The 56132-nt window shown below is 65.8% G+C and carries 52 protein-coding genes and 1 pseudogene (1 of these 53 only partly in view); 28 read left to right on the forward strand and 25 right to left on the reverse strand.

Going from position 1 to position 56132, the window contains the following annotated elements:
- From CS062_RS03830 to CS062_RS03850, 5 genes are all read left to right on the forward strand, one after another.
- Nucleotides 1-1302 carry the 3' portion of an MFS transporter gene (locus CS062_RS03830; RefSeq protein WP_099860135.1) on the forward strand. The gene continues 159 nt to the left of window position 1, outside the view, so 1302 of the gene's 1461 nt are visible here — the last part of the coding sequence; the start codon falls outside the window, past its left edge; it ends in the stop codon at nt 1300-1302.
- A 123-nt stretch (nt 1303-1425) separates the two neighbouring features.
- Nucleotides 1426-2805 (forward strand): glycoside hydrolase family 5 protein, encoded by a 1380-nt coding sequence (locus tag CS062_RS03835; RefSeq protein ID WP_099860136.1) that lies wholly within the window; start codon nt 1426-1428, stop codon nt 2803-2805.
- 100 nt (nt 2806-2905) lie between these two features.
- A complete protein-coding gene (locus tag CS062_RS03840) occupies nt 2906-3214 on the forward strand; it encodes a hypothetical protein (protein ID WP_099860138.1) in 309 nt (102 codons plus the stop codon).
- A 40-nt stretch (nt 3215-3254) separates the two neighbouring features.
- Entirely contained in the window at nt 3255-3773 is a 519-nt protein-coding gene (locus CS062_RS03845; protein ID WP_099860139.1) for a hypothetical protein, read from the forward strand.
- Nucleotides 3770-4030, forward strand: a complete 261-nt coding sequence (locus CS062_RS03850; RefSeq protein ID WP_099860140.1) for a hypothetical protein — start codon at nt 3770-3772, stop codon at nt 4028-4030. The genes CS062_RS03845 and CS062_RS03850 overlap by 4 nt, the downstream gene beginning before the upstream one ends.
- A gap of 39 nt (nt 4031-4069) precedes the next feature.
- On the opposite strand, the gene CS062_RS03855 is transcribed toward CS062_RS03850, so the two are convergent.
- Both CS062_RS03855 and CS062_RS03860 read right to left on the reverse strand, forming a co-directional pair.
- Nucleotides 4070-4531 carry a hypothetical protein gene (locus tag CS062_RS03855; protein WP_143742244.1) on the reverse strand — a complete coding sequence of 154 codons (462 nt, stop codon included), beginning with the start codon at nt 4529-4531 and terminating at the stop codon, nt 4070-4072.
- A 213-nt stretch (nt 4532-4744) separates the two neighbouring features.
- The gene (locus CS062_RS03860) at nt 4745-5452 is read right to left on the reverse strand and encodes a class I SAM-dependent methyltransferase (protein ID WP_099860144.1); all 708 of its coding nucleotides are present in this window, start codon (nt 5450-5452) and stop codon (nt 4745-4747) included.
- A 74-nt stretch (nt 5453-5526) separates the two neighbouring features.
- On the opposite strand from CS062_RS03860, the gene CS062_RS03865 reads away from it, so the two are divergent.
- Complete coding sequence (locus tag CS062_RS03865) at nt 5527-6426, forward strand: alpha/beta fold hydrolase (protein WP_099860238.1); 900 nt, start codon at nt 5527-5529, stop codon at nt 6424-6426.
- 920 nt (nt 6427-7346) lie between these two features.
- Here CS062_RS03865 and CS062_RS03875 read toward each other — a convergent pair.
- The 7 genes from CS062_RS03875 to CS062_RS03905 all read right to left on the reverse strand — a co-directional run bounded on the left by CS062_RS03875 (nt 7347) and on the right by CS062_RS03905 (nt 13989).
- Complete coding sequence (locus CS062_RS03875) at nt 7347-8273, reverse strand: SMP-30/gluconolactonase/LRE family protein (protein WP_099860147.1); 927 nt, start codon at nt 8271-8273, stop codon at nt 7347-7349.
- Nucleotides 8274-8281: 8 nt separating this feature from the next.
- Nucleotides 8282-9244, reverse strand: coding sequence for a Bug family tripartite tricarboxylate transporter substrate binding protein (locus CS062_RS03880; RefSeq protein ID WP_233217899.1), 963 nt, complete (start codon nt 9242-9244; stop codon nt 8282-8284).
- Nucleotides 9245-9257: 13 nt separating this feature from the next.
- Nucleotides 9258-10223 carry a Bug family tripartite tricarboxylate transporter substrate binding protein gene (locus CS062_RS03885; protein ID WP_099860148.1) on the reverse strand — a complete coding sequence of 322 codons (966 nt, stop codon included), beginning with the start codon at nt 10221-10223 and terminating at the stop codon, nt 9258-9260.
- Between the two features lie 44 nt (nt 10224-10267).
- The gene (locus CS062_RS03890) at nt 10268-11332 is read right to left on the reverse strand and encodes a cyclase family protein (RefSeq protein WP_099860150.1); all 1065 of its coding nucleotides are present in this window, start codon (nt 11330-11332) and stop codon (nt 10268-10270) included.
- 9 nt (nt 11333-11341) lie between these two features.
- Nucleotides 11342-12262 carry a hydroxyacid dehydrogenase gene (locus CS062_RS03895; protein WP_099860151.1) on the reverse strand — a complete coding sequence of 307 codons (921 nt, stop codon included), beginning with the start codon at nt 12260-12262 and terminating at the stop codon, nt 11342-11344.
- Nucleotides 12259-12957 (reverse strand): RraA family protein, encoded by a 699-nt coding sequence (locus CS062_RS03900; protein WP_099860153.1) that lies wholly within the window; start codon nt 12955-12957, stop codon nt 12259-12261. Before CS062_RS03900 ends, CS062_RS03895 begins: the two co-directional genes overlap by 4 nt.
- A gap of 69 nt (nt 12958-13026) precedes the next feature.
- Nucleotides 13027-13989 carry a Bug family tripartite tricarboxylate transporter substrate binding protein gene (locus tag CS062_RS03905; RefSeq protein ID WP_099860154.1) on the reverse strand — a complete coding sequence of 321 codons (963 nt, stop codon included), beginning with the start codon at nt 13987-13989 and terminating at the stop codon, nt 13027-13029.
- 130 nt (nt 13990-14119) lie between these two features.
- Here CS062_RS03905 and CS062_RS03910 point away from each other — a divergent pair, with 130 nt between their 5' ends.
- Both CS062_RS03910 and CS062_RS03915 read left to right on the forward strand, forming a co-directional pair.
- The gene (locus tag CS062_RS03910; RefSeq protein WP_099860156.1) at nt 14120-14998 is read left to right on the forward strand and encodes a LysR family transcriptional regulator; all 879 of its coding nucleotides are present in this window, start codon (nt 14120-14122) and stop codon (nt 14996-14998) included.
- A 697-nt stretch (nt 14999-15695) separates the two neighbouring features.
- The gene (locus CS062_RS03915; protein WP_158238656.1) at nt 15696-16784 is read left to right on the forward strand and encodes a porin; all 1089 of its coding nucleotides are present in this window, start codon (nt 15696-15698) and stop codon (nt 16782-16784) included.
- A 166-nt stretch (nt 16785-16950) separates the two neighbouring features.
- Here the strand turns inward: CS062_RS03915 and CS062_RS03920 are convergent, their stop codons facing one another.
- On the reverse strand, nt 16951-17706 hold the full coding sequence (locus CS062_RS03920; protein ID WP_099860159.1) for an SDR family oxidoreductase: 756 nt from the start codon (nt 17704-17706) through the stop codon (nt 16951-16953).
- Between the two features lie 102 nt (nt 17707-17808).
- Between CS062_RS03920 and CS062_RS03925 the strand changes: the two genes are divergently transcribed.
- Nucleotides 17809-18720 (forward strand): AraC family transcriptional regulator, encoded by a 912-nt coding sequence (locus CS062_RS03925; RefSeq protein ID WP_099860161.1) that lies wholly within the window; start codon nt 17809-17811, stop codon nt 18718-18720.
- Nucleotides 18721-19076: 356 nt separating this feature from the next.
- A pseudogene (locus CS062_RS26745) lies at nt 19077-19260 on the forward strand (hypothetical protein); the annotation flags it as partial.
- A gap of 230 nt (nt 19261-19490) precedes the next feature.
- Here the strand turns inward: CS062_RS26745 and CS062_RS03935 are convergent.
- The 3 genes from CS062_RS03935 to CS062_RS03940 form a co-directional block, all read right to left on the reverse strand.
- On the reverse strand, nt 19491-19952 hold the full coding sequence (locus CS062_RS03935) for a RidA family protein (protein WP_099860162.1): 462 nt from the start codon (nt 19950-19952) through the stop codon (nt 19491-19493).
- 117 nt (nt 19953-20069) lie between these two features.
- Entirely contained in the window at nt 20070-20396 is a 327-nt protein-coding gene (locus tag CS062_RS26095; RefSeq protein WP_158238657.1) for a hypothetical protein, read from the reverse strand.
- A 338-nt stretch (nt 20397-20734) separates the two neighbouring features.
- Complete coding sequence (locus tag CS062_RS03940; protein ID WP_099860164.1) at nt 20735-21340, reverse strand: PEP-CTERM sorting domain-containing protein; 606 nt, start codon at nt 21338-21340, stop codon at nt 20735-20737.
- 662 nt (nt 21341-22002) lie between these two features.
- Between CS062_RS03940 and CS062_RS25725 the strand changes: the two genes are divergently transcribed.
- Together CS062_RS25725 and CS062_RS03955 are read left to right on the forward strand one after the other, a co-directional pair.
- Nucleotides 22003-22515, forward strand: coding sequence for a cupin domain-containing protein (locus CS062_RS25725; RefSeq protein WP_143742246.1), 513 nt, complete (start codon nt 22003-22005; stop codon nt 22513-22515).
- A 118-nt stretch (nt 22516-22633) separates the two neighbouring features.
- Entirely contained in the window at nt 22634-22828 is a 195-nt protein-coding gene (locus CS062_RS03955) for a putative quinol monooxygenase (protein ID WP_099860168.1), read from the forward strand.
- 41 nt (nt 22829-22869) lie between these two features.
- On the opposite strand, the gene CS062_RS03960 is transcribed toward CS062_RS03955, so the two are convergent.
- On the reverse strand, nt 22870-23796 hold the full coding sequence (locus CS062_RS03960) for a LysR family transcriptional regulator (protein ID WP_233217900.1): 927 nt from the start codon (nt 23794-23796) through the stop codon (nt 22870-22872).
- Between the two features lie 172 nt (nt 23797-23968).
- On the opposite strand from CS062_RS03960, the gene CS062_RS03965 reads away from it, so the two are divergent.
- Together CS062_RS03965 and CS062_RS03970 are read left to right on the forward strand one after the other, a co-directional pair.
- A complete protein-coding gene (locus CS062_RS03965; protein ID WP_099860170.1) occupies nt 23969-24763 on the forward strand; it encodes an SDR family NAD(P)-dependent oxidoreductase in 795 nt (264 codons plus the stop codon).
- 155 nt (nt 24764-24918) lie between these two features.
- Nucleotides 24919-26103, forward strand: a complete 1185-nt coding sequence (locus tag CS062_RS03970; protein ID WP_099860172.1) for an L-dopachrome tautomerase-related protein — start codon at nt 24919-24921, stop codon at nt 26101-26103.
- Between the two features lie 81 nt (nt 26104-26184).
- Here the strand turns inward: CS062_RS03970 and CS062_RS03975 are convergent, their stop codons facing one another.
- Nucleotides 26185-27096 (reverse strand): LysR family transcriptional regulator, encoded by a 912-nt coding sequence (locus tag CS062_RS03975; protein WP_099860173.1) that lies wholly within the window; start codon nt 27094-27096, stop codon nt 26185-26187.
- Between the two features lie 98 nt (nt 27097-27194).
- On the opposite strand from CS062_RS03975, the gene CS062_RS03980 reads away from it, so the two are divergent.
- The 4 genes from CS062_RS03980 to CS062_RS03995 all read left to right on the forward strand — a co-directional run bounded on the left by CS062_RS03980 (nt 27195) and on the right by CS062_RS03995 (nt 30453).
- Nucleotides 27195-27524, forward strand: a complete 330-nt coding sequence (locus tag CS062_RS03980; protein ID WP_099860174.1) for a nuclear transport factor 2 family protein — start codon at nt 27195-27197, stop codon at nt 27522-27524.
- Nucleotides 27521-28303: an SDR family oxidoreductase gene (locus tag CS062_RS03985; protein WP_099860176.1), complete on the forward strand. Its 783-nt coding sequence runs from the start codon at nt 27521-27523 to the stop codon at nt 28301-28303. The genes CS062_RS03980 and CS062_RS03985 overlap by 4 nt, the downstream gene beginning before the upstream one ends.
- Before the next feature lie 434 nt (nt 28304-28737).
- Complete coding sequence (locus CS062_RS03990; RefSeq protein WP_099860177.1) at nt 28738-29901, forward strand: GGDEF domain-containing protein; 1164 nt, start codon at nt 28738-28740, stop codon at nt 29899-29901.
- A gap of 69 nt (nt 29902-29970) precedes the next feature.
- Nucleotides 29971-30453, forward strand: coding sequence for a GreA/GreB family elongation factor (locus CS062_RS03995; protein WP_099860179.1), 483 nt, complete (start codon nt 29971-29973; stop codon nt 30451-30453).
- A 92-nt stretch (nt 30454-30545) separates the two neighbouring features.
- Here the strand turns inward: CS062_RS03995 and CS062_RS04000 are convergent, their stop codons facing one another.
- A complete protein-coding gene (locus CS062_RS04000; RefSeq protein WP_099860180.1) occupies nt 30546-31460 on the reverse strand; it encodes a LysR family transcriptional regulator in 915 nt (304 codons plus the stop codon).
- A gap of 127 nt (nt 31461-31587) precedes the next feature.
- On the opposite strand from CS062_RS04000, the gene CS062_RS04005 reads away from it, so the two are divergent.
- The 3 genes from CS062_RS04005 to CS062_RS04015 all read left to right on the forward strand — a co-directional run bounded on the left by CS062_RS04005 (nt 31588) and on the right by CS062_RS04015 (nt 34997).
- Nucleotides 31588-32913 carry an amidohydrolase family protein gene (locus tag CS062_RS04005; protein WP_099860182.1) on the forward strand — a complete coding sequence of 442 codons (1326 nt, stop codon included), beginning with the start codon at nt 31588-31590 and terminating at the stop codon, nt 32911-32913.
- A gap of 32 nt (nt 32914-32945) precedes the next feature.
- Complete coding sequence (locus CS062_RS04010; RefSeq protein ID WP_099860183.1) at nt 32946-34145, forward strand: arabinose transporter; 1200 nt, start codon at nt 32946-32948, stop codon at nt 34143-34145.
- 78 nt (nt 34146-34223) lie between these two features.
- On the forward strand, nt 34224-34997 hold the full coding sequence (locus tag CS062_RS04015) for an SDR family NAD(P)-dependent oxidoreductase (RefSeq protein ID WP_099860185.1): 774 nt from the start codon (nt 34224-34226) through the stop codon (nt 34995-34997).
- A gap of 1016 nt (nt 34998-36013) precedes the next feature.
- Here the strand turns inward: CS062_RS04015 and CS062_RS04020 are convergent.
- Entirely contained in the window at nt 36014-37246 is a 1233-nt protein-coding gene (locus tag CS062_RS04020) for a hypothetical protein (RefSeq protein WP_099860186.1), read from the reverse strand.
- Nucleotides 37247-37324: 78 nt separating this feature from the next.
- Between CS062_RS04020 and CS062_RS04025 the strand changes: the two genes are divergently transcribed.
- Together CS062_RS04025 and CS062_RS04030 are read left to right on the forward strand one after the other, a co-directional pair.
- Nucleotides 37325-40600, forward strand: a complete 3276-nt coding sequence (locus tag CS062_RS04025) for a DEAD/DEAH box helicase (protein ID WP_099860188.1) — start codon at nt 37325-37327, stop codon at nt 40598-40600.
- A gap of 254 nt (nt 40601-40854) precedes the next feature.
- Nucleotides 40855-41136 (forward strand): DUF5131 family protein, encoded by a 282-nt coding sequence (locus tag CS062_RS04030; RefSeq protein ID WP_143742247.1) that lies wholly within the window; start codon nt 40855-40857, stop codon nt 41134-41136.
- Nucleotides 41137-41228: 92 nt separating this feature from the next.
- Here the strand turns inward: CS062_RS04030 and glmS are convergent, their stop codons facing one another.
- Nucleotides 41229-43103: a glutamine--fructose-6-phosphate transaminase (isomerizing) gene (gene glmS, locus CS062_RS04035; protein WP_099860189.1), complete on the reverse strand. Its 1875-nt coding sequence runs from the start codon at nt 43101-43103 to the stop codon at nt 41229-41231.
- Nucleotides 43104-43253: 150 nt separating this feature from the next.
- On the opposite strand from glmS, the gene CS062_RS04040 reads away from it, so the two are divergent.
- Nucleotides 43254-43739 (forward strand): Lrp/AsnC family transcriptional regulator, encoded by a 486-nt coding sequence (locus CS062_RS04040; RefSeq protein ID WP_099860191.1) that lies wholly within the window; start codon nt 43254-43256, stop codon nt 43737-43739.
- A gap of 89 nt (nt 43740-43828) precedes the next feature.
- Here CS062_RS04040 and CS062_RS04045 read toward each other — a convergent pair whose 3' ends face one another.
- Genes CS062_RS04045 through CS062_RS04070 form a run of 6 tightly spaced genes read right to left on the reverse strand, consistent with a single transcriptional unit; the run spans nt 43829 to nt 50129 of the window.
- On the reverse strand, nt 43829-45010 hold the full coding sequence (locus CS062_RS04045) for a class I SAM-dependent rRNA methyltransferase (protein ID WP_099860192.1): 1182 nt from the start codon (nt 45008-45010) through the stop codon (nt 43829-43831).
- 15 nt (nt 45011-45025) lie between these two features.
- On the reverse strand, nt 45026-46726 hold the full coding sequence (locus tag CS062_RS04050; RefSeq protein ID WP_143742248.1) for a hypothetical protein: 1701 nt from the start codon (nt 46724-46726) through the stop codon (nt 45026-45028).
- 13 nt (nt 46727-46739) lie between these two features.
- Nucleotides 46740-47669 carry a tyrosine recombinase XerC gene (locus CS062_RS04055; RefSeq protein ID WP_233217901.1) on the reverse strand — a complete coding sequence of 310 codons (930 nt, stop codon included), beginning with the start codon at nt 47667-47669 and terminating at the stop codon, nt 46740-46742.
- Nucleotides 47647-48357: a DUF484 family protein gene (locus CS062_RS04060; protein WP_099860197.1), complete on the reverse strand. Its 711-nt coding sequence runs from the start codon at nt 48355-48357 to the stop codon at nt 47647-47649. Before CS062_RS04060 ends, CS062_RS04055 begins: the two co-directional genes overlap by 23 nt.
- On the reverse strand, nt 48354-49229 hold the full coding sequence (gene dapF / locus CS062_RS04065; RefSeq protein ID WP_099860198.1) for a diaminopimelate epimerase: 876 nt from the start codon (nt 49227-49229) through the stop codon (nt 48354-48356). The genes CS062_RS04060 and dapF overlap by 4 nt, the downstream gene beginning before the upstream one ends.
- 9 nt (nt 49230-49238) lie before the next feature.
- The gene (locus CS062_RS04070) at nt 49239-50129 is read right to left on the reverse strand and encodes an LpxL/LpxP family acyltransferase (protein WP_099860200.1); all 891 of its coding nucleotides are present in this window, start codon (nt 50127-50129) and stop codon (nt 49239-49241) included.
- Nucleotides 50130-50290: 161 nt separating this feature from the next.
- Between CS062_RS04070 and metK the strand changes: the two genes are divergently transcribed.
- From metK to CS062_RS04090, 4 genes are all read left to right on the forward strand, one after another.
- Entirely contained in the window at nt 50291-51469 is a 1179-nt protein-coding gene (metK, locus tag CS062_RS04075) for a methionine adenosyltransferase (protein WP_099860201.1), read from the forward strand.
- Nucleotides 51470-51596: 127 nt separating this feature from the next.
- Nucleotides 51597-52643: a GGDEF domain-containing response regulator gene (locus tag CS062_RS04080; protein WP_099860203.1), complete on the forward strand. Its 1047-nt coding sequence runs from the start codon at nt 51597-51599 to the stop codon at nt 52641-52643.
- Nucleotides 52644-52729: 86 nt separating this feature from the next.
- Nucleotides 52730-53737, forward strand: a complete 1008-nt coding sequence (locus CS062_RS04085; protein WP_099860205.1) for a GGDEF domain-containing response regulator — start codon at nt 52730-52732, stop codon at nt 53735-53737.
- A gap of 130 nt (nt 53738-53867) precedes the next feature.
- Complete coding sequence (locus CS062_RS04090; protein ID WP_099860207.1) at nt 53868-54965, forward strand: DNA glycosylase AlkZ-like family protein; 1098 nt, start codon at nt 53868-53870, stop codon at nt 54963-54965.
- 28 nt (nt 54966-54993) lie between these two features.
- Here CS062_RS04090 and CS062_RS04095 read toward each other — a convergent pair whose 3' ends face one another.
- On the reverse strand, nt 54994-56022 hold the full coding sequence (locus CS062_RS04095; protein WP_233217902.1) for an aldo/keto reductase: 1029 nt from the start codon (nt 56020-56022) through the stop codon (nt 54994-54996).
- Between the last annotated feature and the right edge of the window lie 110 nt (nt 56023-56132).

Genomic DNA, 56132 nt, shown 5'->3' on the forward strand with positions numbered 1-56132 from the left:
CACGTCTTCAATGTGTTCCTGGGCGTCGCGCCGGGCCTGATCTCGACGGCCCAGATGATCAAGATCTTCATCGACGCCGCCTCGGACGCGGTCTTCGGCTGGATCTCCGACAACACCCGCACCCGCTACGGCCGGCGGCGGCCCTTCATCCTGGTCGGCGGCGTGCTGGCGGGCATCGGCCTGCCGCTGATGTTCGCCGTCGGCCGCGGATGGACGGACATGCAGTACTTCATGTTCATGGTGATCTCCACCGCCATCTACGTGCCGGTGATGAGCTGCTTCAACATGCCCTGGCTGAGCCTGGGCTCGGAGATGACGCCGGACTATCACGAGCGCACCAACGTGATGTCCATCAAGAACGCGATCCAGAAGGCCCCGGAGCTGGCGATGTTCTTCGCCGCGCAGTTCACGACGCTGGCCTGGTTCCATGACGCGGACGGCAAGCCCGACATCCTGCGCGGCGCGCAGACCTACTGCGCGCTGCTGGGCGCGGTGATGGTGGGTGTGTCCATCGTGATGTTCATGACGGTGCGGGAGCGCTACTACGAGAAGCTGGTGGCGCATTCGCAGACCCACATTCCCTTCGCCGACACGCTGTGGCGCACGCTGCGCTGCCGGCCGTTCCGGCACATCCTCGGGATGATGCTGGCCTACGGCATCGGCACGGCGATGGTGTCGGCGCTGGGCTACTACGCCACCGTCTACTACGTCTGCAAGGGCGACATCGCGCTGGCGACCAAGTGGAACACCGCGATGGGCGTGGCCGGCATGGTGTTCGGCTTCATCGGCATCCCGTTCTTCAACTTCATCGCGCGGCGCCACGGCAAGCGCGCGGCGCTGGCGCTGGTGCTGTCGCTGGCGATCTGCGCCTTCATCGGCGACTGGTGGCTCTACGACCCGGAGCGCCCCGCGCTGCAGCTGCTGGCCTGCGGCTTCGTCGCCTTCACCGGCGCGGGCTTCTGGACGCTCTACGGCTCGACGGTGGCCGACGTCATCGACTACGACGAGCTGCAGACCGGCCAGCGCCGGGAGGGCTCGTTCGCCGCCTGCCAGTCGTGGATCTCCAAGGTCGGCATCGCGCTGGGCGTGGGCGCCTCGGGCTGGATCCTGCAGTTCACCGGCTTCGATTCGAAGCTGCCGGTGCAGAGCGATCACGCGATCTTCATGATCCGCATCCTGCTGTCGGGCATCCCGGTGCTGGGCCTGCTGCTGGCGCTGATCTCGGTGTCGCGCTTCGAATTGACCGAGCACGGCATGGCGGAGATCCGCAGCCGCCTCGAAGCCCAGCGCGGCGCCGTCTGAGGCCGCGCCGGCCGCTGCGCCGGCGCCCGTCCCGCGGGTGGTTCATCGAGCTTTCCAGAGTCCTCACCGGACCGTGCGCGCGACCGCGCGCATGACTCAACCGCAACGTACGGAGACAAGACGATGAAGGCACGAACCCTGGCCGCGCTGCTGATGGCAGCGACCGGCCTGACGAGCGGACTGCAGGCCGGCGCGCAGAGCTGCTCGCCGACGACGATCACCCCCTACATCAAGGTGGGCAGCGGCGCCTGGACCAACACCTCGACGGTGACGGTGGCCGCCGGCGACACGCTGCGACTGGGTCCACAGCCCACCAGCGGCGGCTCCTGGGCCTGGTCCGGCTGCGCGTCGGGCAGCGCGCGCGAGATCGGCCTGACGGCCAAGGCCAGTTGCACCGCGGTGGCGACCTACACCAACAGCTGCGGCGCGAAGTCGACGCAGAACTTCGTCCTCACCGTGCCCGGCATGCGGGACCTGACCAGCCTGCAGCTGTCCAAGCTGATGGGCGCCGGCTGGAACATGGGCAACACGCTGGAGGCGATCGGCGGCGAGACGGCGTGGGGCAACCCGATGGCCACGCAGGCGCTGTTCAACGCGGTGAAGGCGGCGGGCTTCAAGACGGTGCGGATCCCGGTGTCCTGGAAGCAGTACGCCGATGCCAACGACAACATCAGCGCGAGCTGGATGGCGCGGGTGACGCAGGTCGTCAACTACGCGCGCAACGCCGGCCTGTACACGATGATCAACATCCACTGGGATGGGGGCTGGATGCAGCCGACCTATGCCCAGCAGTCGGCGGTCAATGCGCGCATCACGAAGTTCTGGACGCAGATCGCCAACAACTTCAAGGGCCACGACGACATGCTGCTGTTCGCCGGCACCAACGAGGTGATGGTGGACGGCGACTACGGCACGCCGACGGTCGAGTACTACACGGTGCAGAACAGCTTCAACCAGACCTTCGTGAACGCGGTGCGGGCGACGGGCGGGAGCAACCTGGCGCGCCATCTGGTCGTGCAGGGCTTCAACACCAACATCGATCACGCGGTGAATTTCGCGACGATGCCGAGCGACTCGGTGGGTCGCCGGCTGATGATGGAAGTGCACTTCTACGACCCCTACAACTTCACGCTGAACGACAAGAGCAGCATCTGGCAGTGGGGGGCGGGCGCGACGAGCGCGGCCAACACCGAGACGTGGGCGAACGAGGCCTACATCGACGGCCAGTTCCAGAAGATGAAGACCCGCTTCGTCGACCAGGGTATCCCGGTGATCCTGGGCGAGTTCGGCGCGATCCGCCGTACCGAGTACGCCGGCGCGGAGACCTACCGCACCGCCTGGGACCGGTATGTGGCACGGGCCGCATGGACGCGGGGCGCGGTGCCGGTCTACTGGGACGCGGGTTATCCGAACGACAACCACAGCATGGGGCTGTTCGACCGCAACACCGGTGCGGTGGTGCATCCGTCGATCGTGAGCGCCATCGTCGACTCGGCGAAGTGACGATCAGCGCGGCGGCGCTTCCACTTGCCTACGCATAGGAATCCCGCTTGCCGCAGGGCCATGTCGACCGCTTCGTCGGTCCCGCCTCCAGGAGGACGACATGGCCCATCCCGATCCCCATCGCGCTGGCGCGGAACGCGACCAGCGCCGCCACGCCGGCCAGACCGGCGAACTGAGCGACCTTGGCCAGCAGGACAAGTCGCAAGGCAGGCCCGGCACCCACGCGCCGCAACGGCGCGAGGAGGAATCGCGCGGCGCCGCGCCGGACGACGGCAGCAGCCGCGCTCGCAGCCCGGGCAGCGGCAGCGGCAATGACACCAGCAAGGACGACGCCCACTTCGCGCCGGAGAGCGGCGAGAAGCCCGAAGCCCTGGGCGGCGAGCGCCAACCGCCGGGTGGCGCGTCCTGAGCGACACGCCACTTCCCGCAACGACTTTCCCCTGCACGCCATGCCGCAAGCCGATCAATTGAAGAAGGAAGCCCAGCGTCTCGCCGGTGAAGCCAAGCACCCGAGCGAGAAGCTGCCGACTTACCAGGAGTTGCTGGACAACGCCATCGAGGACACCTTCCCGGCCAGCGATCCGATCGCCGTCGGCGGTGCGACGAAGATCGCCGAGCCGCACACGACTCTGCGCGACGCGAAGGACTGGACGCTCAAGCCGGGCAGCGAGTTGCCGCCCGGCAGCGAGGCGGCCCCGACCGCATCGGCCGGTGGGCCGGAGCTGTCCGAGCCGTGCGAAGGCTTCGTCGAGCGCCCGATGACCTTGCAAGCCACCGTCGAGGACGCGGTGCAGGTGCCGCGCGGCCCCTGCACGATCGAGCAGAGCGAACACCGCGCAGTGCTGCGCTGGACGGAGAACGGCGAGGAGCGTTGCGGCTCGATGGCGATCGAGGACTATCGCGACCGCCTCGCCGACGGCGCACTGCGTCGGGGCGAGCGCGGCGATTCCGAAGGAGCCACCCCATGACCGCCCCCGAATCCCGCCAGCGACAGACCGAGGCGACGCCGGTGTCGAGCCCGACGACGCCCTCGGACAAGCCCCGGTCCGACGAGGCCAAGCGCCTGATGGAGCAGGAGCGCGACGCGATCGAGAACGCCCGTGAGGGCTATGACGACAAGCCCGTCGATACGCCGCTCACCGGCAAGGAGACGTTCGACGAGACCGCCCGGCACGGCACCGAGCCCACGCACGTGCCGAGCACCGGCTCGGATCGCCGCGGCTGACACCGGCGACCCAAAGGCCGTCGTCTCACCGCGTTCGGCTCAGAGCTCGATCCGTTGGTCGGCCAGGCTCCAGTCCTGCGTTCCGGCGGTCCGGCTCTTGGACTGACGCCAGACGGCGCCGCACTGGCGGCATTGCCAGTGGAAATGCAGCACCCGCCGCGTGCGCCGGTCGGCGCCCAGGAAATCCAGCTCGGCCTCCCAGTCGTTCGCGGGTTCGTCGGCAATCCGCGCGCACGTCGGGCACTCCGCCACCGTGACGGTGGGCGGCGGCTGATCGACGGGAAGCAGCGGGGTCGGGCTCTCGCCTGACTGGGCCAGCACCTGCGTCAGATGCTCGCGGAACAGCGCGCAGGCGTTCGCGGAAGCCTCGGCCAGCTCCCGCAGCTCGGCCTCGGTCGGGGTGTGGCCCGCGCGCACCCTGCCGTAGAGATGACGCGCCAAGGCACGGCACCGCGTCTCGGCGGCTGTCCATCGAAGGTAGAGAGATTCCTCGTGCCGCATGCGACCTCCCGGTGGAACGGTGCACATGCGGGCTGCTGAAGCGAGGGCTTCGTCGCCCAGGGCACAAGGAGGGCGGCACAGAAGAATCCCGATGGTGAACTGTTTTCCCTGTTCGTTGGGCGCTTGACCACTTTGCGAACATTTCAAGGGAAATCGCGGATGGCGGTGCGGTGGACGGGGTGAACCGCGGGAGAGGTGGGCGGTAGCGAGCGGTCAGCGCCGAGGTTTCGCAGCAAACCACCGACGCGCGTCGTCGAGGGCCACCGGCTCGTCGAAGCCGTGATGGCGAAGCAGCGCCGCGATCGCCGACTCGTCGAGCGGCACCAATGCGAACGAATGCGTCCAGGCGTCATCACCCATGAGGTAGCGCAGGGTCATGCGGACCTGCTCGACGCCATCGACGGTGGCGCGATCCAAGGCGGCCACTTCGATGGCCAGTTCGCTTGATCGACTCAGCGGTCCGAGGACGGCAGTGCGTAGCCAGTGGGCGTTCTGGCATTGAAGGATCAATTGGCCATGCGGCGCGACATGCCGGCTGGCAGCGGCGATGAAGGCGTGACGGATTGACGCCTCCGCGTGATTGATGAGGCCACTGGGCAGGAGCACGACATCGAAACGCTCGGGGAGCTCGAGTCGCTCGATGTCTGCGTGGACGCGGCGGACGCGGTCGGAGACGTGGGCGAGCATCTCGGCGGAGTTGTCGACGCCCGTGACGGTGCAACCGAAGTCCAGCAGGCGATGGGCGAGAAGGCCCGTGCCGCAGCCGAGGTCGAGGACCGAGGTTCCAGGGAGGAAGTGCCCGCGCAGGTGCTCGATCTCGCCGGCGTACCGGGCACGGCGGTAGAGCTCGACGGAGCATCCGTCGTGGGTTTGGCTGCCGGGGCCGGTGCCGGCGAAGAGGGGTTGGGGGTCGGCTTTCATTCGTACTCCGCCAGTGGCCGCGAGCGTACTGGAAAGCGTGCAGCACGCAGGCCCCCGGGTTGCCCGTGAGCCGCATGTGCTTCGACCGCTTCACCCTTGCTCACGCCACCTTGTCGCAGGCGACTCTGCGCTATCGGCGGGGCGGGTCGGGGGATCTCGCCGTGCTGCTGCTTCACGGCCACCCCCGCACGCATGCCACCTGGCACCGGGTCGCGCCGATCCTTGCGGACCATCATTCGGTGGTGTGCCCGGACCTTCGGGGTTATGGGGAGTCGAGCAAGCCGACCAGCGATGCGCAGCATGCCCCTTACAGCAAGCGGTCGATGGCGTCGGACCTGGTCGAGCTGATGACCCAGCTGGGTCACCGTCGTTTCGTCGTCGTCGGCCACGACCGCGGCGCGTATGTGGCGCTGCGTCTGGCGCTGGACCATCCCGAGCTGGTCCGCGGGTTGGTCATTCTTGAAACGGTGCCGATCTCCGAGGCCCTGCGACGCTGCGGCGCCGAGTTCGCTCAAGCCTGGTGGCACTGGTTCTTCTTCGCCCAGCCGGACAAGCCCGAAGCCGCCATTAATAGCGACCCCAATCGCTGGTATGGCGATCCTGAGGAGAAGCGCCGGCAGATGGGCGACCGCGCCTTCGAGGACTACCAACGGGCGATCAACAACCCGTCCACGGTCTTTGCCATGTTGGAGGACTACCGCGCGGGGTTGGGCATTGACCGCGAGCACGAGGAGGCCGACCGGGCCGCCGGCCGAAAGGTGCGGTGCCCGCTCCTGTTCGGATGGGCGTCCGGTGACGATCTCGGCAGGCTGTACGGAAGTCCCGTCGAGATCTGGCGGGAATGGTGCGACGACGTGGTGGTCGAAAGGGTGTTCGACTGCGGGCACCACATCGCGGAGGAACGGCCGGAGCAACTCGCCGAGGCCATCCTGAGGTTTGCGGCTGGGCTGGCGGGCGCGGCGTCGGGGGACTGAGCGAACGGCCGGCAGCAAGAATGCGTCCGCAACAGATCGTTGTTGGGAGTTTCACCTCGACGGCGTCTGTTGACCAACTTCGTATCTTCGTTGTCGCAGCGGAGAGAGGCAGCTTTCCGGCCGCCAGCTCAGATGCGCTCAATCGGTGGTCAGCCAGACGCTAGCCAATCTGGAGAGGCAGCCTCGGGTGGCTCGGCTCAACTGCTCTACTCCCTGCCCAGCGCTCACCGAATCAGGCAAGGCATTGTTCATCGAGGCGTCCGCACTCGGGCTGGAACGGCAGCTACCCCAAAGCGGGGATGAACGTTAAGACAGCCAGCCAGCCACAATCATGAGACCCGGCTGGCATCCCCGTCGATTGCTTGTAAGCGCGTGCGCGTTCGGCCGGAAATGAAAACGCAGTCAAACAGGAAATTTCGATGACCTATCAAAAGCTTGCCGGTGGCCGATCGTGCCTGTCTACTGCGCAGTGTGCCTGCCTATGTGGCGCTGGCCGTCTCCCAGGAACGCGTTGGGCTTCGCTCGCATGACCACCTTTGTCCGCAGCCTTGCTCTCGGGCTTGCCGCGCTTAACGTTGTCTCCGGCATCTTCCTGGACTCGATGCTGGCCATGCTTGAAGTCCGTATATCGCCATCTACGGAATTGCGTTGGGTGCTCATTGTCGGAATGCCCGTTTTACTTTTGCTTTCCTACGTCAGGCAGGGACCCGCCAGGACTGCGCTTGACGCAGCCATTCAGTCAATTGGGCTTCTTGCGATCGCTTTCTCGCCAGCGTTATGGGCACTGCGGCACGCTCAGTAGGCGAGATTGTCCGCCTGCGGGCCATGGGCCCTCGCGACGCTGTTGAGAAAGCGTCATGCCAGGGGCCCTTGCGCGCCCAGCGCCGTCCAATCAAGTCGTTAGCAGCTGCTGGACCAGCTCAGGCCGCCGAGCCCCGACAGAGCGGTAGGCCCGGCACGTCCAGGGTGCAGCGAAGAATGGAGCCGCTCACGGATTCCGTGCAGTACACGGCGGATCTATCCGTTGAACCATAGGCGATGTTCGTGAGCGAAGCTCCGACGGGACTGCGGAAGACCACTTTTGGTTCAGCCCGATGGTTGAGGATCCATAGGAACCCGAGCCCCGGGTTGGCTACCGCCAATCGGCCTTGGGTGTCCACCGCCAAACCGTCCGGGCCGCTGGGGCCGTAGGACGTGAAGAACGCGCTGACCTTGGAGACGCTCCCATCCTCGAGCAAGGGCACTCTCCAGACCGCATTGCCCCGCGTGACCGCGAGGTAGAGGACGCGCTCGTCGGGAGACAGGGCCACCCCGTTGGGGCTCGGCACATTGCTCAACAGCAAGTCCAATTGCCCACTCGGGCGAAGGCGATACAGCCTGCCGCTCGGGTCATGGAGTCCGGACTGCCCCTGATCGGTGAAGTACAGATTCCCTTGCGAATCGAAGATGAGGTCGTTGACCCCCTTGAATCGCTCCGAGTTGCGCCGGGAGAGAAAAGGCCGAACCTCACCGCTGGTGATGTCGCAGACCATCAGGCCCTGCTTGTAGTCCGTGATCAGCAGCTCCCGCTCAGCGAGGAACTTCATGCCATTCGGTTCGCCGTCGTACTCCGCCACGAGTTCCCAATCACCGGCTGGGTCCACCTTGAAGAGGCGGCCATAGGGAATGTCGGTCACGAACAGGTTGCCCTGGTCATCGAAGACGGGTCCTTCCAGAAAGCTGTCCGTCTCTTGACCCGCGCGATTGGCCGCGGCCCATTCCGTCTTCACACCCTTTCGGCGGAATCGATCGGGCATGCTGCTGAAGACCTCGGCTTGTCGAACTTCAGGGGGTTGGAGAAAGAACATGGTGCTCCTTACTGCCGCTCGAAAGCGGTGTTCGCGGCCACCTTCCCCCAGAACGCATTGCGCTCGGTCAGGTTCTGCGCGAAGGTCGCGGCATCCCACGATGCTGCCTCTGCCCCGATGCTCTCGGCATACGCCTTGACGTCCGGACTGGCCATCGCCGTCGCCACTTCCTTTTGCAGCCGTGCCGCGACCTCGGCCGGGGTGCCGCGCTTGACCCACAGGCCAGTGAAGTTCACCACACCATAACCCTTGAGGCCGGCCTCCGCGAAGGTCGGCACATTCGGAAGCGCGGCGAGACGCTTGTCCCCGCTCACCGCAAGGAGTCGGGCCTTGCCGCCGTTGACCTGGCCGATGACGCCGGGCGTCGATGCGAGCTGGAAGTCGATCGTGCCACCCAGCATGGCCAAGGTCGCTTCGCCCGCGCCCTTGAAAGGGATGTGCATGAAGCGCACCCCGGTGGCGATGCCCAGCGCTTCTGTCGCGAAGTGCGGCATCGTGCCCGCGCCGCCGGTGCCGTAGGTGAGCTTGTTGGGCTCTGCCTTGCCATCCCGCAGCAGTTCCGCGAGCGTCTTGTACTTCGACTCCGACCGCACCGCCATGGCAACGGGCGCGAACATGAAGCCGGTGACGGGCACCAGGTCCGAGGCGTAGTTGAAAGGCAGCTTCTTGAAGATGTGCGGCAGCAGCGCGTAGGTCGTGTCGTTCGCGACCAGCGTGTATCCATCGGCCGGTGCCTGCAGCGCCTGGTTGATGCCGATCGTGCCCGTCGCACCGGATTTGTTCTCGATGTAGAACGTCTGGCCGGTCTGTTCCTGAAGCTTCGCGGCGACCCTGCGAGTGACGACGTCCACCGCTCCGCCCGGCGGATACGGCACGATGATGCGGACTGGCTTGGTCGGCCATGCCTGCGCATGGACGGAAAAGGCAGCAGCGAGGGCCAGCGAGAAGGCGATCAATTGCTTTGACATCATGTCGCCCCTCCCGTCAATCCAGCTTGATGTTGGCCGTCTTGATGACGCGCGCCCACTTCGCGGTCTCCGACTTCACGAACGCGTCCAGCTCCTTCGCACCGCCGGCCGCAGGAAGCGCACCCAGCGCGGTCATGCGCTCCCGCACCGCCGGCGCGGTGAGCACCTTCTTCATCAGGGTCTCGAGTTGAGCCGTGATTGCGTCCGGCACGCCCTTCGGCGCGAAGACCGCATTCCACTCATAAGCGTTGAAGCCGGGCAGTCCGGACTCCGCGATGGTCGGAACTTCCTGCATGCCTTCCAGGCGACGATCGAATGCCGTGGCGATCGCGCGCAGCCGCCCCGACTTGACCAGCGGACCACACGCGGTCAACGCGCTGAACATCATGTCGACCTGCCCGCCGGACAGGTCCGTCAAGGCGGGAGCGCCGCCCTTGTAGGGAATGTGCACGACCGACACATGAAAGCCCTGTTTGAAGAGCTCCGCGCTGAGGTGCGCCGCGCTGCCGTTGCCTGCCGACGCGTAGGACATCTTGTCCGGCGCAGCCTTGGCATGCGACACCAGGTCCGCCACCGACTTCACGGGCGAGCCGGCGGGCACCACCAGCAGCGTGGGGATTCGTGCCACCAGCGCAATCGGCTTGAAGTCCTTCGTGTAGTCGAAGCGCAGCTTCGGGAACAGGCTCGGGTTGACCGCGAAAGAGGTCGCGTCATAGAGCAGCGTGTAGCCATCGCCTGGGGCCTGCGCCACCGCTTGCGCGCCGATCGTGCCACCCGCGCCGCTTCTGTTCTCGACAAGCACCTGCTGCTTGAGTTTCGTCCCCAGCTCGGAGGCGACGACCCGCGCCAGCGCGTCGGCGGCGCCGCCCGAGGGGTACGGCACCACGAGAGTGATCGGCTTGTCCGGCCAGGCGGCGTGCGCACTGAACGCCAGCGAACAAGCCGCGGTCGCCACGAGCAGCTTGAAGGTCGTTTTCGTCATCGTTGTCTCCTATCGAATTCTTTTCCCGCCGACGGTATTCACCGCTAGACGGTCGCGATGGGGGTGGCGGGCGAGCCCACCGCACCCGGCAGGCGAAGTGGCGGCGCGGTCAACAGGAACCGCGAACGGCCGTTCGACCGCAGCCAGGTGGCGAGTTCGGTCAGGTACCAGAGCTCGCCCAGATGGATGCCGTTCTTGAACAGGCAGTGCTCATGGAGCGGCAGTCGGGGACGCCGCATGGGCGTCGGTGTCTGAAGCTTCGGGACGACGAGCTCCACCGCGGGGTTGTCCGCCAGCAAGCAGGCCAGGCGCGAGTCGACGATCCAGTTCAGCAGACGGCTATCCCAGCCGTCGAGTCCACTCCCGGTCTTGTGGAGAAGTTCGACGTCGGGCTGGCGGTTCATGGACAGCAAGGTGTCGCCGAAGCCGGTATGGATGCAGACCATGTCGCCCGGCTCGATCTCGATCGCGTCCGCCTCAAGAATGCGCATCAGTTGGTCGTACCCCACTGCGTGGCGCGTTCTGCCGACGTGGTGTTCGAGGTCGATCAGGACGCCGCGTCCTTGCACGCCGTGCTCGGCAAGACGCTCAATGCCGAGCGCGTCCGCCTGAGGCCCGGGGAAACGGGCGTACTCCTGCGTCGCCAGAGCGTCCTCGCTCCCGGCCCGGATGTGCTCGGCGCCGCGAAACCCGTTGTAGAAGACCTGTTCAGGGGTGCCGTCGCCGTCCGCGTCGAACAGGCTGCCGACGTGCGCCAGGCTGTCCCACTGCGTTGAATACTGGAGGCTCATCAAGACGACATCGTCGTTGACGACGTCCGTCAGCTCCGGGTCCTCTCCCGCGTAGGACCAGCAGAAGCCCTGCTGTCCCTGGCTCTTGCCGTCGCGCACGACGGAGAAGCGCTGGGGTGCCATCCGGCGTGGATTCATGACGCGCCCACCCGGCACATCGAGGGGAAGCGAGAGACAGAAGGTCCGTCCCTCTTTCACCTCCGCGATGCCTTGCAGCACTTTCTCGGGAGTGACCAGATTCATCCGACCGCGCTGGTCATCCGGACCGAACTCCCCCCAGTTGGAGCCGGGAGGCGCTTGCTTCCATCGCTGAGCCATGGCGCCGTCTCAGCGGTTGATGACCCGCAGCGCGTTGGTCGCCGCGGCGACGCCCATCTTCACGTAGGCGTCCGCCGTGACGCCGCCAACGTGGGGGCTGAGCGTGATCCGCTCCTGGCCTTGGAACGGATGCCCGGCAGTCATCGGCTCCACAGCAAACGAATCCAGGCCAGCGCTGCCCACTTGGCCGGATCGCACCGCCGCCAGGAGGGCGTTCTCGTCGATCAATCCACCACGCGCGGTGTTGACGATCAGCACGCCCTTCTTGCAGGCGGCCAGCGTCCGCTCGTTCAACAAGTTGGCGTTTTCCGGTGTGAGCGGGCAGTGCAACGAGATCGCATCGGCTTCCCGCCAGATCGTTTCCAGCTCGACACGCTCGACGTAGTCCGGCAGGTCCTTGGCATAGGGGTCATAGCCGACCACACGCATGCCCATCGCATGCGCGACTTTCGCAAAGCGTTGACCGATCGCGCCCAGTCCGATCACACCGACCGTCCGCCCATCGAGCTCGACGCTCTTGTGGGTCGCCTTGTCCCAGAACCCCTGGTGCATGCGCGCGTCGAGTTGAACGACGGACTTCGCGCAGGCCAGAAGCAGCGCGACGGCCTGCTCCGCCACTGCGGAGGCATTCGCGCCGACGGCCGCGACCACTTCAATGCCGCGCGCTTTGGCAGCGTCCTTGTCGATGGTGTCGGTGCCGCTTCCGTGCTTCGAGATCACGCGAAGGCTGGGCGCCGCGTCCATCGCAGCGGATCCCACCTTGCCGTAGCGAACGATGATGCCGACGGGATCGTGACGCTTGCAGAGGGCAACGATGTCCTCTTCGGTGGGCGTCTTGCCTGCGTAGATGATCTGGAAGTCCTTCAACAGGTCGAGCGCCTGGGGCGCCAGGTCGGCCGCGGTGACCAGAATGGCGGAACGTGCGCTCACAGCGTTTCCCCTTCCTGGATGACGCCTGCAGCGCGGAGTGCACCGTTCAGCCAGGCCGGTGCGAGCGCCTCGCGGCTCTTGATCTGGGCGATGCGCTTGGTCTCGGCCGCGACCTTCGCCTCCGCCAGCGGCAACATCGCCGCGGCCTTCTCGCGCTCGATGACGGTCACGCCATCGGCATCCGCCACCACCAAGTCGCCAGGGCTCACGCAGACGCCGCCGATGGAGATGGGGTGGTTCAAGCGGCCCGGAACGAACTTGGTCGGTCCGTTGGGGTTCAGGCCTGCAGCAAACATGGGGAAGCCAAGCTCCCGGATCGCCTCGCTATCCCGCACGGCGCCGTCGATCACCACGCCGACGATGCCCAGGGCGACGCATTGGTGGGACATGATCTCCCCCATCAGGGCGCTGGAGAGGTCGCCCTTTCCGTCGACGACGATCACGTCGCCAGGCTTGGCCACCGCCATCGCGGCATGGATCATGAGGTTGTCGCCAGGGCGGACCTCCACCGTGATCGCAGGTCCCGCAATGCGCATCGAGGGCGCCAGCGGTGCGATGCGGCCGCTCAGCGCGCCACGCCTTCCGGCCACGTCAGCCAGGATCGACGACGGGTATTTGGCAGCTTCCGCGACGACGTCAGGGGCGACGCGCTCGATCTTGCGAATGACGTCCGGCAATGCGGCGGCTTGACTCATGAACTTCTCCTGGGGGCGGCGCGATGGCGCCGATGAAATGAGGGGCGAGGTGGGGCGCCTTCGTGCCCGTCAGTCGATGCGAGCACCGGACTGCTTGACGATCTGGCCCCAGCGGACGATGTCTTCCTTGATGAGCTTGGCGAACTGGTCGACCGAGCCGCCCGTCGCATGGGCCCCTTGTTCTTCAAGCTTCTTTTGCAGATCCGCCTGCTTCAAGGCCTTGTTGAACTCGGTATTGAGCTTCGCGATCACTTCCTTCGGCGTGCCCGCTGGCGCCACGAATCCGAACCAGGTGACGGCCTCGAAGCCCTTGTAGCCGGATTCGGAAACGGTCGGCGTTTGGGGCAGTGACTCGATGCGCGATGTGGAAGTCACCGCGAGGGCGCGAAGCTTTCCCTGCTTGATCTGCCCCAGCAGTGTGGGCACCGAGGACAGGTACAGCTCCACGTTGCCGCTGACCACATCCGTCATGGCCTGCGCGGCGCCCTTGTACGGCACGTGCTGCGTCTTGAATCCCGCAGCGTTCTGCAGCAGCTCGGCGGCGAGATGCGCCACCGTGCCGTTGCCCGGCGAGGCGAAGTTGATCGCTCCCGGCTTCGCCTTGGCGGCTTTCACGGCGTCTCCGAGAGACTTGAAGGGAGAGGCGCCACTCGTCACGACCACCAGCGGCGCGTCGGCCACGAGCAGGATCGGCGACAAGTCCTTGGCCGGGTCGTACGGCATCTTGGCGTAGAGCGTCGGGTTGATGGCCAGGTTGCTGGTCTGCCCCAACCCGATCGTGTAGCCGTCGGCCGGCGCCTTCGCGACACCGTCGATGCCCAGGTTGCCGCCGGCGCCTGGCCGGTTCTCGATGACGAACGTCCAACCGTTCGCAGCGCCGACCTTCTGCGTGATCTCCCGCGCAATGATGTCCGTGCCCCCGCCGGGCGGGAACGGCACCAACACACGAATCGGCTTGCTGGGATAGGCCTGGGCGTAGACCGCGCTGCTGAGCACGGTGGCCGCAATGGCGACGAAAGATCGAAAGGTCATGGCAAGTTGTCTCCAGAACTCGGGTTCCTTGCTGCACTTCAAGCGTCCCGTTTGTGTCTTTACTATTCGCCTCCCCGTGCCTACAGTCCAATCAATAATTTTTTGGCAAAGTATCGATCGGACTTTTGGTATGGACCTTCGCGATCTGCGCTACTTCGAGACCATCGCCGAGCTTCAGCATCTGGGAAAGGCCACCGAGCGGCTCCACCGCACCCAGCCGGCGCTCACAAGTTGCATCCGTCGCCTGGAGAAGGAATGTGGCGCCCCGCTGTTCGAGCGTTCGGGACGCGGCATCCGCCTGACCTCTGCGGGGGTCGTCCTGCTCAACTGGGCGCGACGCATGCGATTCGATGTGGACGACGCCATCCGCGAAATCGGCGACCTGGGGAAGGGACTCATTGGTCACATTCGAGTCGGGATCGTCCCGACCGCGGCGCAGTTCCTTCTTCCGGTGGCCACGCGCCGGCTGCTGGAGCACGCGCCTGACGTGACCATGCGGACGGTGGTCGCGCTCGGAGACACCCTGCGCCCGCTCCTGCACTCGGGGGAGATTGACCTGATGGTGGGGACCGAAGGCATGCAGGAGCCGGGGCTGACCTCGGAGCTGCTGTCCGAGGACTTCATCGTCGTGGCGACGAGCGCCAAGCATCCCATCCTCAAGGCATCTCCGAGCCTGCGCGATCTGACTGAGCATCAGTGGGTGCTGCAGCCGCCTGGCGCTCCCACGCGCGATTGGTTGGACCACACCTTCGATCGCAAGCGTCTCCCGAGGCCACGGGTCCAGGTGGAGAGCACGATGCTGATCCTGCTGCCAGCGCTCATCGCTGAAACCGGGCTGCTGAGCTTCATCTCCAGGCACCATCTGGGGAAGGGCAGCGGACTGGCGGAGGTGCCGGTCAAGGACGCCGTGATGCGTCGACGCCTGGTGGTGACTTATCGAGCGAACTCCTACATGCCGCCGGTGGCTCGATTGCTCATCTCTCTCCTCGCCGACGCACGCAAGGGCTGACCCGCGTCTGGCTCCGGCGCAGCGCACCCTGCACTGATGGTGCGAGCACGTGCTGCAAAGCTGACGTAACGCGTCGCCGGGAGGCGATGGGCACCTCCCGGCGAGGCTGTCCATCCGTGCTCAGACGACGTGCGATCCACTCCAAAAGCGTTGTCGATGGGACGACAAACAATTATCAATTGGACGAACGTCCGAACGGCGCGAACACTCCAGAAAAACTACAGCATTCGCCCAGGATGCATGGAGACACGCATGAACAGCCCGTGCCAGATGAGTGGCGATCCAAGAGAGACAGCGGGACAACGCGCCTTACACGACACCCACCGCGGTGGTCGTCCTCGACTCACTCTCTTCCGATCCGCGAAACCGTAGGACGGGTCGGGGCGTCGCCCCCGACGACGAGGCGTGCAGCGAGCCGCTCGGCGATTCACCGAGCTTCCTCCATGGCTCAGTGCCAGCCTCACAGACCGCCTTGCGCTGATCGACTGATCAGCGGGCGCGGAACTCTTCCAACCGGAGAGCAGTCGGGCACGCGCTTCACCTTGATGTCGATCGCCTCTTCGGAGCCCGTTACCGGGCGCCGTGGAGACGCTCGCACTCAGCGGTTGGTCGCTCCGGTGGAAATCATCTTGACGACGACCAACACGAACTAGACATGGCCATCACTTGGGAATGGCCTGCAACCCTGGAGACAAACATGAAACCTTGCAACGTTCTTCGTCATGGCCTGGTCGTCAGCGCGGTCGCGCTCACCAGCGCAGCCAGCGCCCAATCCGCCGCTCCGCCGGCGGCACCGGCAACGGCCCCGGCGCAGGGCCCGTCGACCACCAATGTCACGATCTATGGGGTGGTCGACGTCTCGGTGCGTCATGCCACCCACTACGGACCGTCGGCGTCGACCTACAACTCGGTCGGCGATGCCATCTGGGCGCCGAGTCGGCTTGGATTCCGCGGCACGGAAGACCTGGGAGACGGATACAAGGGCATCTTCCTGATCGAGCAAGGCTTCGACCCATCCTCCGGCACTCTGACCATGGCGACCACCTCGCCGAACTACGGTGTTGGCGCGACTCAAGGTGGCCGGGCTTGGGGTCGTGAATCCTGGGTCGGTCTGGTCACGCCGATGGGCACCGTCACGATGGGTCGCCAGTACACGCTCGCGCATCAGCTCTCTGGCCGGTTCCAGCCGTCGCCGAATCCCAACCTTGACGCGATCAGCGGCTTCTCCGTCCACCATGTGGCGCGCCAGGACAACATGGTGAAGTACCAGTACACGGCTGGCCCCGCCGCATTTCTGGCGACCGTCACCGCATCCGAAGGAAACGGCAAAGCATGGGCCGTTGGCACGAGCTACACGGGTGGGCCATTCGATGTCGCCGCGTACTGGCAGCAAATGGATAGCTTCAATGGCGCGGAGACCCGAAAGATCCTGGGCCTGGGCGGAACGTACAAGTTCACCGAGTCGCTCAAGGGGATGGTGGGCTACATGAAGCGCACGCACCGCGTCTCTGCGCAGGAGAACGATGTCTATTCTGTGGGTGTGAACTATCGGGCAACGGATTCGCTCACGCTCCTGGCGAACTTCCTGCTCGACAGCCAGAGCAAGGTCGGCATCGGCAAGCGCCGCATGGCCTATGTCGCGGCCGACTACGCGCTGTCCAAGCGCACCGGCATCTATGCCGAAGTCGACCGAAACCAGCTGACGGACCGCTATCCAACAACCACCTTCATGGCGGTGCGTGGCACGCAGTATGGCGTCACGACGGGGATCCGCCACCGCTTCTGATCCGTGTGTTGGCAAGTGGGCAGTGCGGGTTGACGCACTGCCTTCATTCACCTTGGGCTGACGCAAGCTGCGAGAGACGCTGTGACGGCGTTTCGGCCTCCGGTCACGCTCGATGAAGCTCCCTGAGCGCTAGACCTATCCGACTGCCGCGGTGCCTCGGCCTGCGTCAGTTCTTATCGGCTTCCGCAGCCCACTGCACGGCGTCAGCGCCGGCGGGGATGCGGAACGGCGCATTGAGATCGGTCGCGGCAAGCCACACCGCCTCGGCAACGTCCTTCGCGCGCGTCCCAGGGCCGGTGGATGCCTGCATGCGTGCGATGGCGGTCTTCATGAACTCGCCATACGTTGCATCGTCAATGCCTCGCAGGTTGCCGCGCGCCGTTTCTCGGAAGCGCGTCTCGCCGGAGGATCCAGGCAGCACGAGACGCACTCGGACGCCAAACTGAGCGACCTCCTTCTCCAACGACTCAGACAACGCGTTCACGGCAGCCTTGGCTGCCCGATAGATGCCTACCAAGGGCAACGCCTTGAAGGTGACGCTCGAGGTCACGTTCACGATGACGCCGGAGCGGCGTTCACGCATCTGAGGCAGTACCGCCTGCGTGACGGCAATCGTGCCGAACGTGTTGGTCTCAAACAGCTCGCGAACCGTTTCCAGGCTCGTCAGCTCGACGGGGGCAGGTGCCCCAAAGCCAGCGTTGTTGACCAGGACGTCGATCGGGCCAGCGGCGCTGATGGCCGCTCGGATGCTTTGCGCGTCAGTGACATCAAGCTGCAGGAGGCGCAAGCGCTCGGACGGCGGCTGCACATCCTCTCGGGGGGTACGCATGGTGGCCACGACCTGCCAGCCACGCGCCAAGAATTCGCGGGCTGTTTCCAAGCCGAAGCCGGAGGAGCAGCCGGTGACGAGTACGGTTTTCATTGAGGCTGTTTCTTCGTGAAGGTTGCGACGCCTCCACGATAGGTCCGCGAGGCCGTACTCGCTACACTCCGAAGTCCGCTTTTCATTTGCAAGAGTACGGCCGTGGTCGATCCGCTTGCCGAGGTGGTGCTGCTGCTGCAGCCGACCGCTCGGTTCTCCAAGAACGTCATCGGCGCTGGCAAGTGGCGGGTTCACCGCTCGGATGCGGGTCAGCCGTTCTACTGCGCGGTGCTTGAGGGCAGGTGCCGCCTGATGCTCGATGGGCGGGAGCCGCTCGTGCTTGAAGCTGGCGACTTTGCTTTGGTGCCTGCGGCGTTTGGCGTCACCATGTCCAGCTTTGAGGCGCCCAGCGACACCGCCAACACCCTGCCTGTGGCGCTGGCCCCGGGAATCTTCAGGATCGGCGACGCGGACGAACCCATCGACCTGCGAATCGTGGCAGGCCATTGCAGCTTCGGCTCGCAGGACGCCGCGTTACTGGTCTCGTTGCTGCCGGAGCTCGTCCACGTGCGCGGCGAGCAGCGGCTCGCGACGCTCGTGCATCTCGTCGGCCAGGAATCACGAGACCAGCGCCCGGCGCGCGAGCTCATCCTCACTCGTCTTCTCGAAGTGCTGCTGATCGAGGCCTTGCGCTCAAACGCCAGCGCTGCGTCGCCGCCTGGACTGGTGCGCGCGCTCACCGATGTGCGTCTCGCCGCGGCCATACGGGCGATGCACGAGCAGCCCGCCAGGCCGTGGACGGTGATGGATCTCGCCAAGGAGGCGGCACTCTCTCGCACGACATTCTTCGAGCGCTTCAATCGCGCGGTGGGCATGGCGCCCATGGAGTACCTGCTGGCCTGGCGGATGGCACTCGCGAAGGACATGCTTCGTCGACGGGAAGTAGCCATTGCTGATGTCGCGGAGCGCGTTGGCTACGCGTCGGCAAGCACTTTCAGCGTCGCCTTCTCACGACATGTGGGCAAGCCTCCAACACAGTACGCGCGCGAGTCGGAAGGCGCCAATCAAAGCTAGTTCGGCCGCCTCTCGCTTATCTGTCTAATTCGAGGATCGATTTTGGATATCACGACGTCCGATTTCGCTACGGACCGGCCGGTCGCCTTGCTATGACAGTAACAGGCTGATGTGAGTCGTTCGCGGGTCCACGCGTCAACGACCGCTACTGTCGAAAGCGGTCATCTGAGCACAGACGATCTGGCCGGCCGCTTCGCCCTTGGTTCCGGCTATGAGGTCATATGGTCATGCAGCGGCGGCCCGACACCTGCCTGCCGCTCTTGGGACGCGCACGAGTGGGCCCTTGCGGCTCGGTCCTGGTCCTGGTCCCCTGGCGACAATAACGGCGCAGACAGGTAAACGCCCGGGTGAACGTGATTGCAAACGCTGCTCAGGAGCAGCGTTGCGGCATCGAGCAGATTAACCAGGCCATCGCCCAGATGGACCAGGTGACGCAGCAGAGCGCGGCACTGGTCGAGGAATGCGCTGCGGCTGCAGGTAGCGCTCCAAGCGCAGGCGCAGCGGTTGTCTGCTTCGGTGGCGACCTTCAAGGTGTCTTGAGCTGCGCGCACGACATGCTCAGGGGGTCTGAGAGAGGCAGGTGCGCGGCGTCCCTTGATAGGATCAACAAAGTCAGCCATGCCGCCACGGGCCGCAGGCCCCTAACTTTGGTACGCCATCCCCGAATTTCATCCTCACAGCGCGCCCGCTGGGCCCTGGCAGGAAATGCATTTACACGGGGAGTTGCGGCGCCGACGCACTAACGGTCCTGCCCCGGCGCCTCGGCCGAGTTAGGCCTTCGGCAGCGACAAGTCTACGCGGAAGGTGATCTCGATGAGTTGCTCCGGGAAGGCGAGGCTCGAAACGCCGATGAGGTTGCTCGCCACGCGCGGCGTCTTTCCGTAGACCGTCCGGCGCACATCGCCTGCCACCGCGAACGCTGCAGGCACATCAAGAACGAACAGCGTCTCCTCGACGACTTGATCGAAGCTCGCGCCGAAGTGCGACAGCAGCTTGCGGGCGTTCTCGTAGGTGGTTTGCATCTGCAGCCCCATGTTCGAGAACTCCGACGGGCGACCAGCGTCGTTCAATGGGGCTGCTGCGATCAGCTTGCCCTCGGCGTCGTGGCTCAGTTGGCCTGACACGTAGATCGTATTGCCCACCTTGACGGCCTGTGCGTAGCCATAGGCATCTTCCCAAGGGACGTTCAAGTTGGCGATTTCCTTGGACAGGGCATTTGCGTTCTGGGTCATGATTGCTCCTAGGTATGTTGAGGCGACTCTCAAAAGTCAGAGCAATGCTCCGGCAAGCGCGCTACTCCCAGCAGCCCTGAACGAGCGAAGTGCTCCTATTCCATAGGGCATAGCTGCCTACGGCCGGTCTGATGTCGCCTGTGCCGAGTTGGGCGAAGGCGGAACAATTGCCCCGCTCTGCAAGGCATGATCCCAGGCCTCTGATCGGAGCATCAGACGCTGTACCGCCTCGAGCGTCGGTTCGACGAGCGTTTCGAATTCCGGCGAGTAGAGCTTGCAACCCAACGCTCGAGCCAAACCGCATACCTGCCTGCAGAATCTCAGGTTTCCGTGCTCGGAAACTACCTGGACATGAAGTTGCCACTCGTCCAGCTCTTCGCAGATCAGTTCGATGCAATGCCCCTCGACGCTGGCGTAGACCTCCCACCCGTCATCTACAGCCATCGGTTGTCCGAAGTTCTCGCCAAGCCAGACCTTCGTAGATGCCAACCATCGGGGGTTAGGTAGAAGTTCTCGTCGACCTGGCAGAGCACAGATGAAATGGACCTGCACACATGCGCGTCGCTCCCAGCGCCCCACGGCGCAAGTCTCAGAGTTGCATCTCACGACGCACTTCTACGCTTCCCCTGTAGTGGGTGTCGTCCGAGAAATTGCCGACAGACCGGATCTTTCTATGAATCGCTTGAAGCTCGGAGCCCTGTGCGCCCTGCGGGTCTGCTGACCGCCTCGCCGATCGAGAGTTCCACCTAAAGTGAGGTGGAGTGACATCTGGGCCGACTGGGTCAGATGACTTCCGTGCGCGAGCATCCGGTTCTGTTCCAGACCGCGCCGCCCTTAGCCGCGCGCGCGGCGAGTGCGCCCACGCCGAGCAATAGGAAGAGCGCCGACGACGGCTCCGGTACGGGGATCGGGGGCAGCGGCGGTGTCCAGAAGAGATCGGGGCCGACCACATGACCGACGATGTTCGGATAGTTGTTCGGGACGAGACCGGTGTAGACGTAGAAGTTGGGCACCTGATCGGTGCCGGGGGCGCGCGGCGTGGTGAACGAGAAGGTAGTGGGTTCCGTCGGATGCCGCGGCGCCTGTAGGTCGTTCGGCATCCATTGCAGGCTCTGGCCGTGGAGATTCGCGGAAAACCACCCCCCGTAGCCCAGCGTCATGTTCCAGTCATCCGGCTCGGTGTGCGCCACCGGCGTCTGCTGCAGATAGCGGTGGTAGTACAAGCCGAAAATCAGCGTGCCGGTCTCCGGAAATCCGCGGAAGTCGACCTGGTAGGTGTATGTGTAGAGCTTGGTTGCTTGATCAAAGCTGACGTCGCCGGTGACGCGCTGCGCAAATGGCGTCTGTAGGAGGGCGGCCAGGAGCAGGCCGATCAGTGCTGACTTCATGGGGGTACCTCGTCGGTGGGAGTGACGCACCTTCGTAGCTGTTGGCGAAGGGCGCAATCCCTAGCTGTGCGTCCAGGATGACCGGCAAAGCCGCGAAGTATCTCGGGTCGCAGGCTTGCGCCGCCCCGGCCGTTGCCGGCCAATACGGCTGGCTCTACGCCCGTGGCTCGATCGCGTTGGACGGCCACGCCCACGCGGTCCACAAAGGCTCCCACTGGCCTGGTGTCCGAGTAGTCCTCCGGCCAGGTCGGTTCGTCGACCGCCGTCGCTCCGAGCTGCTCGACGACATCGTGAACGGCGTGCGCCCCAAGTCTTGCGCGCACCGCGTCCCGAAATTTCCACCGACCGGCACGAACGACCGCTGCACCTCGCGCAGCCGACCCCAGTGAGCACGGTTGCCGGCCAGACCGAACGACTGCTTGATGACGGTCAGCGTGCAGCCGATTCCCGGTGGTGAGCGGCAGCAACCGCTGCGAAGCCGACATCGGCGATCTCCCCTAAGAGCGTCGCAAAGTTTGCACCGCGCCGTTTCCTTGAGCGACCGTTCTGCACTCGCCGGACCTGTGAATCCAGTGCAGCAATGCTGTTCCACCAAGCATCTTTTTCCGTCGTCGTCGGCTGGGCACAGTTTGGGTACCGAAACAGCCCTTTGGGGAACTCAAATGAAAGCCGTCCTATCCACCTTCGCGGTTGCCGCCGTTGCAGCCGCCGCCCTCATGGTGAGCGTTCCAGCCTCCGCCGCGCCTGATGCCGCTTCGATCAGCGAAGCAGTGGAACTCATCAACCCGTCGCAGTTGAACTGGGTAAAGACCATTCCTTCCGCCGGAAAAGACTCGCCCGAGTACGCGATTCTGCGGTCGGACCCCAAGACCAATCTGACGATGCTCATGTTCCGCACGCCTGTGCCGGTTCACATCAAGAAGCACACGCACACCCTGGGTGAGACCCACGTCGTACTGGTGGGCGGTAGCCACATCTTCGAATCCGACGGCAAGCGCTATGTGATCGAGAACGGTGGCTTCATGCGGATGCCTGGTGGTGTCGTTCACGAGGCCTGGCTGCCCGCCGGCTCCCAGACGCTGAACATCCTCGAAAGCGGATGGGTGGTGAACTGGCTCAAGGGTGAGCCCGGCCCCGAAGACGTCAATGAATACCCGCCGGTTTCCAAGAAGTGAGCGGACGCGCGAATGTCTGACCACCTCATCGTGATCGCCCAGGCCAGGGCGAAGAGCAGCTCCATCGAAGCACTCGTCGCGGCACAGCGCAAGCTGGTAGCAGCGACGCGCCTGGCGCCTGGCGCCTGGCTGCATTCAGTACGACCTGCATGTGTCGACCAATGAGCCCGAGGTTGTGCTCTTCGTCGAGACCTGGGAGAGTGAAGACGCCTGGAACCGCCACATGCGAAGCCAAGCCATCGAGGAGTTCCGCCGCACCGGTGGCCACCTGATTGGTCAGTTCAGCTTGCAGACCTACCGCAAGATTGCCTGAGCTCTTCCAAGCACACCGCCTGGCCGAAGTCGTCGACTTGGTCAGGCGCTTCGTCGTTCTGCCTGCCGAGCCTCAAGCGGTTCGGCCGCGGTCAACAGATTCGGGCTGACACGCTCGGTGAGGAAGTCGATGAATGCGCGAACCCGTCTCGACATGTGCCGCTTGGCCGGGAAGACGGCGTGGAGCTCCTCGACATCACCCGGATTGAACTCGGCGAGCAGCTCAACGACCTGGCCGCTCTTCAAGAACCGGTCAACGTGAAAACGTCCGAGCCGCGCGATTCCCATTCCGTGCAGGACCAAATCAAGCATGGTTTCGCCATTGTTGGTGAACACGCTGGCCCTGACCGGCACTTCGTTGACTTGCCCGTCCGTCTGAAACGGCCACGGTGACACGGAGCGCTTGAAGTTGAACCCGACGCAGGCATGGCCCACGAGTTCGCTCGGATGGCGGGGCGTTCCATGGTCCTTCAGATAGTCAGGGCTCGCGACTACCGCATAACGACTGCTTCCAAGCATCCTCGCTTTGAAGTTCGCGTCGGCCAGTTTCCCCACTCGCACCGCCACGTCCACGCGCTCCCTGGTGAGGTCCACCACCTGGTCGGTCAGTGACAGATCGACCTGGACTCTCGGGTAGCGCTCGCGGAACTCCCGCAACAGCGGGACAAGTTGATGCGTGCCGAAGGGGATGGACGTGTTCACCCGCAGCAGGCCAGATGGTTCCACCGAGCCGGTGCCCACGGACTGCTCCGCTTCCTCGAGGTCCTCAAGTATCCGACGCGACGACTCGTAGAAGTCCTCGCCTTCCGTCGTCAGGGCGAGCTCGCGCGTCGACCTCAGAAACAGCACCACACCCAAGCGCTCTTCCAGGCGCGTCACCAGTTTGCTGACAGCCGACGGCGACATGTCCAGCGTCTTGGCTGCCGCCGAGAAGCTGCCGTCCTCGACGACCCGCACAAACACTGCCATCTCACCGCTTCGGTTATCCATTCCGCTATTCCATCGCGCCGACCTTTGAACGGCATTCCAAATTGATGTTCCCCGGCGCGCCTTTTTCGCGTTCGGTCGTCCTGACAAAGTTGGTCCAAGCGCCGCCACCGACCCAGGGCGGCATAGATGGACTCAGCAACCGAGCAATAGTATGGACCTCCAACTGACGAAGAAGACTGCCCTGGTGACCGGCGCGACTGCTGGCATCGGATTGGCCATCGCCAAGACCCTTGCCAAAGAAGGCGCGGAAGTGACCATCACAGGCCGCAGCCCGGGGAAGCTGGCTGACGCCGCTTCCGCCATCAAGGACGCGGCTGCGTCGGCCGTCGTGCACACCGTCGTGACCGACCTCGCGACGCCGCACGGCGTGAAGGCTCTGATCGAGTCGACGCCTGCCGTGGACATCCTCGTGAACAACCTTGGCTTTTACGAAGCCAAGCCCTTTGCCGAAATCACGGACGAAGACTGGACGCGGATGCTGGAACTGAACGTCATGTCCGGGGTCCGCCTCTCCCGTCACTACTTCCCAAAGATGCTCAAGCAGAACTGGGGCCGGGTCCTCTTCATCTCCAGCGAGGTGGGGGCCTTCACGCCGCCGGACATGGTCCATTACGGCGTCAGCAAGTCTGCGCAACTGGCGGTCGCGCGCGGGATGGCAGAACTGACCAAGGGCACGCAAGTCACGGTCAACAGCGTGCTGCCGGCAGCCACTCGCTCCGAGGGCATCGTTGACTACCTGCGCGCGACCGCCCCTCGGCCGGGCATGTCCGATGCAGAGATCGAAGCGCACTTCTTCAAGACGTACCGCTCCAGCTCGCTCATCGCGCGAATGATCGAAGCCGACGAGATCGCCGCCATGGTTGCGCTGCTGGCCAGCCCGCTGGGCGCGGCATCGAATGGTGCCGCCGTTCGGGTCGAAGGTGGCAGCTACCGCTCCATCCTGTAACCGCCGGCACGGCGCGGCTTCGGCCTCGCCAGTGATCCGCTTCGCCCGTCGGGTCGCCCCGTACGCGCCACGCCTCTCTGCCATCGATGGGCAAGAGCCAACGCTCCTGGACGCTGCCCCGGCAGAGTGAGGCGAACTATCAGAAGGAAGACTAAATGCATATCGCAGCAGTGAAAGGCATTCGGCGGCTGGTTGCCGCAGCTCTGGTTGGCGCCGCCGCTCAGGCACAAGCGGCTGGACCGCAGCTTGAGATGTGGCGCAGCTACTCCGGCGTGACTTGGGCGTCTACGCAGGCCGGCAACCAAGCCGATGCCGAGTCGTCGAACGCCCCGATTGCTGGCGTTCACATGGACAGCCAGTCGCGCGTGTTTGTCAGCACGCCGCGCCTGTTGTCGCCCAAGGCGCCGTCCACGCTGAGCGTTCTCGACACGAGCTATTCGGATGGCCCAGCGCGGCTCCGGGCGTTCCCGTCCGTGGAAGGCAACTCTGTCACCAAGGCGCCCACTGCACACCTGCGGAACGTCCTGGGCTTTCATGTAGACAACCGCAACGGCTGGCTATGGGCGCTGGACATGGGCTTCGTGGCTGGGGAGAAGGAGGCGCCGGTCGGCGGCCAGAAGCTGGTCGTCTACGAGCTCAAGAGCGGGAGCGTGATGAAGATCATCCCGCTTGACGCGGTGGCCGACCGGAGCGGCAGCTTCTTGAACGATGTGGCGGTGGACGAAGTCCGGAAGCTTGCCTACATCTCGGATAGCGGCTTGCGCAGCGCGCCGAGGAACCAGGCAGGCCTCATCGTGGCGGACTTCGCGTCTGGTCGCGCTACCCGCGTGTTGCATCAGCACCGGTCGGTGATGCCCGTCGCCGGCGTGAGCGTGACGTCACATGGCGAGGCCGTCTGGCCAGGCAATCCGCTGGTGCTGGGCATCAACGGCATCGCGCTGTCGCCGGACCGTCGGACGCTGTACTGGGCCGTCACTACGGGGACCACAGTCTTCCGCATCCCGGTAGAGGCGCTCTTGTCTCCAACGCTCAGCGAGGACGCGCGCGGCGCCGCGGTGGAGACCGTCGGCGATGTCGGCGGCAACTCCGACGGCATCGTGTTCGGGCGCGATGGGCACCTCTACATCACCGACGTGACGCACAACGGCCTGGTTCGAATGAACATTCAGACCGGAGACGCCAAAGTCGTGGCAAGCAACGACGACGTGTTCTGGCCCGACACCGCCACGCTGGCGCCGAACGGCGACATCGTGTTCACCGCGAGCAGGCTCAATGCGCACTTCGCTGGCGCGGTGAAGCCCGGGACGGAGCGCTACCAGCTGTGGCGACTGAAGCCCTGAAGGACAGCCCCTCCGAATGCGCGGAGCGACCGCGACCCACCGGCCGTCCAGCTAGGTCCGTGAACATCTCGGGATGTCGGGTCAAGCCGCGCCGAACGGCCCCCGGTCCAACATGCAGTCGATGAATGCCCCCAGCATCGCAGGGCGATGCTGCCGGTTGGAGTAATACAGGAACAAGCCGGGACGAGAGATGGTCCAGTCGGACAGGATCTGTACAAGGCGCCCTTGCCTGAGCAGCTCGTCGACCTGATCCACCTCGAAGTGGTAGGCAATGCCCAGACCGCTGACCGCCGCCGCCAGGCCGATGTCGGGATGGTTGGTGACGATCGGGCCGTTGACGGCGATCTCGTGCCGCTTGCCGCGCTTCGCGAACTCCCACCGGTAGAACCTCCCGTCGGACTGGAGTCGCCAGTTGATGCACGAGTGGTCGTGTAGATCGGCAGGCATCTTGGGCGTGCCGTGGCGGGCCAGATAGTCCGGAGAGGCAACGGCCATCATCTTCATGTCGGTAGACAGACGGATGGCAATCATGTCCTTCTTGAGCTGGCCGCCGACCCGTATGCCCGCGTCGAAGCGGCTCGCCACGATGTCCGCCAATCCGTCGTCCACCACGATATCCAGCACCACGTCGGGGTAGACCTGATGGAAGCGCTGCAGCCTTGGTGCAATGAGCGTTCTTGCGGCGATGCCGAGGGTGTTGATCCGCAAGGTCCCACTCATCTGCCCGGTCGCATCGCTTGCCTCGGCAACGGCGTCGGCCATTTCACGGAACAGCGGCGCCACGCGTGCATAGAGCTGCTCGCCGCTCGCGGACGGGGCGACGCTCCTTGTCGTGCGATTCAACAGGCGCGCACCGATGCGACTTTCCAGCTGGCGGATGGTCTGGCTCAACGCCGACGGTGACAAGCCGAGATGCTCGGCAGCGCGGGCAAAGCTCTGCCTTTCAACGACCGCAATGAATGCCTTGAGCTCGGCGAAGTCGGATCCTCGCATTGTGTATTCGTATCTACATAGTCCATGCCGATTCTAGGAGATTCTCTAAATTAAGGCGCGGCCGCATTCTTCGATCCATCGGAACTTGAAAGCGCACCATGTCCTCTTTGTCTCTCCCCGCCCCGATCGCCGCTTACTTCGTGGCGGACAAGCAAGGTCCTGACCGCGTCGCCCAATGCTTCACCCCGGAAGCGGAGGTCAGGGACAACGACGAGGTCTACACCGGTCGCGATGCGATCCGGGCGTGGAAAAAGGCGGCCGATGCGAAGTACACATGCACCACCGAGCCCTTCTCTGTCGAGCTGATCGAAGGCGTTCACGCGGTGAAGGCGCACGTGACCGGCAACTTCGCGGGCAGCCCGCTCGACATGAAATTCTTCTTCCGCCTCGAACGCGGTCTGATCGGGCACATGGAGGTGTCGGTATGAGCTTCGACCTTCAATTGAACGGCCTGCGGGCCGTCGTCACTGGCGGAACCAAGGGACTCGGCGCCGCGGTCGTGCGTGCACTGGTGGAGGGAGGCGCCCGCGTGGCGACGTCCGCTCGCAAAGCACCGGAAGCGCCGGTCGAAGGCGTGTCGTACATCCTTGCCGACTTGTCGACGGCAGAGGGCGTCAAAGCCCTCTCCTCTTCCGTTCTCAAGGCATGGGGCGGCGTTGACCTGCTGATCAACGTGCTTGGCGGCTCGAATGCCCCCTCGGGCGGCTTTGCTGCGCTCACCGACGAGCACTGGCTTTCCGAGTTGGGTCTGAACCTGCTACCCGCCGTGCGCCTGGACCGGGAACTCGTACCGTCGATGCTCGCGCAAGGCTCCGGTGTGGTCATTCATGTGAGCTCGATTCAGCGGGTTCTGCCGCTCCCCGATGCAACCACTGCCTATGCCGCTTCCAAGGGGGCACTGACGACCTACAGCAAGGCCCTCTCACGCGAAGTCACCCCCAAGGGTGTCCGTGTGCTGAGCGTTGCGCCGGGCTGGATCATGACCGAGGCGTCCGAGGTATTCGCGAAGCGTATCGGCGCCGATGCCGGCACCGACTACGAGGGTGGCAAGAAGATCATCATGGATGCCCTTGGCGGCATTCCTATCGGCAGGGCAGCCACGCCGCAGGAGGTTGCCGATTTGATCGTGTTCCTGGCGTCGCCGCGCTCGGCATCCTCCGCTGGATTCGAGTACCGCATTGATGGCGGCACGGTCTCAACACTCTAGGCGCTTCGTCCAGGCGGTAGCGCAGGCACTGAGCTTCGGAACCAGATGAAGAACGGAGCCTTCAGCCGCCACACGCTGGTTTGGCGGCGATAGAGCTGGAGAAGGCTCCGGTGCGATGCAGCAGATTGAACTCCGCGCCGGAGCCTATTCCTTCCGAGCCTCGTGCTTCTTCAGCACCTCCTGCTCCGCGGTTGGGGGCATACCGATCAACGAATTGCTTCGATCCGCATCCGCCCGTCCACTTCATACGCGCAGTCGGCATTAAAAAGGGCGCCTCTGAAGGCTGTCAGGAACTCTTCGCCGCGGCGCGTTGCGCCGCTCTGACCGACACCTTCTTCGCGCAGAGCTCGTGCCAGAGCCGGGCATTCAGCACGCTGCGGGATCTTCCTATGGCCAACAATGGGCGCCTGCACGCACCCACTCATCCGTTGGCCATGGTTCTCGATCCCTTCACCCTGCTCGTCCTCACCGCAGCCATGGCCGCTGCCTCGGCGCTGTACCTGGCTGCGGAGTGGGACAGCGTGCGCGAACCTTCGCTGCTGCTCTGGAGCGCCGGCTTTGCCATCATCGCCGTGGGCAGCGTGCTAGCTTTGCTGCGCTCCAGCGGCCATGTGCTGTTCGGCATCTGGTTCCCCAATGGCTTGCTGATCGGCGCCCACTGGATGTTCCTGGCCGGTGTCGCGCGATTCACGCGCACCCGTCTGCCACGCGCCTGGTGGTTGCTGGCCGTCGTCTGGCTCGCGATGCTGCTGCTGCCCGACGGGCCCTGGTGGTCCAAGGCGATGCTGGGGATCCAGTCATTGCTGATCGCCGTCATCACCCTGCGCGCCGGTCTGCTGCTCCGTCCCCACGGCGGCGTGCTGAGCCCCGGCGCGGCGCAGCTGCGCTTCGTCCTGCTGGCCCACGGCCTGTTCTACCTCGCCAAGGCCAGTTCGGCCGTGGCCCCGGACGCCGTCGTCAACTTGGCCGGTTTCCGCGGCACGGTGATTCTGGTATCGCTGGTGGAAGGCGTGATGGCGATCATGCTGCTGGCGATGTCAATGACGGGCACCGAGCGACATCGCCGCGAGGAGCGCATCGCGGAGATCGCCGCACGCGACCCGCTGACCGATCTGGACAACCGACGCGCGCTCTACCTGCGCGCACCCGCGCTGCTGGAGCAAGCCTCCCCGGCCAGCCCTTGCGCCCTGCTGCTGATCGACATCGACCACTTCAAGCAGGTCAACGACCTGCACGGTCACGCCGCCGGCGACCGCCTGCTGCTGACCCTGAGTGAGCTCATCCGCGGCGCGCTTCCCTTGGGTTCGCTCGCCGCGCGGCTGGGCGGGGACGAATTCGTGATCCTGCTGCGAGGCGTCTCCAGCGCCACCGCGCTGACATGGGGCCAGGATTTGCGCGAGGCATTCTCGCTGCAGGCGCGCGAGATGTTCGTGACGCCGGAGCCGGTGTCCCTCAGCATCGGCGCGACCTTGTCGAGCCAGCCCGACGCGGAACTGTCGCACTGGCTGAAGCAGGCCGACGAGGCGCTCTACGCGTCCAAGCGCAAGGGTCGCGACCGCATGGAGCTGGTCCCGCTCGTGCCCGGACCGCCGCGCTGACAATCCGACGGCACGACAGACGGCTTCACAATCACGGCGCTCGCGCCCGTTCGATTCCCACCTTTCATCATGGATAAATCCTTGCTGCAGCAGCAGGTCCTGGAACGGCTTGCCGCAGACCTGCTGCACGCCGAGCAGTCCGCACGCACGGCGCATGAGACGGCGACTCACGAAGAGAACATCGCCGAGAACAAGTACGACACCCTGGGTCTCGAGGCCGCCTACCTGGCCACCGGTCAAGCGCGTCGCGCCGAGGCCATCCGCGAGGCGATGGCCAGCTGGCGCCAGTTCCGGCCGGGCGCGTACGACGCCGCGAGAGGGATCCAGCTCGGCGCGTTGGTCTGCCTGGCAGATGCCGACGACAAGCAGCAGCACCTGTTCCTCGGCCCGGACGGGGGCAGCATGCAGCTGGTGAACGACGCTCAGCGGGTTCAGGTCATCAGCATCAAGGCGCCACTGGGCAATGCGCTACTGGGCAAGTGCGAAGGCGATGAGGTATCGATTCAGATCGGATCTGCCCGACAACAGTTCGAGGTGATATGGGTTGAATGAGCGTCGAGCCTCGAAGGTGAGGCGTTGCACTGCCTTCGCCAGCGACTGGCATCTGCGGCGTTTCGAACCTCCATCGACTTCTTCAAGATGCGTCAGTCGCTCGCCGAGCTTTCACAGAGTTCCGTACAGAACCTCAAAAACGCCTCGACGGCAGCGGGAGCAAGGCGCCGGGTGGGTCGGATCGCGTAGAGCGGGAACGTTTCACCCGGCCAGTCCGGGAACAACTCGATGAGATGCCCGCCTTCAATCAGGTGCTCAACACCCAGCGCCAATACTTGGGCAATCCCTGCGCCGGCCAAGCACGCATGCACCAGGGTGTCGGCATCGGACACCGTCAAATGGCCAGACGTCTGAACAGGCTGCACCTCACGGCCGCGGTGAAACTCCCAAGCAAAGGGCCGGCCCCGTTGCGGATCGATGTACTGGATGCAGTTGTGGCCTTCCAGCTTGGCCGGAGTCCGTGGTCGCCCGTGCCGGGCCAGGTATGCAGGGGCGGCCACCGTGAGCACCCGGGTTTCCAGGAGGAGCCTCGAAGTCATGGTGGACGGCGGTTGCGGTCCGAAACGAACCGCCACATCGATGCCATCTGCGACCAGGTCGCCCGCATCCGGGTGCTGAACCACCTGGAGTTCAAGCTCTGGGTGAAGCGCCTGCAATCGCGGCAGCGCCGGCGCGAGCACATGACGCGCAAACAGCGGGTTCAGGCTCACGCGCAATAGCCCTCGCACGCTTGAAGCTGCGCCTGAAGCGAAATTCGCGGCCTCTTCAATTCCTTCCAGATGAGGGACAGCGCGTTCATACAACCGCGCGCCCTCGCCGGTGAGACGCACCGATCGCGTCGTGCGGTCAAGCAAGCGCACACCCAGGCGCTTCTCCAGCCGCGCAACAGACCGGCTGATCCCGGAGGCAGACATCCCCAACACCTCTCCAGCCCTGCTGAAGCTTCCGCTCTCCACCACCGCCGCCAGGACGCTCATTCCGGCCAGCAACCTTCCGTCAAAGCTCATCTCAGCTCCGATGCCGTGCTCAACGATCTGTGACTTTAAGCAAAGATGAATTGAACAGCACCACCTTTATCAAAAACGCCCCGGTTCGCATCATCCGCTCCGTCCCCTTCATTCTTCGGAGCTTTCCATGTCGAACCGCAACATCCTCTTCAAAGGCGGCACCGTCATCACGATGGATCCCGTCGTCCCCAATCTCGCCCTCGGCGACGTCCTGGTACATGGCGACAAGATCGCCGCGGTAGGGGCGAATCTGCAGGCTGGCGACGCGGAGATCATCGATGCCAAGGGCACCATCGTCATGCCCGGGTTCATCGACGCCCACCACCATGCGTGGCTCGGGGTGATGCGTCGCCTGATGCCGGACGTGGACGACCTGTTCGCCTACATCGACGTCGTCGCCGAGAAGCTTGGCGCCCACTACCGGCCTCAGGACATGTTTGTCAGCAACAGGCTGACCGCGATCGCTTCCCTGGACGCGGGCATCACCACGATCGTCGATGCCTGCCACAGTTCGCGCAGCCCCGACCACACCGATGCCGCCATCGACGCGCTGAATCAGTCAGGCATCCGCGCTGTCCACATGGTTGGCGCTGCGATGGACAAGCAAGCCAGCGTGTCGCACCTGCCGCAGGATCTGAAGCGCCTGGCCGAGCGATGGAATACCCAGAACAGCCGCATTCAGGTGGGGTTGTTCGGTCAGCTGAAGCTGGACTGGTGGGAGGTCGCTCGTCAACTCGACATGCGCATCCTCACCGAGTTCATCGGAGATCTCGCCAAGCTCGGCCCCGAGTTCGCCAAGCCCGGCATCCTCGGCCCGGACAACATCTTCAACCACTGCACCCGCGTGCCGGCGGAGACCTGGAAGCTGCTTGCCGACGCCGGCGTGAACATCACGATCAATCCGCGATCGGACGCTCTCTTCGGGTTCGATGACGAATCGTTCGCCTATCAAGTCGCTGTCGATCACGGCCTCGCACCGGCCCTGGGCATCGACCTGGACACGGCGTTCGGGAGCGACATGTTTGGCGAGATGCACGCCCTGTTCAACCAGCAGCGAGCAGCCATGCGGTATCGCCGCTTCCGCGGCGAGGCGAACGTCGCTGCGCCCATCGGCGTCGAAGAAGTGCTCCGAGCCGCAACGGTGAATGGCGCGCGTGCGGCCGGCATCGCCGATGGCGTCGGGACGCTGACGCCCGGCAAGCAGGCCGACCTGATCATGGTCCGGACTGACGGCGCGGCGGTGTTCCCGGTCACGAACGCCATCGGCACGATCGTCCAGGCCGTGGAGCGCTCCGACGTCGACACGGTCATGGTGGATGGTGTGATCCGCAAGCGCGACGGCAAGCTCATCGGTGTGGACCTGGCGCAGCTGAGCTCGGACGCGAACGCCTCGCTGGACTACTTGATCGACGCCAGCGGTTATCGCACCGATCTATTCAAGACGGCAGCCTGAGCTGCACCCCTCCACCCAACAAGGATCCAGCCATGTCTGCCATCGCTTCGTCCCCTCGGGACGGAGCGGCGCGGCCCGAGGGCGCGCCGCTTCCCCTGTCCCGCCCATCTCCCGGCGTCATTGCGGCGCTGTTCTGCGGCTATCTCGCGGTGGGGCTGCCATTGCCGGTGCTGCCCCTCTTCATCCACGAGCGGCTTGGATTCAGCAACTTTGTGGTCGGGTTGGTCATTGGCATCCAGTTCCTCGCCACGGTGCTGACTCGCGGCTACGCGGGGCGAATTACCGATCAACAAGGCGGCCGCCGTTCCGCGCTGCAAGGTGCGATTGGCTGCGCGCTGGCCGGTGTGCTGTATCTCGTTGCCGCACTCCCAGGTTGGTCCGCAGGGGCGGCCTTGTCGATCGTCGTGATCGGACGGCTCATGGCCGGTTTCGGAGAAAGCCAGTTCGTGACCGGCTGTGTGTCTTGGTCGATCGCCTCGGTGGGACCCACGCGCGCAGGGCTGTCCATGTCCTGGACCGGCATCGCGATGTTCGCCGCGTTGTCCATCGGCGCTCCGGTCGGGATGACGCTGTACCGACAAATGGGGCTGCAAGCCGTCATGCTGGCTTGCATCGCTGCTCCTGCCGCGGCTTGGATGCTCGCCATCGGCACGGCCGGCTATCGATCGCCTGCCGGTGTGCGCATCCCTTTCCATCGGGTCGTTGGGCAGATCTGGCGCCAAGGTGCTGGACTGACGTTGCAAGGCGTGGGGTTGGCGGGCCTGACCGCATTTGCATCGCTGTTCTTTGCGTCCAGAGGCTGGACGCACGCGGGTGTGGTGATGACCTGTTTCGGCGCTGGATTCATCGCTGTGCGTCTGATGTTCGGGCATCTGCCGGACAAGATCGGAGGGAATACCGTGGCGCTGTGGTCCTTGATGGTTGAGGCCATCGGCCAAGCGTTGGTCTGGGGGGCCACGCATGAAGGCATTGCATTGGCCGGTGCGTTCGTCACCGGTCTCGGCTGTGCGCTCGTCTATCCCGCACTCGGCGTGGAAGCGCTCAAGCGCGTCCCACCGGCCAACCGAGGTAGCGCGATCGGAGCCTTCGCCGCGTTCCTTGACATCGCCTATGGCATCGCCGGTCCAACGGCCGGCTTGGTGGCTGGTCACTTCGGATACGCCGCCGTCTACGTGTTGGGTGCAGCGAGTGCATTGCTCGGCGCGGCACTGATCTTGGTCGGCGATCGTTAGCAACCCGACGGAGACGCCCCCTATCGAAGCGGACACCAGTTCCGCCAGTTTCTTCAACAATGTCCAAGGAGTCTTTTCATGTCTCGCATTCTGATCACTGGATCGTCTGAAGGCCTCGGCCTGATGGCCGGTCAGCTTCTCGTCAGTCAAGGGCATCAGGTCGTGCTGCATGCGCGCAGCCAAAGCCGCGCGGCTGACGCCAAACGAGGGCTTCCTGAAGCTGAAGCCATCGTTGTCGGTGACGTCAGCAGCATTGCGGGGACTCGGCAGGTCGCCGAGCAAGCCAATGAGCTTGGCACCTTTGACGCCGTCATCCACAACGTGGCCGTTGGTTACCGCGAACCGCGGCGCGTCACGACCGCCGACGGCCTTCCTCATGTGTTCGCGATCAACACCCTGACGCCCTACTTGTTGACGGCGCTGATGCACCGTCCCAAGCGCTTGGTCTACCTGAGCTCGGGCATGCACCACCACGTCGATGCCAACCTGGATGATTTGCTTTGGACGGAACGCCACTGGAATGGGGCCGACGCGTATGCCGAGAGCAAACTGCATGACGCCATGTTGGCATTCGCAATGGCGCGGCGCTGGACCGACGTGATCAGCACTGCGCTCGAACCGGGATGGGTCAAGACCCGCATGGGCGGAAGCAGCGCCAATGACGATCTTTCGCAGGCGCACCTCACGCAGGCTTGGCTCGCCGTGAGCGAGGACAAGGGCGCCAAGGTGTCGGGCGACTACTTCTATCACCTCAAGCGCATGGCCCCCAACCCGCAGGCGCTCAATGCCGCTTTGCAGGATCGCTTGCTGGAGAGGTGCGCGCAGATCTCGGGCGTGAGGATGCCGGAGTGAGGCTGCACGGGCGAGATCCGAGTAGCGGGCCTCCGAGACCGGCCATGAACCAGAAAGAACTGCCGAAACTTTCCGAGTTAATTGCCGGCTCGCGAGAACAAGCGTTCCTGGCCATCGAGGTCCGAGGCGGCCGGCCCCGTGGCGCAGAGGGTCGATCTTTCGCTGCGAAAGTCTGAGACAGATGCCACCTGGGGAGTCACCCGCAACCAGTCGCGGCGTCGATGTCTGAGACAGTGAAAAGGTCCGCTTCTGGCCGAGGCTGTGCGAAAACACGCCCTCATTGCTCGCACGCGGAGAAGCGGCCTCTCAGATCGGCCCAGGATCGACGGCCGAAGGCTCGTTGATGGTGTCGAGCTCCCGGAAACCGACGGCCGGAGAAGTTCTCACACAGCCTCGGCTGATAGCGGCCATGGCGGAATGACTCTCGAGTAAGCTGTTGTGAATGCCGCTGCTTGCCAAACTACGTCTACTCGTCACAGGTCGGTTTCGATCGCAGAACGGCGATTCGACGCTGTCCCACCGCCCCACTTGGGACCTTGTCATCGGCCGGAGCCATTTGGGCAGGCTGGATCTCGTTGGCTATGAGACACCGTGGATCACGGCGGCGTTCTCTCCGAGCCCCGAATTCGCCAGGTGGGTTCCATTGATCTTATGGTGGCAGAGAGCGGAACAGGAAGCAGACGATGGGCTTGAGCAGCCGATGCCTCCGGAGGTCGAAAGCTTGTGGGATGAAGCTCAGCGTGAAGGCCGACTCATCGCCGTTGAGCGAGGAGATGTGACGTCGCGAAGGAGCGAGCCGTTTCACTTCTCCGAGGATTTCAAGTTCGTCAGATTCCGGTGACGCGTTGGTTTGCTCGGGACACGGACTGCAGTGGCGGTTTCAGGCTGATCAGAGTCATTCGGGCTCGACAGACGAAGCGGCTGCTTCTGTCATGACCGGACATTCAACGGGCAACCGCACCGATGGTGTCCGGCCTCGCAAGACTCCGACCAGTTAATGGGTTTGACGCAGAGCGTCAGGTCTTGCCAGAGCCACGAAAAGCGATGGCGTCCTTCACGCTCTTCAACCTGCCGCGTAGCAGCGCGTCGTCGTGCGGCAGGTCAAGGAAGTTGCAGGCCTGCTCCATCGTCTTGAACCCGAACCGGTTGCCGACATGGAACTGGATGAGGTGCTCCACGCACCGCTTGAGCTGATACACCTCGCCCTCAACGTCGCCCGTAGACATGCCGCCATGCACCGAGCGATTGCGGTATCGACGAAGGTGCTCAAGGACCTGCCCCTGGTGCGCAACATCCACATAGAGGAATTTCACGCGTCGGACTGTCTTGTCATAGCTCGCCAACCCAGTGTCGGTCAGGAACTCCATCAGGCTCCAAAGCTTCTGGATCGCGAGATCGTGGTCTTCCAGATCCAGTGCCCGCGCGTAGCGCACCAACGCTTTCTCCAGGTCAGCCGCATAGGGATGCCGACCTATGCGCCGACGCAGCTGCTGCCCTTTGTCGAGGGCAACTTGATGATCGCGCGACATGTCGGTGATTTCCGCCCTGCGCCAGAACGTCGTCTCGTACCAGAACTGCCCCGCGTAAGCGTGGCCCGATGGGTCATGGAAGGTGTGGATGGGGCCGATGAAAATCTTGCTGATGGGCTGCCGTGGTCCGTCAATGGTGTGCCGCCAGGCCGTCGTAAGGAAAAAATTCCAAATGCCTCGCAGCACGTCGATCGCATCAAGCGATCGCGTAGCCGCCTCCTCGGGCGTCCTCGCTTCGACTTGCGCCTTGATGACCAGCATCCTCGGCTCCTCCTCCAGAGGCAGCCAGCTTCGATGCTGGGTGTACAGCGCCGCACGCGTCGTCTGGACGACCTTGGGCATCTTGGCCAAGAAGCTCAGCTTCACGCCGTTGATGTCGGTGCTGCCCAGCTTGTTGCCCGGCGCGATCGTGATCGACGTGAACAAGACGTACTTCTTTCGCGGCATCGCTGCATAAGCCTTGAAGCCCGCCTGGATGTGGGCGAGCAGTTCCTTTGGCGTGGTGGCGCCCGCGTTTGCGGCGCTGCGTGACGCTTCCTCCAGCAGCTCATACCTGACGCCCCAGGGGACGGCTTCAGGGAACTGGACCATTGATCGCAACAGCGTCACGAAGTTCTTTGCCTCGCCGTCGAAGCCGACCAGACCTCCTGTATTGGCCAGGTGCACAAAGCGGCTGAGCAACACGCGCTGATCAAATCCGTCGACCCATGAAGCCTGCATAACCCCCTCCCATAACCTGATTTACGATTAGACACACATCAGAAGAATAGGTCTTGCCTACCCAAGGGAGGGACTGGGATGCGATTGACGGTGCCGCCTGTGATGGGCGTCAATGCGAAGACCTCGCGGGGGGTGATCGAACAGCTCGCGCACCCCGCCGAGGTCATCCAGGGGGAGTGGACAAAGTTCGCGATCCCTTCCCGCTCCGGCTGGAAGCTTGCCGGCCAGGATGGGCGGGTGGTCTATGTCTTCGCGAAGGCACCGCCATCGCTGAGCCAGCTGCCAAGTGACGGGCCCACGCTACTCGGCGACGTGCCAGAGGGCGTCGCTGAGGCCGATCTCAGTGGCGGCAGATGGCTGGCTCACCCCGACCTCGACAGTAACCTCACGCCCGCTCAAGCGCGCGAGAGCTGGTTTGCCGCGTTCAACTTCGTTGGCGAGGAGCAGCTTCGCGAAGGGCAAGTGGGCCTGCGTCGTCCGCAGCTTGGGGCACTGCACGCCATCCACGCGCACTGGTCGACCAAGACCGACGTCGCCACCGTTGTCATGCCGACTGGAACAGGCAAGACCGAGACGATGCTGGCCACCATGATCTCTGCTCGGTGCACGCGGATCATGGTGATCGTGCCCACGGATGCACTTCGGACGCAGATCGCGCTCAAGTTCCGCACGCTGGGCATATTGAAGGATGCCCGGTCCGTGCTGCTCAAGGCAGGTGTGATGAGACCCGTCGTCGGCACCCTTGAGAAGCGGCCAACGAGCGTCGAAGAGGTGGGTGAGCTATTCAGGCGCTGCAACGTCATTGTGTCGACCAGCATTCTTGCCGCGAAGTGCAGCGACGAAGTCCAGGCCAGGATGGCCGAGGCCTGTACCCACCTGTTCATTGATGAGGCTCACCACGCTGAAGCACCGACTTGGCATGCGCTCAAGTCGGTCTTCAAGGCGCAGAAGCGCCAAGTCCTGCAGTTCACGGCGACGCCGTTTCGTGAGGACGGCGTGCCGCTCGATGGGGAAATCATCTACGTCTACCCTATGCGGCAGGCCCAACGCGAGGGCTACTTCCGCCCCATCCGCTTCAGCTCGGTCTACGCCTTCAACAGCGCCCGGGCCGATCGCGACATTGCAGCCAAGGTGATTGAGGAGCTGAAGGCGGATGCGACGGGCTTGCATGTCGCGATGGCCCGCGTGTCCACGCAGATCCGTGCCGCCGAGGTGCTGGCGATCTATGAGGAACTCGGCGAGTTCAATCCGGTGATGCTCCACAGCGGTATGAAGAAGGCCGACGCCCAGGCCGCGCGCGGCGCGCTGGACAACCGCAAAGCGCGCATCGTCGTCTGCGTCGACATGCTGGGCGAAGGCTTCGACATGCCGGAGCTGAAGATTGCAGCGTTCCATGACCTGCGCAAGAGCCTCGCCGTCACGCTGCAGTTGGCCGGCCGCTTCACGCGATCCCGAGACGACCTCGGCGATCCCGTCTTCATCGCAAATATTGCTGACGTCAACCTGCGCGACGAGCTTCGAACGCTGTACACCCAGGACCCTGATTGGAACCTGCTTCTCCCGAATCTGAGTGAGGCCGCGATCGGGGACGAGCTGGAAGCCCAGCGCTTCATGAGCGGTTTCAGCAGCCAACTGGACGAGATCCCGGTGAACGAGATCCGGCCGGCCGCAAGCATGGTGGCATACCGCACGCACTGCACGAAGTGGACGCCTTCCGACTTCAAAGGCGCATTCCCTGGGCTTTCTGAAGGAGAAGAGATCTACCCCATCCTCAATGAGAAGGAGCACATGCTCATCATCATTGCCGCGAGGAGACAGGGCGTACCTTGGACTGACGTGCCTGCTGTTGAAGGTTTGGTCTGGGAGCTGTGCATCGCCATCTGGGACAAGGAGCAGTCGCTGCTCTTCATCCACGGATCGACGAACACGGGCGCCTACTCGCCATTCGCGAGGGCCCTGTGCGGGAACGATGTCGAGTTGATCCAGGCACCCGAGGTGTTCCGGGCGTTCGGTGGCATCAACCGCTTGATGCTGACGAACGTTGGCTTGGATGAACAGTTTGGCCGTCAGATCCGCTTTACAGGCCGCATGGGGCCGGATGTCGCGGCGCCCCTCTCCGATGCCACGCTGGAGACGACCACCAAGTCGGTACTCGCCGGTTCCGGCTTCGAGAGGGGCGGTCCGGCGTCTATCGGCGCAGGCAAGAAGGGGCGTGTATGGACGCACCTGCGCCTGAAGGTCAACGAGTTCTCCACCTGGTGCAAACGCGTCGGCGCCAAACTCATCGACGAAAGCATCGACCCCGAGGAGGTCCTGGGAGGAACACTGGTCCAGAAGATCATCGGCCAGCGTCCAGCATCCGTGCCGGTAGGCGTGGACTGGCCGGTGGAACTCCTCGACCACGTCGAGTCCGCGACAAAGATTTCGTTCGGCACCACAATCGACCAGCACCTGACCAACTGCAGCATCGAGATTCGAGACTGCAGCGCGACCGGACCGATCATCCTGCGAGTGTTCTGCGAAAGCCGTGAGGTACAGGTCCGGCTCAACTTCCTGACCCGCGGCAAGGCGCTCGATTTCGAATTCGTCTACGAAGGCAGCGCGAAGGCGACGATCCAGCGCGGAGAGAGCTACGACCTCTGCGCCTACCTGACAGAAAACCCGCCGACGGTCTGGTTCGCCGACGGATCCAAGCTGGAGGGCAACCTCCATGTCGAGTTGCGTACTGCGGCGCAGCTGTATTCCCGCGATCGCTTGGAAGCGCTCGACTGGTCTGGCATCGACATCACCAAGGAATCGCAACGCGAGGAGCGGCGGCCCAACTCCGTCCAGTACCGGACCATCGAGCACATCAAGGCGGAGAACAGGCACGAGATCCTGATCGATGACGACGGCGCGGGCGAAGCTGCCGACATCGTTGGCATTAGCCTGGACAGCAAAACGCTGCCTCGCCTCATCAAGGTGGACCTGTACCACTGCAAATACTCCGGCGGCGAAGCGCCCGGTGCGCGCATTGACGACATGTACGTCGTTTGCGGGCAGGCCCAACGCAGCATCATGTGGCTGCACAACAAGGAACGGCGTTCGGACCTCTTCGCTCACCTCTTGAAGCGGGACGCGGATCGAGTCGAAAGCGGCCGGCCCACACGCTTTGAGATCGGGTCAAAGGACCGGCTGGCGCAGATCCGCGACCTCAGCCGCGTATGCGCGGTCGCCCTGCGCGTCTACATCGTCCAGCCCGGGCTTTCCAAGGCAGGCGCGGCAGAACACCAGCTCGCACTGCTGGGCGTCACCGAAAGGTTCCTGTCCGAGACCTACCAGGTGCCCCTCAAGGTCTACTGCAGCCAGGCCTAGCCTCCATGCGCTGGTCTACCTCGGCAATCGAAGCAGTCCGGCCAGTTGAATGGCCGCATTGAGGCCGAGACCGTGAGCTGAATAGGCCGGGGCGAAGGACCGGACACGCTGGGATGCCGCCGCGGCTTCAGGCTGGAAGCAGCCCTTGGGGCGTAGCTCTCGCCGAGGCTTGCCTAGCCCCGGCTAACACCATCCCTTCGTCTATCGGTCGGCCATGAACTCAAGACGGTCATGGGTAAAGGCTCTCGCATCGAATGGGCGCGCCACGCCTTCAACCCTGGTGGGGATACGTCAAGGTCTCGCCGGCCCGCGATCACTGCTACGCGGAATCGTGGGCCAAACGCGTTAACTCCGACGTCTGGGGCCGAATCACAGCGGCGGTTCTTCAGCGATGCCCACTGGAAGGGGCTATTGAAGTGGAACGGGGACGCAACGGCCGAGGCGTTCGGCGCTGCGTTTTCTGCGCCTCAATGGCAGATGTCTTCGAGAATCGGCCTGACCTGATAGCGCCACGGCAGCGGCCGTTTTTTCATTAACTGCCTGCAGTTTTGCAGTCAAGGCCCCGCCGCACGGGAAATTTTCATGAGCTATTTGCGGCGGGGGACAACAAGGCGCCAACGGCCTCCCCTCACTCCACCGTCACACTCTTCGCCAAATTCCTCGGCTTATCCACATCCGTGCCGCGCGCACACGCCGTGTGATACGCCAGCAGCTGCAGCGGCACCGTATGCAGGATCGGGCTCAGCGCGCCGTAGTGCTCCGGCAGCCGGATCACATGCAGCCCTTGCTCGCTTTCGATCCGCGTGTCGCCGTCCGCGAAGACGAACAGCTCTCCACCCCGCGCCCGCACTTCCTGCATGTTGCTCTTGAGCTTCTCCAGCAGCGTGTCGTTCGGCGCCACCGTCACCACCGGCATCTGCGCGGTCACCAGCGCCAGCGGGCCGTGCTTCAACTCACCCGCCGGATAGGCCTCGGCGTGGATGTAGCTGATCTCCTTGAGCTTCAGCGCGCCTTCCAGCGCGATCGGGTAATGCAGCCCGCGACCCAGGAACAGCGCGTTCTCCTTGCGCGCGAATTCCTCGCTCCACGCGATCACCTGCGGCTCCAGCGCCAGCACCGCCTGCACCGCCACCGGCAGGTGGCGCAGCGCCTTCAGGTGCTCCGCTTCCTGCTCGTCCGTCAGGTGGCCCCGCGTCTGCGCCAGCGCCAGCGCCAGCAGGAACAAGCCCACCAGCTGGGTCGTGAACGCCTTCGTCGACGCCACGCCGATCTCCGCGCCCGCGCGCGTGATGTAGGCCAGCGCGCATTCACGCACCATCGCGCTCGTCGACACGTTGCACACCGTCAGCGTGTGTTGCATCCCCAGCGAGCGCGCATGCTTGAGCGCCGCCAGCGTGTCCGCCGTCTCGCCGCTCTGGCTGATCGTCACCACCAGCGTGCGCGGATTCGGCACGCTGTCGCGGTAGCGGTACTCGCTCGCGATCTCCACGCTGGTCGGAATCTTCGCGATGCTCTCCAGCCAGTACTTGGCCGTCGAGCCCGCGTAATAGCTGGTCCCGCACGCCAGGATCAGCACCGAGTCGACCTCCTTGAACACCCGGTACGCGCCGTCGCCGAACAGCTCCGGGCTGATGCCCGTCACCGCATCCAGCGTGTTGGCGATCGCCACCGGCTGCTCGAAGATCTCCTTCTGCATGTAATGCCGGTACGGGCCCAGTTCCGCGGCACCGCTGTGCGCATGCACCGTCTTCACCTCGCGCTCGACATTGACGAAGCGCCCCGTCGTCGCATCCTTGCTGCTGATCCAGTAGCGACCCAGTTGGAGGTCGACCACGTCGCCCTCTTCCAGGTACACGATCTGGTCGGTCACGCCGGCCAGCGCCATCGCGTCCGAGGCGACGAAGTTCGCGCCGGCGTAGTCGTCCTTGCCCACGCCCAGCACCATCGGCGAGCCCTCGCGCGCGCCGATCACCCGATGCGGCTCGTCCTTGTGGAACACCGCGATCGCGTACGCGCCGCGCAGTTGCCCCACCGCGGTCTGCACCGCCTCCAGCAGGTCGCCGTGGTAATGGAAGTCCACCAGGTGGGCGATGACCTCGGTATCGGTCTGGCTGTGGAAGACATAGCCGCGGCCCTTCAGCTCGGCACGCAACTCGTCATGGTTCTCGATGATCCCGTTGTGGACCAGCGCCACGCGGCCGGGCTGACGATGCGCCTCGGCGCCCGGGCCATGCGAGAAGTGCGGATGCGCGTTATGCACCGCCGGCGCGCCGTGCGTCGCCCAGCGGGTGTGCGCGATGCCGGTGCCGGCCGCCACGCCGTCCTGCGCCGCCAGCGCCTGCAGTTCCGCCACCCGCGAGGTGCTGCGCGCCCGGCGCAGCATGCCGTCCTGGTGCACCGCCACGCCGCACGAGTCGTACCCGCGGTACTCGAGCCGCTTCAGGCCCTCGATCAGGATGGGAACGATGTCTTTCTGGCTGACCGCGCCGACGATGCCGCACATGATGTCTCTCCCCGGGCGTCCCGGATGAATTGCGAATGGGCGCAATCCTAGGCATCCCTCTTAGGCCGTTGCTTTCAAATTTGCATCACTAATGAAAGAATCAATCGCCGTCCATCGATGATGGCATTTTATTTCAAATCCGTCCGCCTCATGAAATATTCAGACGATCTGGACGCCATCGACTTGAGGGTGTTGGACCTCCTCCAGCAGGACGCGTCACTCTCCAACCAGGCGTTGGCGGAACGCGCGCATGTCTCGCCCGCCACCTGCCTACGTCGCGTGCGGCGGCTGGTGGAGGCCGGGGTGATCGAGAAGCAGGTAGCGATCCTCTCGCCGGACAAGCTCGGCGCGGGCCTGTCCGCGCTGGTCGAGATCACGCTCGACCGCCAGGGCGCCGAGCACCTGGATGCCTTCGAGGCGATCGCCGTCGCGGCGCCGGAGGTCCAGCAGTGCTGGCGCGTCGCGCCAGGGCCGGACTTCGTGTTGGTGCTGCAGGTGCCGGACATGCCGGCCTATCACGCGCTGGTGCAGCGGCTCTTCACCCAGCAGGCCAACGTCCGCAATGTGAAGGCCTTCTTCAGCGTCAAGCGCGCGAAGTTCGAGCCGCGCCTGACGCTCCCCGCCCCGCGCGCCTGAGCCGGGTCTTGCCCCTCGTCCGCTTGCGGGAGAGGCGGGGATGAGGGCCAGCGGCCGTGGCACCGCACCGAACGACCAGCGCTAGAGGATCAGCGCTTGAGGATCAGCAGGCCCTTGAGGTACTCGCCCTCGGGGAAGTAGATCGTCTGCGGGTGATCCGGCGTCGCGCCGACGCGGTCCAGGATGAGCCCATCCGCGCCCGCGTCGATGCCAGCGCCGGCCACGATCTTGTGGAACAGCTCCGGCCCCACGCCGCCCGAGCAGGAGAAGGTGAACAGCAGGCCGCCGGGATTCAGCAGCATCAGGCCGAGCCGGTTGATGTCCTTGTAGGCGCGCGCGGCGCGTTCCGCGTGAGCCGCCGTCGGCGCGAACTTGGGCGGGTCCAGCACGATCGCGTCGAAGCGCCGGCCCTGCTTGAGCAGGTCGCGCAGCGTGTGGTTCACGTCCGCATCCAGCGCCGTGTGCCGCGCCGGATCGAAGCCATTGAGCGCGACGTGCGCAGTGGCGCGCTCGAGCGCGGGACCGGACGAGTCGACGCTGATGACCTCGCTGGCGCCACCGGCCAGCGCCGCGACGGAGAAGCCGCCGGTGTAGCTGAAGCAGTTCAGCACCGACTGGCAACCGTACTGCCGCACCGCCTCGGCGAACTTGCGGCGGTTGTCGCGCTGGTCGAGGTAGTAGCCGGTCTTGTGACCCTCGGCCACGTCGAGGCTGAGCTTCCAGGTGTTCTCCGAGATGACGATCTCGGTCGGGCCCTCGCCGCGCAGCCAGCCGGTGACCGTCGCCAGGCCCTCGAGCGTGCGCACGTTGGCGTCGGAGCGCTCGTACAGCCGCGTCAGCCCGGTCTGCGCCAGCAGCTGGTCGGCAATGGTCTGCTTCCAGCGCTCGGTGCCGGCGGACAGGAACTGCGCGCTCAGCGTGTCGCCATAGCGGTCGACGATCAGCCCGGGCAGGCCGTCGGCCTCGCCGTGAATGAGCCGCACCGCGTCGGAGTCGATCGGCATGCGGGCCCGCAGCGCGATCGCCGCGGCGATCCGGCGTTCGAAGAAGGCCGCGTCGATGCGCTCCTGCTCATCGAAACTCCAGGCGCGCACCCGGATCAGCGATTCCGGGCTGAACGACGCCCAGCACAGGAATCGGCCATCGGCGGCCTCGACCCGAACGGTCTCGCCAGCGTCGGCCTTGCCCTTGGCGATGGAACCCTCGAACACCCACGGGTGGCGGCGCAGCAGCGAGCGGTCCTTGCCCTCGCGCAGACGGATGATCTTCATAGGGGCGCGATTGTCTCAGCGCTTCGCCGCCGGCCCCAGCGTGCCGAAGGCCCAGCCGATGTTCAAGCTCACCATCGGCGTGCTGTGCTTCTCGCCGCCCAGCGCCTTCCACTGGCCGACGCCGACCTTCACCCGCAGGCGGTCGCGGCCGGTGCCTTCCCATTGGGTCCAGACCTCGCCCTGGGTCACCGCACCGCCGCCGACCGACACGCCGCCACCGCCCGCCGCGCCGACCAGCGCCTCCGCGCCGACGCGCAGGCCGTTCCACTTGGGCGACTGCGCGCCCAGGCCGAACATGCCGTACGAGAACGCGCCGGCCTTGCCCAGCGCCGCGCTGCCCGCATGCGCCACGCCGTACCACGGGCCGCCGAAGTCGCGGGTCATGCCGATGCCCAGGCCGGTCACGTTGTCGCGCGAGCCGTCCTTGAACTTGAATTCCTTGAAGTAGGGCATGCTCAGGTACAGCGTCTGCGCCCGCACCGTGCCCGACTCGAGCGGCGGCGTGTTCAGGATGCGCGAGACCTTCTCCAGCGGCAGCGCCAGCGAGCCGCGCACCTGGAAGGAGTCGTAATGGCCCCAGGGCGCCTTCATGTAGCCCGCGTCCAGCCGCAGCGTCGGCCCCCAGGGCGTGATCCAGCGCAGCGTCGGCCCGACCCGCACCAGCCAGCCGTTGCCGGTGTCCATGTCGCCGCCGCCGCCCAGGCCGAAGGAGAGCTGCCCGCCCACCCGCAGCCGCTGGCTGCCGATGCCCCAGTCCTGTCCCGCGTTGGCGAGGATCTCCATGTAGCCGTCGTGACCGCCGGACGCGGCGCCCGAGGCCTCCAGGCCCCACCACGACGAACCGTCGCCGAAGTACTGCCGCAGGTCGCCGCCGGCCTTGCCCTTGCGCCCGGTGAGCGGCGCGCCGCCGCGCGTGCGGCTGCCGCTGCGCGGCTTTTCAACGCCGGCGCTCAGCGCGATCTCGTCGAAGCCCATGCCGGTACGGTCGCCCGCGCGGCCCGGCGAGCCCGAGTCGCTCGGGTTGAAGCTCAGGAAGCGGTCCATCCGGCCGAGGGTGAACGCGACGCCGGTGTCCTTGATGTTGCCGTTGCCGTTCGGGAAGGTGACGTGCGACACGCCCACGCCGGCGTACCAGTTGCCGAACTCGCCGCGCAGCGACAGCTCCGGCCGCAGCATCAGGCCGCCGCCCGGACGCACCCGGTCGGAGCTCACGCCGCCACCCGCGCCGGCATAGACGCTGGCCGCCAGGTGCAGATTGGGCCCGACACGGAAGCGGCGCTGCAGGTTGAAGCCGACGGTGAACAGCCCGCCGAACTCGCCCTGCGCCGCGCCGTAGGCGGCCGGACCGATGCCCCAGTCCTCGTTGATGGCCACCATGTAGTGCGCCCCCAGCAGCGCGGTCTTCTGCCCGGTGGGCATCTTGATCGGCGACCAGTTCAGCTCGAACGCGGCGGGCCGGCTGTCGGTCGCGGTGACGACCCGCGGCGGCTCCATCCCGGACAGCGTCGCGCGGACAGGGCCGTTGCCCGCATCGGTCGTCGTGACGCCGCCAGCGCGATTCGCGTCCTGGACCTCGGCCGAAAACACCGAGGGCGCGGCCCCGGGCGCCTGGGCCTGGGTTTGCGCCTGCGCCTGGGCGGCGAGCAGCGCCGAGCACAGCAGCAGCGGACGGGACGGGAACGGGGCCTTCGAGGCGATCAGGGCGGAGCGGGGCATCGGGATCAATCGGTTATTTCTTGCGGGCGCGCGGGTGCGCCGCGTCGTAGACCTTGGCCAGGTGCTGGAAATCCAGCCGGGTGTAGACCTGCGTGGTGCTGATGTTGGCGTGGCCCAGCAGCTCCTGGACCGCGCGCAGGTCGCCGCTGCTCTGCAGCAGGTGCGACGCGAACGAATGGCGCAGCATGTGCGGATGGACATGCGTCGGCATGCCCGCGGCCAGGGCCCGCTGCTTCAGGCGCTTGCGGACCTGATCGGCGCTCAGTCGCCGGCCGCGCGGGCCGACCAGCAGTGCCGGCTCGTCGGCCGCCGCCCATTGGCCGCGCACCGCCAGCCATTGCTGCAGCGCCGCCAGCGACGGTCCGCCGAGCGGCACCGCGCGGCGCTTGGCGCCCTTGCCCAGCACCTGGGCCTCGGCGGCGTCGGGCACGATCCAGCCGGCCGAGCTGGCGTGATGCCGCAGGTCCAGGCCCACCAGCTCCGACACCCGCAAGCCGCTGCCGTAGAGCAGCTCCACCAGGCAGCGCTCGAGCGCCTCGGCGACCGGGTCGGTGGCGTCCTGGTGGTGCTCGGCCAGTCGCACCGCGTCGTCGACTCCCAGCGCCTTGGGCAGGGGTCGGCCCTGCTTGGGCGCATGCAGATCGGCGATCGGATTGGCGTCGACCAGTCCCTGCTGCCCCAGCCAGCGGTACCACCCGCGCCAGGCGGACAGGATCAGCGCCAGCGTGCGCGGCTTCAGCTTCTCGGCATGCAGCTTGGCCAGGCCGCGACGGGCCTGGTGCGCGCTCAGGCGCAGCAGGTCCAGCCCCTGCGCCGAAGCGAAGCCGGTCAGCCGCTGCAGCGCTTCCGTGTACAGCGTCAGCGTGCGCTCCGCCAGGCGGCGCTGCACGCGCAGATGGTCCAGGTAGCGGCGCTGCTCGTCAGTCAGGCTGACGGTCGACATGGCCGGCGACATGGGGGTCGGCGTGCAGCAGGCGCGACAGCGCGGCGCTCGCGATCTCGCCGACGCGGGACAGGAACTCGGTGCCCATCTCGGCGGTGTAGCGCGTCGGATCCGGCGAGCCCAGCACCAGCAGGCCAAAGGGCTCCGCCGGCGCGCCCGCCGTCAGCGGCACCAGCGCCAGCGACGCGACATCGTCCTCGAGCCAGCGCGCCGCCTCGAAGCCCGAATTGATGCCGCAGTAGGGCTGGTTCAGGCTGCCGACGAAGGTCTTCACGTCCGGATTGACCTCGGCCGCGAACGGCGCCAACGCGTGGCCCGCACCGACGTTCCACAAGCGCAGACCGGCCTGCGGAATCAGGAACTGGTGACGCAGCTCGCGCAGCAGCACCTCGGGCAACTGGCTGTCGTCGCGGGTGAGCATCAGCGCCAGCGTCCAGCGGTGCAGCCGGTCGGCGATCGCGACGTTCTCCTGCCCGTTGCGGATCATCTCGATGATCTTGTGCTCCAGACCGCGGATCTTGTCGCGCAGCAGCTCCGCCTGGCGCTCCTGCAGCGACACCGCGCGCTGGCCGTGCGGATGCGAGATCCGGACGTTGGCCAGCAACTCGGCATGGCGTTCGAAGAACGCCGGGTCATTCGCCAGGTAGTCGGCGATGTCTTGTTCGGTGATGCCTTCGATGCCGCTCACAGTTCGATTTCTCCTTCAAAGACCGTCTGTGCCGGCCCTGTCATGTAGACCGGGGCATCGAGCCCCGGGCCGCCCGGCGTCATGCCGGCCCATTCGATGCGCAGGTCTCCGCCGCGCGTATGCACTTCCACCGCCTCGTCCAGCCAGCCGAGCCGGATGCCGGCGACCACCGCCGCGCAGGCGCCGGTGCCGCAGGCCAGCGTCTCGCCGGCGCCGCGCTCGAAGACGCGCAGCTTCACCTCGTTGCGGCTGAGGACCTGCAGAAAGCCGGCGTTCACGCGGCGCGGAAAGGCCTCGTGTGTCTCGACCAGCGGTCCGACCAGCCCCACCGGCGCCTGGTCGACGTCGTCGACCCGCTGCACCGCGTGCGGATTGCCCATCGACAGCACCGCCACGTCCGCCGTCATGCCGTCGCCCAGGTCCAGCGGCCAGCACTGGAAGCCGTGCTCGGCCTTGGGCTCCGTACCGCGCGGGTCGAAGGGGATGCGCGGCAGGTCGAAGATCGGCGCGCCCATGTCCACCGTGACGCGGCCATCCTCGCGCAGGCGCAGCTCCAGCAGCGCGTTGACGGTCTGCACCCGGATCGTCCGCTTGCTCGTCAGGCCCTTGTCCACGACGAAGCGCACGAAGCAGCGCGCGCCGTTGCCGCACTGCTCCACCTCCGAGCCGTCCGAATTGAAGATGCGGTAGCCGAAGTCGACGTCCGGCGAGCTCGGCGCCTCGATCACCAGGATCTGGTCGCAGCCCACGCCGAAGCGGCGATCGGCCACGCGACGCAGCTGATCGGTCGTCAGCGGCATCGGCTGTTGCGTGGCATCCAGCACGACGAAGTCGTTGCCGGCGCCCTGCATCTTGGTGAAGCGCAGTTTCATGGGGGCGGATTATCGGGAATACAGCGAGGCCTCGCCGGGCGGGCGGGTCTTGAAGCGCTTGTGGACCCAGAAATACTGGGCCGGGTGCTCGCGGATGCGGTCCTCGAGCCAGCGGTGGAAATGCCTGGCGTCGGCCTCCAGGTCGCCGCTCGGATATCCGGGCAGCGGCTCGTGCGCGTGGATCACGATGCCCTCGCCCTTGGGAAGCATCGTGACGATCACCGGCTGCACCACCATCTGCATCGTCTGCGCGATCTTGGCCGGCGCCAGCAGCGTGTTCGCCGGCACGCCGAAGAACGGGACGAAGGCCGAGTCCTTCGGACCGAAGTCCATGTCGGGCAGGTTCAGGAAGGAATAGCCGTCGCGGATCGCGCGCAGCACGGAGCGCACGCCCTCGTGGCGGTCCACCAGCTTGGTCGTGCCGAAGCGCGAGCGCGCCTTGCGCAGCGCCTCGTCGAAGAGCGCGTTGCTCTGCCGCTGGTAGATGCTGGCGCCGGGCCGCGCCTGGTTGAGCATCAGCGCCGGGCCGATCCAGTCCAGGCCCACGAAGTGCGGCATCAGCCACATCACCGGGCGGTCGACCTGCTCGGACAGCTTGATGTTGCCCTCGATGCGCATCAGCCGCAGCAGTCGCTCGCCGGACGCGAACCACAGCAGGCCGCGCTCGAGCAGGCTGCGTCCGAGCCAGCCGAAGTGCTCGCGCACCAGGGCTTCGCGCTCGGCGACGGACTTCTCGGGGAAGCAGAGCTCCACGTTGCGCAGCGCCACGCGCCGGCGCGATCCGGCCACGCGATGCAGCAGTGCGCCCAGCCCCCATCCGAGCGCGGCCAGCCAGCGCAGTGGCAGCCAGTGCAGCAGCCAAAGCAGCGCGATCAGCGCATATGTACCCAGTTTTCCCATCCACCCATCCGTGGGCCCTTGCGGGCCTTTCCTATAATGCGCGCCCAGTCGCCGAGTTAATCTGGACAACTTGCGGGGCGACTCATAAATCCCGCTAAAGCGTTCGCCGCCTGACTCCCAGGTTTCGGCAACGCCCGAAGACTGAATCACAGGAGTTTAAATTGGCGAGCGATTTCCTCTTCACCTCGGAATCCGTATCTGAAGGCCACCCCGACAAGGTGGCGGACCAGATCTCCGACGCCATCCTCGACGCGATCCTGGCGCAGGACCCGCGCTCCCGCGTCGCCGCCGAGACGCTGTGCAACACCGGCCTGGTGGTGCTGGCCGGCGAGATCACGACGAATGCCCACGTCGACTACATCCAGGTCGCCCGCGACACGATCAAGCGCATCGGCTACGACAACACCGAGTACGGCATCGACTACAAGGGCTGCGCCGTGCTCGTCGCCTACGACAAGCAGAGCAACGACATCGCCCAGGGCGTGGACCAGGCGTCCGACGACCACCTGAACACCGGCGCCGGCGACCAGGGCCTGATGTTCGGCTACGCCTGCGACGAGACGCCGGAACTGATGCCGGCGCCGATCTATTACGCCCACCGCCTGGTCGAGCGCCAGGCCCAGCTGCGCAAGGACGGTCGCCTGCCCTTCCTGCGTCCCGACGCCAAGAGCCAGGTGACGATGCGCTACGTCGACGGCAAGCCGCACAGCATCGACACCGTCGTGCTGTCGACCCAGCATGCGCCGGAGATGTCGCTGGGCGACAAGATGAAGCCGGAGTTCTACGAGGCGGTCATCGAGGAAATCATCAAGCCGGTGCTCCCCAAGGAGTGGCTGAAGGACACGAAGTACCTGGTCAACCCGACCGGCCGCTTCGTCATCGGCGGCCCGCAGGGCGACTGCGGCCTGACCGGCCGCAAGATCATCGTCGACACCTACGGCGGCGCCTGCCCGCACGGTGGCGGCGCGTTCTCGGGCAAGGACCCGACGAAGGTCGACCGCTCGGCCGCCTACGCGGCGCGCTACGTGGCCAAGAACATCGTGGCCGCCGGCCTGGCCAAGCAGTGCCAGATCCAGGTCGCGTACGCGATCGGCGTCGCGCGTCCGATGAACGTGACGGTCTACACCGAAGGCACCGGCGTCATCGCCGACGAGAAGATCGCCGCGCTGGTCAACGAGCACTTCGACCTGCGTCCCAAGGGCATCATCCAGATGCTGGACCTGCTGCGTCCGATCTATTCGAAGACGGCGGCCTATGGTCACTTCGGTCGCGAGGAGCCGGAGTTCAGCTGGGAGCGGACCGATAAGGCGAAGGCGCTGCGCGCCGCAGCGGGGCTGTGACGCCCGACGTTCCCCCGGTCATTTGCCGCAGATTCATCGACTGACGCGCATCTGATCCCCCAAGTCAGGGCCGCCTCGCGCGGCCCTGAGCGTTTCCGGCGGCCGCTTCGCGCGGCAGAATCGCCGGATGCATCCCCTGCCCGCCGCGCCGACCCCGCTGACCATCCTGATCGTCGATGACCAGAGCGCGACGCGCGTGGCCCTGACCGCGGAGCTCGACCGCGCCGGCCATCGGGTGCTGGAGGCCGACAGCGCGGAATGGGCGCTGGAGCTGTTCCGCCGCTACCGTCCCGACCTGGTGCTGCTGGACGTCGAGATGCCGGGCCACGACGGCTACTGGACCTGCCGCGAGATGCGCGCCGCCGAGCCCGGCGGCTGGACGCCGATCATCTTCCTGAGCCAGTTCAACCAGGACGAGGACGTCTGGAAGGGCATCGAGTCCGGCGGCGACGACTACCTGGTCAAGCCGGTGTCCGCGATGATCCTGCACGCCAAGCTGCGCGCGATGCAGCGCCTGGCGCTGATGCGGGCGCGGCTGGTGCAGATGTCCGAGGACCTGCGCGCGGCCAATGCGCAGCTGGAGGAGCTCTCCAGCGTCGACGCGCTGACCGGACTGATGAACCGCCGCGCACTGGACGCCCGCCTGCAACAGGAGCTGGACCTCGCCCGGCGCGAAGGCAAGCCGCTGACGCTGATGCTGTGCGACGTCGACCACTTCAAGCGCTACAACGACGCGGCCGGCCATGTCGCCGGCGATGCCTGCCTGCGCCGCATTGGGCAACTGCTCAAGGAAACCTGCCGCCGCCCCAGCGACTGCGCCGGGCGCTACGGCGGGGAGGAGTTCGCGCTGGTGCTGCCCAACACGCCGCGCTCGGGAGCGATGACCTACGCCCGGGCGCTGATGCGCACGGTGGAGCTGGCGGCCATCCCCCATCCGGACTCGCCCACCGGCGGCACCATCACCCTGTCGGGCGGCATCACCACCTGCCTGCCGGACGAGAGCACCAGCGCCGAGGGCCTGATCATCCGCGCCGACGACGCGCTCTACAACGCCAAGTCCACCGGCCGGAACCGCTTCTTCAGCTACGAGATGCAGATGGACACGGCCGAGCAGCGGCGCGCGGTCGCCCCGTCGCCCGGGCCCGCCGCCCCGCCGCCCGCCACCCCCACTTGAGGCATACCCGGACGGCGTCGCGGCGAGGCGGCCCCGCATAATCGGCCTCGGCACGTTTCGCTGCCGCCTGTCGACGATGCCCGGCCATGGACGTTTCCGCCTCGCTGCCGCCTCTTCGCATCCTGGTCGTGGACGACCAGGCGAGCACCCGCGGCTTCCTGTGCCGCCAGCTCCAGGCGATCGGTCATCACACCCTGGAAGCGGATGGCGGCGACAGCGCGCTGGCCCGCTTCGACGGCGAACGCCCGGACCTGGTGCTGCTGGATGTCGAGATGCCCGGCCACGACGGCTACTGGGTCGCCAGCCAGATGCGGGCGCATGAGCGCGGCGGCTGGACGCCGATCATCTTCCTGTCCAGCCGCGACCGGGACCAGGACCTCTGGCAGGGCATCGAATCGGGCGGGGACGACTACCTCGTCAAGCCGGTCTCCAACACCGTGCTGCAGGCCAAGCTGCGCGCGATGCAGCGGCTGCGGCGGATGCAGGCGCGGCTGCAGGAGGTCTCCGACGAGCTGCGCAACAGCAACGAGCGGCTGGAGAAGCTCTCCGGCGAGGACGCGCTGACGCGACTGATGAACCGCCGCGCCTTCGATGCCCGGCTCGCGCAGGAGATCGCCTGCGCCCGGCGCGACCAGCAGCCGCTGACGCTGGTGCTCTGCGACATCGACCACTTCAAGCGCTACAACGACAGCTACGGCCACCTCGAAGGCGACGCCTGCCTGCGGCGCGTCGCGCTGCTGCTGCAGCAGACCTGCCGGCGCCCGCGCGACTGCGCCGCCCGCTACGGCGGCGAGGAATTCGCGCTCATCCTGCCCGGCACGCCGCGCTCCGGGGCGATGACCTTCGCGCGGGCGGTGATGCGCACGCTGCGCAACTGCAACATGCAGCACCCCGATTCGGTCGAGCCCTACGTCACCCTGTCCGGCGGCATCACCACCTGCGTGCCCGACGCCGAGACCAGCGTCGAGGGCCTGCTGCGCCGCTCCGACGATGCGCTCTACACCGCCAAGTCGCGCGGTCGCAATCGCTTCTTCAGCTTCGAGATGCAGATGGACACCGTCGAGCAGGCGCCCAGCGGCTTCGCGCCGCTCTGAGGCGGCGCGGCCGGCGGAAGCTCCCACCCTCACCCTGCCCTCGCCCGCCCTGCGGGGGAGACGATCTGCTGACACGTCCGGGAGGGATCGGCGTTACCGTTGCCGCCTTTCGACCCCTGCCCCGTCCTCCATGCCCGTGATCGACCATGACGCGCTGCGGCGTCACGCCATCGCCCGCACCTTCTTCAAGCCGACGACGCTGCTGCGCGCGATCCGGCGCCTGGGCTTCGTGCAGGCCGACCCGATCCGCGCGCCGGCGCGGGCCCAGGACCTGATCCTGATGCACCGGGTGAAGGACTACCGCGCCGGCCAGCTGGAGGCGCGGTACGCGCGCCTGGCGATCGAGGAGGACTGCTTCGTCAACTACGGGTTCCTGCCGCGCGAGACCCTGGCGCTGCTGCATCCGCGGGTGGCGCGACGTCCCTGGGACGAGGACATGAACGCCCGCGCGGCGGAGGTGCTCGCCTTCATCCGGGCGCGCGGCCGCACGCACCCGCAGCAGGTGCAGCAAGCCTTCAGCCATGGCCGCGTCACCGGCTACTGGGGCGGCGAGCTGAACGCCAGCACGCACCTGCTGGACGGCATGCATTACCGGGGCCTGCTGCGCGTGGCCCGGCGTGATTCGGGCACCCGGGTCTACGAGGCGATCGAGCACGCGTTGCAGGACGACAGCCCGGAAGCGCGCCATGCGCGTGCCGCCGCGCTGCTGGACAAGGTGGTGGCGCTGTACGCGCCGCTGCCGTCGGCGAGCCTGGGCTACCTGACGACGCTGCTGGGTTACGGCGCGCCGCATCTCCAGCCGGAGGCGCGCCAGGTGGTGAAGGAAGCGAAGGCGCGCTGGGCGCATGCCAAGGTCGACGGCGAGGTCTGGTACTGGCCCGCCGACGAGAACCCGGCTTCGCGCGCGCACCGGATCGAGCCGGAGCGCCTGCGCTTCCTCGCGCCGTTCGATCCGCTGGTGTGGGACCGCGGCCGCTTCGAGCGCCTGTGGGGATGGGCCTACCGCTTCGAGGCCTACACCCCGGCCGCGAAACGGACCATGGGCCATTACGCGCTGCCGATGCTGTGGGGCGACCGGATGATCGGCTGGGCCAACCTGAAGGTCGAGGCCGGGACGCTGGTCCCGGACCTCGGCTTCATCGGCAAGCGTCCGCGCGAGGCGGCCTTCCGCGCCGCGCTGGACGACGCCTACCAGGAGATGTCGGTCTTCCTCGGCCTGGCGGCTTGAGGGATCGGCGCCCGGCGGGCGCCTTCCCTCAGGCGTTGACCAGCGCCATCGACACCTCCGGATAGCGTTCCCCCGCCACCGGATGCGCCGCCAGCAACGCCTGCAGTTCCTCCCTGAGCACGTCATTGAGCCGCAGTCGCGCCGCCATCGCGTTCTCCTCCAGCCGGGCGATCGACCGCGTGCCGGGAATCGGCACCACATCCGGCCCACGATCCAGCAGCCAGGCGAGCGCAAGCTGCGCCGGCGCGAGTCCATGGTCCCGTGCCAGGGCCACGAGGGCGTCCGCCAGCGCCAGGTTCTGCGCCAGATGGCCGTCCTGGAACCGGGGATTGACCCGTCGCCAGTCGTTGGCCGCGAGCTGGTCGGCGCTGCGGATCGCGCCGGTCAGGAAGCCGCGTCCGAGCGGGCTGTAGGGCACCAGCGCGATGCCGAGCTCGCGGCAGGTCGGCAGCACCTCCTGCTCGACGTCGCGGGTCCAGAGCGAGTACTCCGACTGCACGGCCGCGATCGGATGCACCCGGTGCGCGCGCCGGATGGTCTGCGCCGAGGCTTCGGACAGGCCCAGGTGCCGCACCTTCCCCGCCCGGACCAGCTCGGCCATGGCGCCGACGGTCTCCTCGATCGGCACCGCCGGGTCGACGCGGTGGAGGTAGTACAGGTCGATGTGGTTGACGCCCAGCCGGCGCAGGCTGGCGTCGCAGGACGCGTGGACATGGCCCGGCGTGCCGTTGACGCCGGCCGACAGCCCCTGGGCGTTGCGGACGATGCCGAACTTGGTGGCCAGCACGACCTCCCGCCGCCGGTTGGCGAGCAGTCCGGACAGCAGCCGCTCGTTCGCGCCGTTGCCGTAGATGTCGGAGGTGTCGAGGAAGTTCATCCCGAGGTCCAACGCCCGATGGAGCACCGCCATCGAGGTGGCCTCGTCGGCGGGTCCGTAGAAATCGGACATGCCCATGCAGCCGAGCCCGAGCGCGGAGACCTCGGGCCCGTGCGCGCCAAGCCGGCGGCGGGGCAATTGCGGCAGGTTGTTGATCGGTTCCCTGGACATGATGGTCATGGCGCTACTCCTTCGAAGGGCGAGGTCTCCGCGGCGATCCGAATGACCGCCGCGATGCCTGTCAGCTTAGGAATCCGCCCCCTTCCAGGACCAGCGCAAAGCTCGCCGGT

This window comes from Roseateles chitinivorans, from assembly GCF_002761755.1.
In the GTDB taxonomy this organism is placed as follows: Bacteria; Pseudomonadota; Gammaproteobacteria; order Burkholderiales; family Burkholderiaceae_C; genus Roseateles; species Roseateles chitinivorans.

Coding starts and splice junctions, on each gene's coding strand:
- CS062_RS03860 (WP_099860144.1), bottom strand. CDS start 5,452: ATGAAAGCCGACCCCCAACCCCTCTTCGCCGGCACCGGCCCCGGCAGC.
- CS062_RS03855 (WP_143742244.1), bottom strand. CDS start 4,531: ATGCGGCACGAGGAATCTCTCTACCTTCGATGGACAGCCGCCGAGACG.
- CS062_RS04030 (WP_143742247.1), top strand. CDS start 40,855: ATGGGCGCGCCACGCCTTCAACCCTGGTGGGGATACGTCAAGGTCTCG.
- CS062_RS03995 (WP_099860179.1), top strand. CDS start 29,971: ATGGATAAATCCTTGCTGCAGCAGCAGGTCCTGGAACGGCTTGCCGCA.
- CS062_RS04015 (WP_099860185.1), top strand. CDS start 34,224: ATGTCTCGCATTCTGATCACTGGATCGTCTGAAGGCCTCGGCCTGATG.
- dapF (WP_099860198.1), bottom strand. CDS start 49,229: ATGAAACTGCGCTTCACCAAGATGCAGGGCGCCGGCAACGACTTCGTC.
- CS062_RS03985 (WP_099860176.1), top strand. CDS start 27,521: ATGAGCTTCGACCTTCAATTGAACGGCCTGCGGGCCGTCGTCACTGGC.
- CS062_RS03940 (WP_099860164.1), bottom strand. CDS start 21,340: ATGAAGTCAGCACTGATCGGCCTGCTCCTGGCCGCCCTCCTACAGACG.
- CS062_RS03890 (WP_099860150.1), bottom strand. CDS start 11,332: ATGGCTCAGCGATGGAAGCAAGCGCCTCCCGGCTCCAACTGGGGGGAG.
- CS062_RS04050 (WP_143742248.1), bottom strand. CDS start 46,726: ATGCCCCGCTCCGCCCTGATCGCCTCGAAGGCCCCGTTCCCGTCCCGT.
- CS062_RS04085 (WP_099860205.1), top strand. CDS start 52,730: ATGGACGTTTCCGCCTCGCTGCCGCCTCTTCGCATCCTGGTCGTGGAC.
- CS062_RS03970 (WP_099860172.1), top strand. CDS start 24,919: ATGCATATCGCAGCAGTGAAAGGCATTCGGCGGCTGGTTGCCGCAGCT.
- CS062_RS04005 (WP_099860182.1), top strand. CDS start 31,588: ATGTCGAACCGCAACATCCTCTTCAAAGGCGGCACCGTCATCACGATG.
- CS062_RS04010 (WP_099860183.1), top strand. CDS start 32,946: ATGTCTGCCATCGCTTCGTCCCCTCGGGACGGAGCGGCGCGGCCCGAG.
- CS062_RS03965 (WP_099860170.1), top strand. CDS start 23,969: ATGGACCTCCAACTGACGAAGAAGACTGCCCTGGTGACCGGCGCGACT.
- CS062_RS03840 (WP_099860138.1), top strand. CDS start 2,906: ATGGCCCATCCCGATCCCCATCGCGCTGGCGCGGAACGCGACCAGCGC.
- CS062_RS03960 (WP_233217900.1), bottom strand. CDS start 23,796: ATGGCAGTGTTTGTGCGGGTCGTCGAGGACGGCAGCTTCTCGGCGGCA.
- CS062_RS03885 (WP_099860148.1), bottom strand. CDS start 10,223: ATGACGAAAACGACCTTCAAGCTGCTCGTGGCGACCGCGGCTTGTTCG.
- CS062_RS04045 (WP_099860192.1), bottom strand. CDS start 45,010: ATGAAGATCATCCGTCTGCGCGAGGGCAAGGACCGCTCGCTGCTGCGC.
- CS062_RS03990 (WP_099860177.1), top strand. CDS start 28,738: ATGGTTCTCGATCCCTTCACCCTGCTCGTCCTCACCGCAGCCATGGCC.
- CS062_RS03910 (WP_099860156.1), top strand. CDS start 14,120: ATGGACCTTCGCGATCTGCGCTACTTCGAGACCATCGCCGAGCTTCAG.
- CS062_RS04070 (WP_099860200.1), bottom strand. CDS start 50,129: ATGGGAAAACTGGGTACATATGCGCTGATCGCGCTGCTTTGGCTGCTG.
- CS062_RS03835 (WP_099860136.1), top strand. CDS start 1,426: ATGAAGGCACGAACCCTGGCCGCGCTGCTGATGGCAGCGACCGGCCTG.
- CS062_RS04040 (WP_099860191.1), top strand. CDS start 43,254: ATGAAATATTCAGACGATCTGGACGCCATCGACTTGAGGGTGTTGGAC.
- CS062_RS04055 (WP_233217901.1), bottom strand. CDS start 47,669: ATGTCGACCGTCAGCCTGACTGACGAGCAGCGCCGCTACCTGGACCAT.
- CS062_RS03875 (WP_099860147.1), bottom strand. CDS start 8,273: ATGTTCTTTCTCCAACCCCCTGAAGTTCGACAAGCCGAGGTCTTCAGC.
- CS062_RS03915 (WP_158238656.1), top strand. CDS start 15,696: ATGAAACCTTGCAACGTTCTTCGTCATGGCCTGGTCGTCAGCGCGGTC.
- CS062_RS25725 (WP_143742246.1), top strand. CDS start 22,003: ATGAAAGCCGTCCTATCCACCTTCGCGGTTGCCGCCGTTGCAGCCGCC.
- CS062_RS04095 (WP_233217902.1), bottom strand. CDS start 56,022: ATGACCATCATGTCCAGGGAACCGATCAACAACCTGCCGCAATTGCCC.
- CS062_RS04020 (WP_099860186.1), bottom strand. CDS start 37,246: ATGCAGGCTTCATGGGTCGACGGATTTGATCAGCGCGTGTTGCTCAGC.
- CS062_RS26095 (WP_158238657.1), bottom strand. CDS start 20,396: ATGGCTGTAGATGACGGGTGGGAGGTCTACGCCAGCGTCGAGGGGCAT.
- CS062_RS03900 (WP_099860153.1), bottom strand. CDS start 12,957: ATGAGTCAAGCCGCCGCATTGCCGGACGTCATTCGCAAGATCGAGCGC.
- CS062_RS03850 (WP_099860140.1), top strand. CDS start 3,770: ATGACCGCCCCCGAATCCCGCCAGCGACAGACCGAGGCGACGCCGGTG.
- CS062_RS03865 (WP_099860238.1), top strand. CDS start 5,527: ATGTGCTTCGACCGCTTCACCCTTGCTCACGCCACCTTGTCGCAGGCG.
- CS062_RS03975 (WP_099860173.1), bottom strand. CDS start 27,096: ATGCGAGGATCCGACTTCGCCGAGCTCAAGGCATTCATTGCGGTCGTT.
- CS062_RS04080 (WP_099860203.1), top strand. CDS start 51,597: ATGCATCCCCTGCCCGCCGCGCCGACCCCGCTGACCATCCTGATCGTC.
- CS062_RS03905 (WP_099860154.1), bottom strand. CDS start 13,989: ATGACCTTTCGATCTTTCGTCGCCATTGCGGCCACCGTGCTCAGCAGC.
- CS062_RS04025 (WP_099860188.1), top strand. CDS start 37,325: ATGCGATTGACGGTGCCGCCTGTGATGGGCGTCAATGCGAAGACCTCG.
- CS062_RS03845 (WP_099860139.1), top strand. CDS start 3,255: ATGCCGCAAGCCGATCAATTGAAGAAGGAAGCCCAGCGTCTCGCCGGT.
- CS062_RS03880 (WP_233217899.1), bottom strand. CDS start 9,244: ATGATGTCAAAGCAATTGATCGCCTTCTCGCTGGCCCTCGCTGCTGCC.
- glmS (WP_099860189.1), bottom strand. CDS start 43,103: ATGTGCGGCATCGTCGGCGCGGTCAGCCAGAAAGACATCGTTCCCATC.
- CS062_RS03920 (WP_099860159.1), bottom strand. CDS start 17,706: ATGAAAACCGTACTCGTCACCGGCTGCTCCTCCGGCTTCGGCTTGGAA.
- CS062_RS04000 (WP_099860180.1), bottom strand. CDS start 31,460: ATGAGCTTTGACGGAAGGTTGCTGGCCGGAATGAGCGTCCTGGCGGCG.
- CS062_RS03980 (WP_099860174.1), top strand. CDS start 27,195: ATGTCCTCTTTGTCTCTCCCCGCCCCGATCGCCGCTTACTTCGTGGCG.
- CS062_RS04090 (WP_099860207.1), top strand. CDS start 53,868: ATGCCCGTGATCGACCATGACGCGCTGCGGCGTCACGCCATCGCCCGC.
- CS062_RS03935 (WP_099860162.1), bottom strand. CDS start 19,952: ATGACCCAGAACGCAAATGCCCTGTCCAAGGAAATCGCCAACTTGAAC.